Below are 57,671 nucleotides of genomic sequence, written 5' to 3' on the forward strand. Positions count from 1 at the left end.
TGAACCATGTGCCTCATGATCCGCCGGTGGTCAGCCCGGTGATTACCATCACGGTGCAGTAACCCCTCGTAGCCATGGGCCATGCGGCCTATCTATCGGGGCAAAGGAGATTTGCCCCGATGACCAATCCGCTGCTAGAGACCTGGGAAACCCCCTTCGCCCTGCCGCCCTTCGACAAGATCGCGGACGACCAGTTCGCGCCCGCTATGGAGACAGCGCTGGCAGAGGGGCGAGCGGCGATTGGCGCCATCGCGGACAACCCCGATCAACCCAGTTTCGCCAATACGATCGAGGCGCTGGAACTGGCGGGCGACACGCTCGACCGGGTGGCGGGGGTTTTCTACAATCTGGCAGGTGCGGACTCGAGCCCCGTGCGCGAGGCCTTGCAGCGCGAATTTGCCCCCAAATTCTCGGCCTATTCCTCCGAAATCACCAATAACGCGGCCCTTTTCGCGCGGATCGACGATCTGTGGCAGCGGCGCGATACCTTGGGTCTCTGTGCAGAACAGATGCGGGTGCTGCGCCTTACCCATCGCGGCTTTTCCCGTTCGGGTGCCGCCCTTGAGGGGTTCGCGCGCGACCGGCTGACCGAGGTGAAGAGCCGTCTGGCGGTGCTCGGCACGACGTTCTCGCAAAACCTGCTGGCCGATGAGCGGGCGTGGGTCATGCCCCTGTCAGAGACCGATCTGGAGGGCTTGCCTGATTTCGTCATCGCCGCCGCGCGCGAGGCCGGGCGTGAAAAGGGGCATGATGTCCCGGTCGTCACCCTGTCGCGGTCGCTGATCGTGCCGTTCTTGCAATTCTCGCCCCGCCGCGACCTGCGCGAGATCGCCTACAAGGCATGGGTCGCGCGCGGCATGAACGGGGGCGAGACCGACAACCGCGACATCGCGGCGGAGGTTCTGGCGCTCAGGGCGGAACGGGCGATGCTCTTGGGCTACGACAGTTTCGCCGATTACAAGCTTGAGACCGAGATGGCAGGCAATCCGCATGCTGTGAGGGACCTGCTGATGCAGGTCTGGGAACCGGCGCTTGCGCAGGCGCAGGCGGATGCGGTCAAGCTGACCGCCATGCTGCATTCCGACGGCGTGAACGGCGAGTTGGAGCCGTGGGACTGGCGCTACTATTCCGAAAAGCGGCGGCTGGCCGAGCATGATCTGGATGAGGCGGAGCTGAAGCCGTATTTTCAGCTCGACGCGATGATCGAGGCGGCCTTCGATTGCGCGCGCCGCCTGTTCGGGCTGGAGTTCCGACCGCTTGACGTGGCGCTTTATCACCCAGACGCGCGGGCGTGGGAGGTGATGCGGGGCGGCAAGCATGTCGCGGTTTTCATCGGTGACTATTTCGCGCGCGGGTCGAAACGCTCGGGCGCGTGGTGTTCGGCGATGCGCAGCCAGAGGAAGCTGGGTGGGGATGTGCGGCCCATCGTTGTGAACGTGTGCAACTTCGCCAAGGGTGATCCCTGCCTCTTGTCCTACGATGATGCGCGCACGTTGTTCCACGAATTCGGCCACGCGCTGCACCAGATGCTGTCGGATGTAACCTATGGCTCGATCAGCGGCACGAGCGTTGCGCGCGATTTCGTGGAGCTGCCAAGCCAATTGTACGAGCATTGGCTGGAGGTTCCCGAGGTGCTCGAAAAACACGCCCTCCACGCAGTGACAGGCCAGCCGATGCCCCGCGCCCTGCTCGACCGGCTCTTGGCGGCGCAAACCTATGACATGGGGTTCCAGACAGTCGAATATGTCGCTTCGGCGCTGGTCGATCTGGATTTCCACACCAGCGAAGAGGCCCCCACCGACCCGATGGCTGCACAGGCCGTGACGCTGGAAGGGCTGGGAATGCCGCGTGCCATCGGCATGCGGCACGCGACGCCGCATTTCGCCCATGTCTTCAGCGGCGACGGCTATTCCAGCGGTTACTACAGCTACATGTGGTCCGAGGTGATGGATGCCGACGCCTTCGCCGCCTTCGAGGAGGCGGGTGGTCCCTTCGACACCGAGACGGCGCAAAAGCTGGAACGCTTCATCTTGTCGGCCGGCGGCAGCCAAGAGGCGGATGCGCTTTACACCGCATTCCGGGGCCGGATGCCGGGGGTCGAGGCGCTGCTGAAGGGCAGAGGTCTGCAGCGGGTGGCCTGAGCTGTTCGGCGGGCAGGGCGCGATCAGACGGTCGGCCCTTGGTGCCTCTCGTAACCCTTCTGTGCATGGCTTTTGCGCTGCATGTCACGCCTGTCCGGGCCCAAGAGGCGCTCCTCCGTGAACTTCTGAAAGCCTTCGGCGCAGGTGTCGGGGGGCGTGTCGTCGGGCGGTTGCAGAGCATCGGTGGGCGGAGTGGCGTGACGCGGCCGAGAGCCCGTCCGCCTTTGCCTTTGTCAACGAGATCATGGCGGGGATCACCACGGTCGACCCGATCATCGAGAGCGGAGGCAACGCGCATTTTGTTCACTCGTTTCAGGCATGCGGCCAATTGGATGATCCGTTGGCTGCCCATTTCGTGCCCGGAGGCGTCGCCGCGGATACGGAGGTCGCGCTTGTCGAGATCTTGCGGGGCTGCTTTGCGGCGCTGGCGACAGACGGCGTAGCGCCCTGGTGTGGACTCTCAGCGGGCGATGAGGCGGGCGGTAAGCGGAAAGGCCAGCATCAAGATGGCCAGAGCTCCAAAGGCCATGGCAAGGCTGCTCGCCTCGGCTACGAAGCCCACCAGCGCGGGGCCAAGCAAGATGCCCGCGTAGCCCGTGGTGGTGACGGCGGCGACGGCGAGGCCGGGGGCCATGTCGGGCTGGCGGGCCGCAAGGCTGAAGACCACGGGTACAAGGTTGGCGCAGCCCAGCCCGATCAGGACGAAGCCCAAAAGCGCCACGCCGACCATGCCCGGCACCAGCGTCAGCCCGATGCCCGAGATGGCGATCAGACCGCCCACAATCAGCACCGCGCGTTGACCCAAAGCCGCGACGATCCTGTCGCCGGTCAGCCGCGCCACGGTCATCGCCACCGAGAAGAGCATGTAGCCGATGCCTGCCGTCGTCGGCTCCAACAGGTCTTGGGCCACGATCAGCAGTGCGCCCCAGTCAAGCACTGCGCCTTCGACCAGAAAACAGATCGCCGCCAGCACCGCCAGCAGCAAAACCATGCCACGCGGCAGGGCCAGTTTGGGCGGGGCCCCACCTGCAGCGCGCAGAAAACGCGGGGTGGCGACGATCATCATGGCCAGCGCAAGGGTGCTGCCAACAGCGGCCGCCATCAGCGGCGAGGCGCCCGCCCAGAGCAGGCCGGTAACGCCGCCCGCGCCCAAGATGCCCCCGACGCTCCACATCGCGTGAAAGCCCGACATCATCGGGCGTTGCGCCCGGGTCTCCACCTCGGCGGCATGCACGTTCATCGCCACGTCGATGGTGCCGAGCGCCGCCCCGAAAAAGGCCAGTGCAACACCCAGCACCAGCACGGAGGGTGCCAGCACCAGCATCGGCAACAGCAAGACAAGGCCGTACCCCCCCAACAAGATCATCGGCCGCGCCCCCATGCGCGCGCTGATATACCCCGTCACCGGCATCGCCACGATCGACCCCAGCCCCAGACACAGAAGCAGCAGGCCAAATGTGCCTTCGCCCGCGCCGACCTGATCCTTGGCGAAAGGGATCAGCGGCGCCCAGCAGGCCATCACGAAACCCGCCGCCAGAAAGGCGAGGCGGGTGGCAAGGGCTGCCGCCGGAAGGGTCCGCGCTACGGGGATCATGTCGGGACTGCCAGACGAAGGGGGTGGGGGCTGCGCATCGCGCTTGGGTCAGTCGAAACTTTCGCCCGGGTCTACGCCCCAAAGCCCGCGGGCCTCGACCCAGCCGCGAAAGCCGCCAACTTCCATTTCGCACCAATCGACGCGGCATTGCCGCAGCGTGCCGATGACGCCCTGTTCAGCCTCCGCGCGCACCATCGAGGCACGGTCGGGCCGTTGATGCAGCGTCAGGCGTTCGGCCTCGACAATCGCGGTGCGTTCCCCGGACAAAAGCGTGTAATGGACCCAACCGCCTGCACCGTCCCGGTCGATGACGCGGCGCCAATGGCCGTGTTCGGCCACCACCATCACCGGCATGTTGCGGCGCTGAAACACCCAGTCGATCCTGTGGCTGCGCGACGGTCCGCGGCGGGCATTCGCCTCGGCCGCCTTGATCGAGACATAGCGCGGGATCGGAAAGCCGGTGACGGAGCCGACGGCCGGATCGCGGGGGGGGCTTGTGGCGGCGACATCCTCGATGGGCTGGGCCTCGTCGGGCACGGCGGCACTTGCAGGGGCAGGTGTCGGGGCGGGTTGCGCGGTCGTCTCGAGTGCCGCCAACGTCAGAGGTCGGGGAACCGGATCTGTCCTGGGCCTGTCCTGTGCAAGCGCACCCCCCGCCAGCCCAATCAAGACCGAGGCCGTCAGAAGGCCACGCCACACTGCTTTTTGCATCCCACTCGTCCTGCGCTTGCCCGCCCCTTTTTGCATGGGGCGCGTCGTTTTTCTGCCTGCCGTCCGGGGGCTGCGGCGGCCACGCGGCTTGCGCCCCCGGTTCGGACCTGAGAGTGTCACGGCAGGCGCGCGAATGCCAGAAAAGGGAAGGGTCCGATGCCAGCTCAGCGGTTGAGTGTTGTCCTGACGCGACGGTTGCCCGAGATCGTCGAGACGCGGATGACCGAATTGTTCAACGTCCAGCTGCGCGAGGATGACACGCCGATGTCGCGCGCCGAGCTTGTGGCGGCGATGGCGCAGGCCGATGTGATCGTGCCCTGCATCACCGACCGGATCGACGGCGGGATGCTGGGGCAGGCGGGCGACCGGCTGAAACTCGTCGCGAATTACGGCGCGGGCGTCGATCATATCGACGTGGCGACGGCGCGCCAGCGCGGCATCCTCGTTTCGAACACGCCCGGCGTGATGACCGATGACACTGCCGACATGGCGTTGGCGCTGATCCTCGCCGTGTTGCGCCGGTTGCCCGAGGGCATGGCCGCGATGCAGGCGGGCAATTGGGACGGCTGGGCGCCCACCGCCTTCATGGGCGGGCGCGTCGCGGGCAAGCGGCTGGGCATCCTTGGCATGGGTCGCATCGGTCAGGCGGTGGCGCGGCGCGCGTCGGCCTTCGGGATGCAGGTGCATTACCACAACCGCCGCCGCCTTCATGCCGATATCGAAACGGCGCTCGAGGCGACCTATTGGGACAGTCTCGACCAGATGATCAGCCGGATGGATGTGATCAGCGTGAACTGCCCCCACACGCCCTCCACCTTTCACCTGATGAACGCGCGGCGGCTCAAGCTGATGAAACCGCAAGCCGTGATCGTGAACACGTCCCGCGGCGAGGTGATCGACGAGAACGCGCTGACCCGCATGCTGCGCGCGGGCGAGATCGCGGGCGCGGGTCTGGATGTGTTCGAGAAGGGCCGCGAGGTGAACCCGCGCCTGCGCGAATTGCCCAACGTTGTGCTGCTGCCGCACATGGGATCGGCCACGCGCGAGGGGCGGATCGAGATGGGCGAGAAGGTGATCATCAACATCAAGACCTTTGCCGATGGGCACCGGCCGCCGGATCTGGTCGTGCCGAGCATGTTGTGATGCGCCACCGCTGGCTTTGGGCGGTTGCGGGTCTGGTTAGCCTCGCCATTGGCGTCTTCGATGTGACAAACGAAAGGCCGCTGAACCCGACGCTTTGGCCCGCCACGGCGGCAGCCGAGGACATCGCCCTGTCGGCAGGCGCGGTCTATGTTTCGCTGCGGGTCATCAATGCGGCCCTGTCCACCGCGCAGGAGGTCGAGATCGGCGCTTCGATCGGCGCGCAGGCCAATCTTCAACCGCTGAAGTTCCTCGAGCCGCTGGACGACACCGTCGAACGGGTTGCAGGCGTGGTTTTTGTGATCGCGGCGGGGGCGGCGCTTGCCGGACTGGGTCTTGCGCCTGTTGCCGGTCTTGGGCTTTGTCTGCTGGGGATTGGTTGCCTGATCCGGGCAGCAGGTGAAGGCAGGCCCCGCCTCGCCGGGATCGAGGGCGCAGGCGCCTACGCGATGCGCATGGGGGCGGTGTTCGGTCTTGGTCTGCCGGTGATCTTTGCCCTTGGCGTCGGGCTCGGGGATGCGCTGACCGCCTCACGATGGGACCGTGCAATGTCCGACCTTGCCGGTGTCACCGAAGAGGCGCGCGTTCTTGTGGGCGCTGTTGTGGACGCCGAGCTTGCGGCGAGTGGCGTAGACCCCGGCGTTTTTGCGGAGGACGCGCAGACCGAAGCGGGGGGCGGGTGGTTCGACTGGATCGGATCCGGCGTCCAGTCGGTCGGAGAAGGGTTCGGCGGTGCGGTCGAGGCAACACGTCGCTACATCCGTGCGGGCGGCCTGCTCATGTCGCGCGCCGATGACGTGTTTTCGGCCTCGCTCACCATCATCGGTGTCTTCGTCCTGCGCACGCTGGTGTTGCCGGGGCTTCTGCTCTGGGCGCTCGTCGGGCTGATGCGCCGCGTTGTTGCGGCAGGCTAGACACCGCCCCGCACCCATGCCACCCCTCTGCCCATGACCCATGACTTCCTCATCGTCGGCGGCGGCATCGCGGGCCTGTCCGCCGGCGCGCGCCTGTCGGAGCTTGGCACCGTTCTGCTGCTCGAGGCCGAACCCGCGCTTGCCTACCACGCCTCGGGTCGGTCCGCCGCGCTCTATGAGGCGCAATATGGCAATCCCGCCACCATCGCTCTCAACCTCGCCTCGCGCGCCGATCACGAGACGCTGGGTGGCGGTGTGCTCAGCCAGCGCGGGTTGATGTTGCTGGCAGGCTTGGGCGAGGAGGAGGTCTTTGCCCATGACGCGGCGCAAATGGGTCTGGAGGTCATCGGGGCGGCTGAGGCGGTGGCACGTGTGCCCGCGCTGAACCCTGACGGCATCGCCGGGGCGGCGGTGCATGACGACGCCTGGGACATCGATACCGACCGGCTCATCCAGCATTTCGCCCGCACCATCAAGGCGCAGGGCGGCACCGTGCAGACGGGCGCCGCCGTGACCGCAATCCAAAAGACCGTCGGCGGCTGGCGGGTGCAGACCGCCGGGGGCGATTACACCGCCCGCCTTCTGGTCAATGCCGCCGGCGCATGGGCCGACGGTGTCGCCGCCATGGCCGGCATCGCGCCCATCGGCATCACGCCCTATCGTCGGTCGGTCGCCCGTGTGCCCGCCCCCGGCGGCCTTGACGTCTCACGCTGGCCCATGTTGCTGGGCGCGGGCGAGACATGGTATGCCAAGCCCGACGCGGGGCAGATGATCGTCTCTCCCGCCGAGGAAGACCCGGTGGCCGAACCTCATGACGCCTGGCCCGAAGACCTGATGCTGGCCGAAGGGATCGCCCGCTATCAGGCCTTTGTCACCCAAGAGGTCACGCGCCTGACCTCCTCCTGGGCGGGGCTGCGCAGTTTTTCGCCCGACCGCGCGCTGGTGCTGGGGCCCGAGCCTGCCGATCCCTCCTTTGTCTGGGTGGCGGGGCAGGGTGGCTACGGCTTCCAGACCGCGCCCGCCGCCTCGCGGCTGGTGGCCGATCTGGTCGCGGGCCGCGCGCCCGATCTTGATCCCCACATCGTGCAGGCCCTCTGCCCTTCGCGCTTTCGCTGAGGTCGGGGAAACCTGTGGTTTCCCACGGCCCGCGCGCCCACTAGACTGTTCCCATCCGTGACCACCAAGGAAAACGCCATGACATTTCCCCGCGCCCTCGCCCTTGCCACAGCCTTTTGCATGTCCGCCCTGCCTGCCGCCGCGCAATCGCAGCTCGACCGGATGCAGGTCGTGTCCGAACGGGCCAATACCCTCATGAACGAGGCCATGATCATCGAGATCCCCGCGCTTGCGGGCAACATGCCCGATCCCACATGGGATGACCCCATGCGCACGGCCTATGCCTGCATCCTCGATGGGTACGTCGCGGCCAGCAGCACGGGCGCGGTTGACAGCATGCTCGACGAGATGGAGGCGCTTTTGGAAGATGCCACCGCGGACTCGATCCTGAATGGCGATATGGCCGAGGATGCGATGCTGCCCGAAGGCGTAGACGAGGCGCAGGCGCAGGCGATCTTGATGAATTGCGGACTGATGGAGCTGATGATGACGCGCATGGCCGAAAGCGGTGCGATGGGCGTGATGATGCAGCAATCGCAGTGATCCGGCGGCTTGACCTGCCTGACGGGGGCGGCGCGGAGGCGGGCGATGCCCGGCTCTCGGCGCCCTCGGCCTTGCGCAACCGCGACCTGATTGCGGCGGAACTTGTGCGCCTGGCCCCTCCGCGGGGACGCGCGCTGGAGATCGCATCGGGCACGGGCGAGCATGTGGTGGTCTTTGCCGCCGCCATGCCGGGGCTGGATTGGCAGCCGACCGATCCCGATGCCGCGCGACGCGCCTCCATCGCCGCATGGGCACAGGATGCGGGCTTGCCCAATATCTTGCCGCCGCGACCGCTGGATGCCGCGCGGCCGGGCTGGTCGGATGAGCACGGCCCGGCCGACCTCATCGTGCTGGTCAACCTGTTGCACCTGATTTCCACGCCCGAGGCGGCGACGGTTCTGACCGAAGCGGCTGCGGCCCTTGCTCCGGCAGGGATATTCGCGCTCTACGGCCCATTTCTCCGCGATGGCACAGCGACCAGCGAAGGTGACGCCGCCTTTGACGCCAGCCTGCGCGCGCAAGACCCCGCCATCGGCTACAAGGATGTGATCTGGACCTGCGCGCAACTGGTCGCGGCGGGCCTGTCCCATGTCGAGACCGTTGCGATGCCCGCCAACAACCTGCTCTTGATCTTCGAGCGACGGGCCGCAACGTAACATCCCGAAAACCGTCGCTTTTCGGGCTACGTCCGCCTATGGTTGCGACCGGCCGGGCGGGGATAAGGCCCGGAGGAGAGATTTTGATGACGATTGCGGACGAGTTTGCCCCGCAAGGCCTGTTTGCCGTTCTCGAAGGGGCGGCGCTTGCGCTTTTGCCGCAACAGACGGTGCGCCGTGGTGATGTCCTGATTGCGGCGGGCACCTCGGCGGATGCGATGTATCTGGTCCGGACGGGCCGGTTTCGCGTGGCCCGCGACGGGGTCGATCTGGCCGAGATCGGGCCGGGATCGGTGATCGGCGAGATCGCGTTTTTCACCGGCCAACCCCGGACCGCCGATGTGATCGCCGCCCGCGACAGCGTGGTGCTGCGCGTCAGGCAACAGGATTACGAGGCGCTGTGCCGCGACAACCCCGGCCTCGCGCGCGCCATCTCCGGGGAACTGGCCGACCGTCTGGCGCGCACCTCGGCGCGGGTCGTGCCGGACCCCGGCCGCCCGCCTGCCCGCACCTTTTGCATCCTGCCCTGCGGTCAGGCACCCCTGCCGGCGCGCTTTGTCCCCGATCTGGCCGCAGCCATCGCGGCGCATCATTCGGTCGCCATCGTGACCGAGCAGAGCTTTCGCGAGGCCTTGGGGCCAAAGGCCGACCCCACCGGCCCGAAGGCCGTGAGCTGGCTGAACGATCAGGAACGCCGCGCGGAGATCGTCATCTTCGTCGCCACGCCCGAGACCGAGGCATGGTCGGAGGCGGCGCTGCGGCAGGCCGATCAGGTTATCTTTGTCGCGCAGGCGGTGCATTTCACCCCGCCCTCCGAGATCGAACGCATCGCCCTGTCGATCCTGCCCGAAAGCCAGCGGCGTCTGGTCCTTCTGCACCCCCACAAGATGCAGCGCGCCGCCGGTACGGGGCGCTGGCTCGACAGCCGCCCGGTCTTCTTGCACCACCATGTCGCGCTGACCGGCGACGGGGCCGACATGGCGCGGCTGGGCCGGTTCCTGTCAGGGCGCGCCATCGGTCTGGTCCTTTCGGGCGGGGGGGCGTTTGGCGTGGCCCATGTCGGCGTCTGGCGCGCGATGCAAGAGGCCGGGCTGCCCATCGACATCGTCGGCGGTACATCCGTGGGCAGTGCCATGGCAGGGGCCATCGCGCTGGGCGTGCCCGCGCATGAGATCGGGCCACGGGTGGAACAGATCTTTGTCCGCTCGGGTGCGATGCGGCGCGTCACCGTCCCGAAATACGCCTTTCTCGATCACAAGGTTCTCGATGCCGCCTTGCAAGAGCATTATGGCAGCGAGCCGGTCGAGGACCTTTGGCTGCCCTTCTACGCCATCTGCGCCGATCTTTCGACGATGCAAAAGCGCGTCCTGCGCCGGGGTCCGCTGTGGGAGGCGGTGCGCGCCTCCTCGGCCATTCCGGGCATCTTGCCGGCCTTGTTCACCTCGGACGGCGGGATGCTGGTCGACGGTGGGTGCATCGACAACATGCCTTACCGCGACATGCACGGATTGAAATCGGGGCCGAATGTCGTGGTCAATGTGCAGAAGGATACCACCAGCCGCATCCATGTCGATTACGACAGCCTGCCGGGGCGGGCCGAATTGCTCAAACGCACGGTGCTGCCCTTCGGCAAGCGCGCACCGCGCGCGCCGGGCGTGGTCTCGACCGTGATGCGCAGCCTGCTGGTGGGGCAGGGCGCCACGCATAGCGGCATGAACCCCGATGACCTGCACATCCGCCCGCCCGGCCTGAAGGGCGCGGGGTTCCTCGCCTGGTCGCAGCACAGGCTGTTCTACGAGATCAGCTACCGCCACGCGACAAACGAGGTGTTCGCCGATCTGTCCACCTCGGACGATCCGGCCAAGATCGCCTTGCGCCGTGCGGCGGGTCTGACCCCCTAGCCGTCGGCGCGGATGCGGGCGTTTTGCGGGTCGTGGGGGCTGTCCTCGACGACAACGGCATCCCACAATTCGCGGAACATGCGGACCTTGAGCTTCGTGCCCACAGCCGCCAGGTCAGGGCGCACATAGCCCATCCCGATCTGTTTGCCGAAAGCCACGGACCAACCGCCCGAGGTCAGCCGCCCGATCTTTTCATCGCCGGAATACAGCGCCTCGCGGCCCCAAGGGTCTGCATCTTGCGGCCCGTCGATCAGCAGCGTGACGCAAGACGCGCGGATGCCTGTCGCCTGCATCGCGGCCTTGCCGGCAAAGTCCTTCTGCAGATCGACGAAGCGGTCGAGCCCTGCCTCCAGGGGCGTCGCGTCGCGGCCCAGTTCCGTGCCGAAGGCGCGATAGCTCTTTTCTTGTCTCAGCCAGTTTTGCGCGCGGGCGCCCACGGGTTTCAGCCCGTGTTTCTCGCCCGCCAGCATCAGCTGGTCCCAGAGGTAGGTCTGCATCTCGATCGGGTGGTGCAGCTCCCAACCAAGCTCCCCGGTATAGGCTACCCGGATCGCGCGGACCGGGCACATGCCCAGTTCGATCTCGCGCATCGAGAGCCATGGAAACCGTTTGTTGCCCAGCACCGTCGCGGGATCGGCATCCCTGACCAGTTCCTTGAGCACATCGCGCGATGCGGGCCCCGCGATGGCAAAGACGCCCCATTGCGTCGTGACATCGTGGATGTCGACATGGGCACCACCCGCCGCCATGAATTCCTCGGACGATTTCAGCAGGTAATCGCCGTCATAGGCGGCCCAGCCCCCGGCGGAGATGAGGGTATAGGCGGTCTCGGCCTGCCGCACGATGGTGTATTCGGTGCGCACCGTGCCGGTTTGCGTCAGAGCATAGGTCAGGCTGATGCGTCCAACGGATGGCAGCTTGTTGGTGGTGAAGCGGTCGAGGAATTCCGTCGCCCCCGGCCCGCGCACCAGATGCTTGGCAAAGGCGGTGGCGTCGATCAGCCCCGCGGCACTGCGGATCGCCTCGGCCTCGGTGCGGGCGTACTCCCACCAGCCGCCCCGGCGGAAACTGCGCGTGTCGTGATCGAACCCCTTGGGCGCATCCTTGGGGCCAAAGTAATTCGGCCGTTCCCAGCCGTTCACGCAGCCAAACTGTGCCCCCATCGCGCGCTGCCGGTCATAGGCGGGCGCGGTGCGCAAGGGGCGGCAGGCCTCGCGCTCCTCGTCGGGGTGGTGAAGGATGAAGACATGCTCGTAGCATTCCTCGTTCTTCCGCGCGGCATATTCGGTCGTCACCCACGGCCCGTAGCGCTTGGGATCAAGCGCTGCCATGTCGATCTCGGCCTCGCCCGCGACCATCATCTGCGCAAGGTAGTGGCCGGTGCCGCCCGCCGCCGTGATGCCGAAGCTGAACCCTTCCGCCAGCCACATGTTGCGCAGGCCCGGCGCGGGGCCGACCAGCGGATTGCCATCGGGCGTGTAGCAGATCGGGCCGTTGAAATCGTCCTTGAGCCCCACTTCCTCCGAGGAGGGCAGGCGGTGGATCATGCTCATGTATTCCTCTTCGATCCGCTCCAGATCGAGGGGGAAGAGATCGGCGCGGAAGCTGTCCGGCACGTCATAGAGAAACCGCGCGGGCGCGTTCCGCTCATAGGGTCCAAGGATCCAGCCGCCGCGTTCCTCGCGCACATACCATTTCGCGTCGGCGTCGCGCAGCACGGGGTGCTCGGGGTTGCCAGCCTTGCGCCAGTCCACCAGCGCGGGGTCGGGTTCGGTCACGATATACTGATGCTCGACCGGGATGGCGGGGATCTTGATGCCCAGAAGCCGTGCGGTACGCTGGGCGTGGTTGCCGGTCGCTGTTACCACATGCTCGGCATGGATCACGGCGGTCTCGTCCGAGGGCACGAGGTTGCCGCCCTGCTCGACCATCTTCGTTACGGAAACCCGCCATTCCGACCCGTTCCATGCGTAGCCGTCGACCTGCCATTTCCGCTCGATCGCCACACCGCGCTGGCGGGCGCCCTTGGCCATGGCCATGGTGACATCGGCGGGGTTTATGTAGCCGTCGGTCGGATGATAAATGGCACCCTTCAAATCCTCGGTCCGCACCAGCGGCCAGCGCGCCTTGATCTGTTCGGGCGTCATCCATTCGACCGGAATGCCCACGCTTTCGGCCGTCGCGGCATAGAGCATGTATTCGTCCATCCGGTCTTGCGTCTGCGCCATGCGCAGATTGCCTACGACCGAAAAGCCCGCGTTCAGCCCCGTCTCCTCCTCCAGCGTCTTGTAGAACCGGACGGAGTAGTCGTGGATATGGCTCGTCGCATAGCCCATGTTGAAGAGCGGAAGCAGGCCTGCCGCGTGCCATGTAGACCCAGCCGTCAACTCGTCGCGCTCGAGCAGCATCACATCCTCCCAGCCCGCGCGGGCGAGGTGATAGGCGATCGAGGTGCCTACGGCACCGCCGCCGACGACGAGGGCTTTGACATGGGTCTTCATGATGTGCAGGTCCTTCGTGGGCGCCTCGGAAAATCCTGACCCTACCTGCCTCAGCCGCGCAAGCCGCGCCACGCCTACCCGACGCTAATTCGCGCGAAAGCGACAAGGCCCCGCCGCGCCCCCTTCTCTGTTTCGAAAATATCCCGGGGGAGGCGCGGCACGCGCCGGGGGCAGAGCCCCCCGCGCCGCGCCAGCGGCGCGCACCCGGGCGATGGCGCAGCCAGCGCAACCAGATGAAATGAAAAAGGCCCGCCACCGGGGCGGGCCTTTCGCAGTCACGCCGGAGCGATCAGTTCGGGATATCGCCCGTCATGCCCTCGACGTAGAACATCATCCCCGCCAGCGTGCCGTCATCGGCCACTTCGCCCTCGGCAAGCCAGGCCGTGCCGTCCTGCCGGTTGATCGGGCCGGTGAAGGGGTGGTACTCGCCCGCCCCGATCGCGTCGATCATGGCTTGCGCGGATGCGCGCACATCCTCGGGGATCGCGTCGGTCATCTCGCCGATCACGACCATGCCGGTGTCGATGCCTTCCCAGATGTCGCTTTGCGTCCAGGTGCCGTCCATCGCCTCGCCGACGCGGCGGATGTAGTAGGGCGCCCAGTTGTCGATGATCGAGGCCACCCGGGGCAGGGGCGCGAACTGGATCATGTCGGAGGCCTGGCCGAAGCTGATGATCCCCGCCTCCTGCGCGACCGTCTGGGGCGCGGTCGAGTCGGTATGCTGCATCAAAACGTCGACGCCCGCGTCGATCAGCGCCTGCGCGGCATCTGCCTCAACGGCGGGATCGAACCAGGTGTAGGTCCAGACCACGCGCATCTCGACATCGGGGTTCACCTCTCGGGCGTGCAGGAAGGCCGAGTTGATGCCCTGGATCACTTCGGGGATCGGGTAGGACCCGATGTAGCCGATGATGTTGCTTTCGGTCATCTGGCCCGCGATGTGGCCCAGTACGGCGCGGCCCTCGTAGAAGCGCGCGTTGTAGGTGGACACGTTGGGATGCTCGCGCAGATAGCCGGTCGCATGCTCGAAATAGACATCGGGGAATTGCGCCGCGACCGCATTGGTCGCCTCGCCATAGCCGAAGGACGTGGTGAAGACCATGTCGGCCCCGCCCAGGATCATCTGGGTGATCGCGCGTTCGGCATCCGCGCCTTCGGGCACGTTTTCAAGGAACACGGTCTCGACGCGGTCGCCGAAATGCGCCTCGACGGCAAGGCGGCCCTGGTCATGTTCGTAGGTCCAGCCGTAATCGCCCGGCGTGCCGATGTAGATGAAGCCGACCTGGAACGGGTCGTCCTGGGCTGCGACAGGCAGGGCCAAGCCCGCGGCAAGTGCCGCGGAAGCCAGGAGTTTGGGCATCAGTTTCATGGAATATCCTCCGTGTTGGATGGGGTGGTTGGGTGGTGTGCCGTCTGCGCGCCTGTCCCTTGGGCGCGCTTGTCGGGGTCAGGGTCGATGGGCGCGGGCGGTTCCGTCTGCAACTTGCCTGCTTCGGTCAGGGCGGCTGTGATCAGGCCCGCGGGCACGGCGATGACGCCGATCCCGATCAGCAGCACTGCGCCGGTGAAGATGCGCCCGCCCGCCGTTATGGGGTAGACGTCACCATAGCCTACGGTTGTCAGCGTCGCCACCGCCCACCAAAGGCTTTGCGGGATCGAGCTGAAGACGTCTGGCTGCGCGACATTTTCGAAATGGTAGATGCCGACCGCTGCAAGATACAGTGCGGTGATGGCGATGAACAGGAAGATGCCGAATTCTGCCCGCACGCTATAGACCGCATTCACGATCCGGTCGAGCGCGCGGTTGGCCTTGAACAGCTTGAGTATCCTGAGCAGGCGGAGCAGGCGCAGCGACCGTACCGTGGCCAGATCGGGGATCAGGAACACGATGGCCGGGACGATGGCGATGAAATCGATAATCCCCCAGAAGCTTAAGGCATAGCGCAGCGGATGGGGCGAACAGATCAGGCGCAAGGTGTATTCCAGCGCAAAGATGGCCAGGATCACGATCTCGGCCATGGCCAGTGCAGCGCGAAGGCCATCGGGCAGGCTCGGCATGGTCTCGATGGCGATCACGACGGCTGACACGACGATCAGCGCGTAGATCGCCAACGCCACGCCCCGACCCGCATGCGGGTGCGTGCCTTCGAGGATGTCGATGATCTCGGCCCGCCGCATGACGTTTGTCCTCAGCTCGACGCGTGGAACACGCGACCGAGGGCTGCGGGCGCGTTCAGCGCCGCGCGCCTGCGGTCGGACGAGATGATGACCAGCACCACGATAGTCACGATATAGGGCGAGGCATCCAGCAGCGCGACGGGCACCCCAACGTCGGCCGCCTGCAGGCGCAGTTGCAGCGCCGCGATCCCTCCGAACAGCCACGCGCCGAGCAGCACGCGCCACGGTTTCCACGATGCGAAGACCACAAGCGCCAGCGCAATCCAGCCCGCGCCAGCGGTCATGCCGTCAAACCAGTTCTGCACGCGGACGACCGACAGGAATGCGCCCCCCAGACCCGCACAGGCCCCCCCGAACAGGATCGTGGCAAAGCGGATGCGCACCACCTTGTAGCCCAGCGCATGGGCGGCATCGTGGTTTTCCCCCACGGCCCGGATCACCAGCCCGATCCGGGTGCGCGTCAGCACATACCAAACGGCCGCCACGATCCCTATGGCGATATAGATCAGGATCGAATGGGAAAACAGGATCGGGCCGGCAACGGGGATATCGCGCAAGGCTTCGGGAAAGGGGCGTGTCACCGATGGCACCGGCAGGCCCGAGTAGCCCGCCCCCAAAAGCGCGGCAAGGCCCAGCCCGAAGAGCGTCAGCGCCAGTCCCGAGGCGACCTGATTGGCCATCAGGACCTGCGTCAGCACTGCAAAGACAAGCGCCAGCGCCATCCCCCCCCCCATGCCAGCGGCAAAGGCCAGCGCGACCGACCCGGTCTGTTGGGCCGTGATGAAGCCGCAGACCGCGCCCATGATCATCATCCCCTCGACGCCGAGGTTCAGGACGCCCGATTTCTCGACCACCAGCTCGCCGATGGCGGCCAGCAGGACCGGCGTGGCGACGGTGATCAGGGCGACGATGAGGGTGACGGGGTCGATGATCATGCGGGTCCTGTCTTCATGGCAAAACACCATCGGTCCAGACGCCATGGACCAACCATAGGCCGCCGAGGATGAAACCGATCCAGCCCGCATGGGCGGTCAGCCAAGGCTTGGTCCGGGGCAGCCGCTCCGGGGGCGGTGTCGGCAGTGGCGGCAGGCCCCTGATCGCGCGCCAGCCGCGCCGGACACTCCATCCGATCACGCGCCGGACGCCTTCGAACAGCGTCTGCAACACAGCGAGGAAAAGGAAAACGGGCCATAGTACCCAAAGCCCGGCGTAGAGCAGCATGCCGCCACCGACCACGCCGAGGCTGATGCAGAGGCCCAAGAGAAACCAGCCGAAGGTGGGCCAGATCTCTGCGCGGGTGAAGGGCGGGCGGGGGGATGTCATGGCGATCCCCGCGATACCGGCGCCGTCAGCATAACGCAGGCAAGGGTAAGGGAGGCCCCAACCAGCGCCCAAACTGAAACGGAGCTGCGGCAGAGCCATGAGATCCGCGAAGCCCATGGTTTGTCGCGTTGGTACCACCGCAGATGGCGATCGAAGCCGAGGCCCTTCAGCCTCCATGGCGTGTCGCCGGACTGGTAGGGGCGGACGCCGGTCACGCTGTCCCCCAGTTGGTCGTCAGCACCAAAAAGGCCACGTTGGCGCAGAGGCCAAGGGCTGGGGCGGTCAGGATCCAGCCATCGCGCCCGCTGGGCCGGATCACGAAATGATCCAGCGCGATGGCACCCAACAGGATCAGCGTCAAAACGGGCAGAGCGAAAACCGCCCCGCCGGTCAGGATCATCAAGCCCAGCAGCGGGCCGATCAGCAGCAGGTGGGCCGCCACGGCCGCGCCGATGAACAGCAAGATGTCCCGGACACGGGCGCTCATGCTGTTGCCTTCCGTCGCCATGTGACGCGGAAATTGGCCAGCACATCCAGCGCGAGCAGGAAGAACAGGAGCATCCCCTGAAACGCCTGGATGGCCGCCGCCGGGATGCCCAGCATCAGTTGCGCCAGTTCCCCTCCGATGAAGGTGAGCGCCAGCAAAATCCCCGCCAGCAAGATGCCGATGGGGTTGAGCCGCCCGAGGAAAGCCACGATGATCGCGGTGAACCCGTAGCCTACGTTGAAATCGATCGAGATGCGGGCCGCGGGTCCCGAAACCTCGAACAGGCCTGCGGCGCCGGCCAGCGCCCCCGACACGCCCATGCACAAGATCACCAACCGCGCGGCGTTCACGCCGCCAAAACGCGCGGCGCGGGGCGCCTCGCCCGCCAGCCGGATCTGGTAGCCCAGGATGTGGCGCGAGAAGATCACATAGGCCGCGATCACCGACACAAAGGCCGCCAGAACGCCCCAATGCATCCCCGTGCCCGCGATGAGTTCGGGGTTATCGGTGCCTGGATGGCGCGCGAGGTTACGCGATCCCGGAAAGCCCGAGCCTTCGGGATTGCGCAGCCAGCCAGTCGCCGCCGAGGCCAGCATCGCCTCGGCGACATAGACCAAAAGCAGCGAGACAAGGATTTCATTGGTCCGCGCGTAGACCCTGAGCAGCGCCGGGATCATTGCCCAGAGAAACCCGCCCAAAAGCCCCGCCACGATCATGCCTGGAAAGATCAGCGGGTGTGCCGACGGCCAGAAGGCAAGCCCGAAGGCCGCCCCGCAGATCGCGCCGACGATGTATTGCCCCTCGGCCCCGATGTTCCAGATGCCCGCCCGAAACCCCAGCGACAGCCCGATCGCGATCAAGATCAGCGGCCCCGCCTTGACCAGCAGTTGCGGCCGCGAAAAGCCCGCGAAGCGTTCGGAAAAAAGGGGGTCCCAGAAGATGATGCGGATCGCCTCCACTGGGTCCTTGCCAAGGGAGGCGAACATCAGCCCGCCCGCGATCATGGTCAGCACGACCGCCAGAACCGGCGCGCCCACCACCCAGAACCGAGAGGGCTGCGGGCGTTTTTCCAGCACGATCACAGCGCCACCTCGTGCATGTCATGCGCCCCGCCCAGCATCAGCCCGATGTCCTCCATGCTGAGACCACGGGCGGGCCGCGGCGGCGAAAGCCGCCCCTCGTTCAGCGCGCAGAACCGGTCGGAGATCTCCAGAAGCTCGTCGAGATCTTGCGAAATCACGATCACCGCAGCCCCCTTTTGGGCCAGATCGAGCAGCGCCTGTCGGATGGCCGCGGCAGCACTTGCGTCCACGCCCCATGTCGGCTGGTTCACGACCAGAACCGTCGGATCTTGCAGGATTTCCCGCCCGATCACGAATTTCTGCAAATTGCCGCCCGAAAGCGCGCGGGCCGCCACGCCCGGCCCCGGTGTGCGCACGTCGAAGCGCGCGATGATATCCTCTGCAAAGTCCCGCGTGCGGCGCCAGTCGACGAAGCCCCGCGACTCCAGTGCCTTGCGCTTCCGCCCGGTGAGCAGCGCGTTTTCGGTCAGGCTCATGTCCGGCGCCGCCGCATGGCCCAGCCGTTCCTCAGGCGCGCACAAAAGGCCCCTCTCGCGCCGCGCATTGGGCCCCAGCGTGCCCACGGCCACGCCCTTGAGCGTCACAGCACCGCCCGCCACCGGCGTTTCGCCCGAAAGCACCGCCAGCAATTCATCTTGCCCGTTGCCCGCGACGCCCCCGATGCCGAGCACCTCGCCGGCCCGCACCTCGAAAGTCACGTCGCGCAGGCTGGTGCCGAAGGGCGAGCCTGACGAGAGGCTCAGCCCTGCGACCGCCAGCAGCACCGCACCCGGTTCATGGGCGTCGCGGGCAGGCACGCTCAGCGATTTGCCAACCATCAGTTCGGCCATATGCGCCGCTGTCACCTCGCGGGGCGTGCAGGTTGAGACCTTCTTTCCCGTCCGCAAGATCGTGGCTGCATCGCAAAGCGCGCGGATTTCCTCCAGCTTGTGCGAGATATAAAGGATCGCTGTGCCCTCGGCAGCCAGTTTGCGAAGGGTGTGGAACAAGATCTCCACTTCCTGCGGGGTCAGCACGCTGGTGGGCTCGTCCATGATCAGCAGTTTCGGGTCCTGCAGCAGGCAGCGGATGATCTCGACCCGCTGCCGTTCGCCCGCCGACAGGTCGCCCACCAGCCGGAACGGGTCTAGCGGCAAGCCGTAGGTTTCCGACACCTCGCGGATGCGCGCGGCCAGATCGCGGGGTTTGGGCGGGTTCTCCATGCCCAGCGCGATGTTCTCGGCGACGCTCAGAGCCTCGAACAGGCTGAAATGCTGGAACACCATCGCCACACCGGCGGCGCGGGCCGCGCGCGGCTCGGGCGGCGCATAGGGCGCGCCCCGCAACCGCATCGTGCCGCGGTCGGGTGTAACCAGGCCATAGATCATCTTGACCAGCGTGGATTTGCCCGCGCCGTTCTCGCCCAGAAGCGCGTGGACCTCGCCTGGCTGGATGGAGAACGATACGTCATCATTCGCCACGACGCCCGGATAGGCCTTGGTCAGCCCCTCGATGTCGAGCAGCGCAGTCACGAGCGTGTCACTTTCCCCCGATGGATCGGCTTGGATGCCGATTCCTTGTGCAGATGCTCTTTCAGTAGCCGCGCGGTGACGCCGACGGCAATGGCCTGAGGGTGCTTTCCCAAAGCCGGGTCGCCGATGGGGCAGTCGATGCGCGAAATTTCGGCATCCGAATGGCCCAATTGGCCAAGCCGCGACCGGAAGCGCGCCCATTTGGTGGCCGACCCGATGAGCCCGCAACTCGCGAACCCGCGCGTCAGAGCCGCGTGGCAGAGCGCAAGGTCGATTTCGTGGCTGTAGCTCAGGATCAGGTGATGGGCATGGACCGGCGCATGCGGCATCAGGCGCGGCAGATCGGCGGCGATGACCGGCTCCACCCCCTCGGGCGGGGCGACGGGAAAGCGGCCCGGTCCGGTATCGGCCCAGGTGATGGACACATGGGGCAGCGGGGCCATGGTCGCCACGATGGCGCGCCCCACATGGCCCGCGCCCCAGATCCAGAGGTCGGCGCCGCGCGGTCTGTCCATCGCCGCGACCGCCTCGAAACGGAGCGTCACCGCGCCACCGCAGCATTGCCCGAGCGCGGGGCCGAGCGGAAACCGATGCTCGGCCATCTCCTTGGCGTCGGCCAGCATCTGTCGGGCGATGCGCATCGCCTCCCACTCCAGCGCGCCGCCGCCGATGGTCCCCGCGATACCGTCCGCGCGCACCAGCATGGCCGCCCCTTCCTCGCGGGGGGCGGAGCCCTGCACGGCGGCCACGGTGACGCGGATGCCCGTCATGCGCCGCGCGCCCGGTCCACTGCCGCCAGAACCGCCTCGGCTGTGGCGGGCGCTTGCAGGTCGGGGTAGTTCGGGCCGCAGGCGGCGCAGGCCTCCGACAGCGCCATCAGCACGGAAATTCCCAGCATGAAGGGCGGCTCGCCCACCGCCTTGGAACGGTAGATCGTATCAACCCGGTTGGGCTGGTCCCAGAGCGCCACGTTGAAGACGGGTGGGCGGTCCGAACAGGCCGGGATCTTGTAGGTCGAGGGTGCATGCGTGCGCAGCCGCCCTTTGGCATCCCAGACCAGTTCCTCGGTCGTGAGCCAGCCCGCGCCCTGCACGAAGCCCCCCTCCACCTGCCCGATGTCGAGCGCGGGGTTCAGCGACGCACCCGCGTCATGCAAGATGTCGGTGCGCAAGATGCGGTTCTCGCCCGTCAGCGTGTCGATCACGACCTCGGAGCAGGCCGCGCCATAGGCGAAGTAGAAGAACGGCCGCCCCTTGCCCGCGATCCGGTCCCAAAGCAGGCCGGGCGTCTTGTAGAACCCCGTCGCCGACAGGCTGACACGAGCCATGTAGCTCCGCTTCACCGCCTCCTCGAAGGGCATTTCAGCGACACCAGCGCGGACCATTCCGCCCTCGAACACCACCTGTTCCGCGTCGGCCTGCAATTCCGGCGCCACCACGGCGGCGATGCGGTCGCGGATCGTGTCGCAGGCGATCTGCACCGCCATGCCGTTCAGGTCGCTGCCGGAACTGGCCGCCGTGGCAGAGGTGTTGGGCACTTTTGCCGTATCGGTCGCGGTGATCCTGACCCTGTCCATGCCCACGCCGAACCTGCTTGCGGCCACCTGCGCCACCTTCTGGAAAAGGCCCTGTCCCATCTCGGTGCCGCCGTGGTTCATGTGGATCGACCCGTCTTGGTAGACATGCACGAGCGCGCCTGCCTGGTTCAGATGGGTCAGCGTGAAGGAAATGCCGAACTTGACCGGCGTCAGCGCGATGCCCCGCTTGAGCACCGGCTTCGCGTCATTCCACGCGGCAATCGCTGCCCGTCGCCCGGCATAGTCGCAGCTTGTGGCCAGCCGGTCGGTCAGCCCGTGCAAGATGAAATCCTCGACCTGCATGCCATAGGGTGTCAGCCCGTCCCTTGCTGTCACCGGCACTGGCGAATGGGCGCCTCCATAGCGGCTGCTACCCCCTGCGGTCTGCTTCACCTTAACCGCCCGCCGTCCGGCCAGATCCGCAGTGGCCAGTCGCTTCCTCTTCTCTGTTTCGAAAATATCCCCGCCGGAGGCTCCCGCACTCGCCACGGCCGCCTCGGCATAATAGTTAAGCCGCCGTACCTCCAACGGATCTCGGCCCAGCACATGGGCGACGTGGTCCATCACCCGCTCGATCCCCACCATTCCTTGCGGCCCGCCAAAGCCGCGAAAGGCCGTGGCGCTTTGGTGGTTGGTGCGCAGGCGGTGCGAGGTGATACGGGCGGCGGGCAGATCGTAGGCATTGTCGGCATGCAGCATCGCCCGGTCAGCCACAGGCAGCGACAGATCCATCGACCAGCCGCAGCGCAGGAAGTGGGTGAAATCGACCGCCACAAGCCGCCCCTCTGCGTCGAACCCTGCGCGGTAGTCGACCCGGATGTCGTGGCGCTTGCCGGTCACGGTGAAATCGTCGTCGCGGTCGTAACGCATCTTGGCGGGACGGCCGGTGCGGGATGCGGCGATGGCGCAGGCGATGGCCAGCGCATTGCCCTGGCTTTCCTTGCCGCCGAACCCCCCGCCCATCCGCCGCACCTCGACGCGGATGGCGTGCATGGGCACGCCAAGCGCATCGGCGACCTTGTGCTGGATCTCGGTCGGGTGCTGGGTCGAGGACTGGACAATCATGTCGCCGCCTTCTTGCGGCAGGGCCAGTGCCGATTGCCCCTCAAGGTAGAAATGTTCCTGCCCGCCGACCTCGATCCGGCCCTCGATGACATTGGGTGCACGGGCCAGCGCGGCCTCGACATCGCCCTTGCCATAGACCCGTGGGCCATCCTCGAAGCGGGACCCCGCCGCCAGCGCGTCATCGACGCTCAGGATCGGTGTTTCTTCGGCATAATCGACCTGTGCCAGCGCTGCGGCCTTGCGCGCGGCCAGATGGCTGTCCGCGATCACCACAAACATCGGCTGACCCGCGTAATGGATCGTTCCATCCGACAGCAAGGGCTCGTCATGCGCCGAGGGGGAGCAATCGGGGATCACCGCGAAATCCCCGCCTGTCATCACATCGACCACACCGGGTGCGGCGCGCACGGCGTCAATGTTCAGCGCGGTGATCTTTCCGCGCGCGATGGTCGACAGGCCAAAGGCCAGATGCACGCACCCCTCGGGCACGGGGATGTCATCGACATAGCGCGCCTGCCCGGTCACATGCAGGGTGGCCGCGTCATGGGGCAGGGGTTTGGCGACGCTCACTGGGAACCCTCCGGTTCGACACTCATGCCCGCACCGCCAGCACGTTCACCGCCTCGCCGCAGCTTTCGAGGAAATACCGTGTCAGCATGCCTTCGGCGGCGCGCAACCGATAGGCGGCCGAGGCGCGCATGTCCGAAAGTGGCGTGAAATCCTGCTCGACTGCGGCCTGCGCCGCCGTCACTGTCGCCTCGGTCCACGGCTGTCCGATCAGCGCTGCCTCGACTTGGGCCGCGCGCTTGGGCACTCCCGCCATCCCGCCAAAGGCGATGCGGGCGTCGGTCACCGTGCCGTCATCGAGCGTCACGTTGAAACAGCCGCAAACCGCCGAGATGTCCTGATCGAAGCGTTTGGAGAGCTTGTAACAGGCCAGCCGGTCGGGCTGAACGGGGATGCTGACCGCCTCGACGAATTCGCCGGGGGCGCGGTCCTGCTTGCCGTAGTCGAGGAAAAAATCCTCGAGCGGCAGGGTGCGGCGGGTATCGCCCTTGCGCAGATGCAGCGTCGCGCCCAGCGCGATCAGCGCGGGGGGGCTGTCGCCGATGGGCGAGCCATTGGCGATGTTGCCGCCGATGGTCGCCGCATTGCGCACCTGCACCGAGCCGTAGCGTCGGATCAGTTCGGCGAAGGCCGGGTGACGTTCAGCGATGAAACTGCCAAGCTCGGTCAGGCTGGTCATGGCCCCGATGCGGATTGTGTCGCTATTGGCAACAATCCCACGCAAGTCGGCGCATTGGTTCAGGAATGCTATGGGGGCGAGGTCGCGGAGCCCCTTGGTCACCCAGAGCCCCACATCGGTCGCGCCTGCGATCAGGGTGGCATCGGGGTGGGCTTGGTACCAGTCGGCGAGCGCATCGCTTGAGGTCGGGCAGGCGGGGGGCAAGCCCCCCGAAGTGCATATTTGTGGAAAGATGAAGGAAGCTGCGCGGAGTGTTTCGGCATCGCTCCGCATCCAGTCCGGCACCGGCGCGGATACCGCCGCCTCGGCCGCGCGCAGGATCGGGGCGTAGCCCGTGCAGCGGCAGAGGTTTCCGGCGAGCTGATCGTCATGGTCGGTGCGCCCGTTCAGATGCGCGACTGCCATGCTCACCACGAACCCCGGCGTGCAGAAGCCGCATTGCGATCCGTGATGCGCGACCATCGCCTTCTGCACCGGGTGGAGTGTGCCGTCAGGCCCGGCGATCCCCTCGATCGTGCGCACGGCGCGGCCCTGCAGTTGCGGCAAAAACAGGATGCAGGCGTTCAGCGCGCAGGCTGTGCCGTCGGGGTCTGTCACCATGACCGTGCAGGCGCCGCAATCGCCCTCGTTGCAGCCTTCCTTGGTGCCGGTCAGGTGCCGCGCCTCGCGCAGCCAGTCCAGAAGCGTGACGGTCGGCCCCGCCTCCACGTCCTGAGGTTTCCCGTTCAGAAGAAACCGGATGCTCATGTGATATGCCTGCCGCGATACCGGTTCGGGGTGGTCGTCCGGCGCTCGATGCGGCGTAGAGCGCGGGCCCGTGTGCGTGTTTGACCGGATGGTAGAAAAACCCGGTCCGCGCCGCATTGCAAGCCTTGTGCGGGGCGCGGCTGCGCTTGATCGAGGCAATCGCCCGTTTTTCGGGCGTTCGTCTGGAACGGCGCGCGCATCATGCTGGCGGCGGCTGGCAGCCGCACGGGGTCGATCCTGACGGTCCCGCCTGTGGAAAAGCGGACGGGCAGGCGCACCGCGTCGAAACCCGCCGCCGCGATGGCGTCGAGATGGGCGGTTGTAAGAGTGGGTCCCCGGACCTCGCCCCACGGCGATTCACTGAGTTTCGACAGGGTCGCGCAGCGCTCTGCCGGAAAGGCCGCCGCAACCGACGGCACAAGGCCCTGCACCATCCACAATATGATGTGGCTCAAGCCTTCCCATGTCGGCCTTGCGCGCCTAGCATGCCGATCCATGACCAGTCCCCGATTCATTCATCTGCGCGTGCATACCGAATATTCGCTGCTGGAAGGCGCGATGCGCGTCAAGAAATTGCCCGCGATGGTGGCCGAGGCCGGCATGCCCGCTGTCGCCGTGACCGACACCAACAACATGTTCTGCGCGCTGGAATTCTCGGAAACCGCCGCCAAGGCGGGCGTACAGCCCATTATCGGCTGCCAGATCGATGTGGATTACGACCCGGTGCGGCCGGGCGAGCGATCGGTGCCTGCGGCGGCACTTGTGCTGCTGGCGCAGGACCGGCAGGGCTACCAGAACCTGATGAAGCTCAACACCTGCCTCTATTTGCGCGGCGACGGCACGCTGCCGCATGTGACGCTGGAAGAGCTGGTCGCTCATGGCGCGGGTCTGATCTGCCTGACAGGCGGGCCCGATGGCGCTTTGGGGCGGCTGATCCGGACCGGGAACATGGCCAAGGCCGAGGCGCTCTTGACCCGGCTGGAAGCGATCTTTGGCGACCGCCTCTACCTCGAATTGCAACGCCATCCCGGCGAGAAGGGCCTGCCTGAGGCCGAGCGCGTGACCGAGCGCCCGACCATCGAACTGGCCTATGAGCGCGGCCTGCCGCTGGTGGCGACGAACGACGTGTATTTCCCGAAACCCGGCATGTTCGAGGCCCATGACGCGCTGATCTGCATCGCCCAAGGCGCCTATGTCGACCAGTCCGAGCCGCGCCGCCGTCTGACGCCGCAGCACCATTTCAAATCGCCCGAGGAGATGGCGGCGTTGTTTGCCGATCTGCCCGAGGCGCTGGAAAACACCGTCGAGATCGCGCGCCGCTGCGCCTATCGCGCACGGACCCATGACCCGATCTTGCCCCGCTTTGCCGAGGACGAGGTGCAGGAGTTGCGTCGTCAGGCCCAAGACGGGCTGGCCGCCCGGCTCGCGGTCGTTCCTCATGCCGCGCCGGTGGAGGAGTATCACAGGCGTCTCGAGTTCGAGCTGGGCATCATCGAGGGGATGGGCTTTCCGGGCTATTTCCTGATCGTCGCCGATTTCATCAAATGGGCCAAGGACGAGGGGATTCCCGTGGGGCCGGGGCGAGGGTCGGGTGCCGGTTCGCTCGTGGCCTATGCATTGACGATCACAGACCTTGATCCGCTGCGCTACTCGCTCCTGTTCGAGCGGTTTTTGAACCCCGAGCGGGTCTCGATGCCCGACTTCGACATCGACTTCTGCATGGACCGCCGCGAAGAGGTGATCCGCTATGTGCAGCAGAAATATGGCCGCGACCGGGTGGGCCAGATCATCACCTTCGGCGCGCTTTTGTCCAAGGCTGCGGTGCGCGACGTGGGGCGCGTCTTGCAGATGCCCTTCATGCAGGTCGACCGGCTGTCGAAGATGATCCCGCTCGACGGGGTGAAACCTGTCTCGATCAGTCAGGCCGTAGCACAAGAGGAACGCATCCGCGACGAGATGCGCGAAAGCGATCAGGACCGGCGCGAGGGGCGCACCAACCCGGTGCGCCGCCTGTTCGACTATGCCGAAAAGATTGAAGGTTTGCTCCGAAACGCCTCCACCCATGCGGCGGGCGTGGTGATCGGGGACCGGCCGCTCGACGAATTGGTGCCGCTCTACCGCGACCCGAGATCCGACATGCCCGCGACCCAGTTCAACATGAAATGGGTGGAACCGGCGGGGCTGGTGAAGTTCGACTTTCTCGGCCTCAAGACCCTGACGGTGGTGCAAAACGCGATCGAGCTGATCCACGCTTCGGGCCGCCAGCTGCATGAGGCGCCGGACGGCACGCGGCTTTATGACCCTGCGCCCGGCGCTGAAAACCAGATCAACGCCATCCCGCTGGACGACGCGAAAACCTACGCGCTTTATGCCTCGGCCAAGACGGTCGCCGTGTTCCAGGTGGAAAGCTCGGGCATGATGGACGCGCTGCGCCGGATGAAACCGGACTGCATCGAGGATATCATCGCCCTTGTCGCGCTCTACCGTCCCGGCCCGATGGAGAACATCCCGAAATTCTGCGAGGTCAAGAACGGCATCTCCGGGCGTGACATGCTGCACCCCTCCATCGACCATATCCTCGACGAGACGCAGGGCATCATCGTCTATCAGGAACAGGTGATGCAGATCGCGCAGGAGATGGCGGGCTATTCGCTTGGCGGGGCCGACCTGCTGCGCCGCGCCATGGGCAAGAAGATCAAGGAGGCGATGGACGCCGAACGCCCCAAGTTCGAGGCGGGTGCCGCGGCCAACGGGGTCGATGCCGCGAAAGCCTCCGAGGTTTTCGACCTGCTCGAGAAATTCGCCAATTACGGCTTCAACAAATCCCACGCCGCCGCCTATGCGGTGGTCAGCTACCAGACCGCCTGGCTCAAGGCCAATCATCCGGTCGAATTCATGGCCGCGGTGATGAACTGCGACATCCACCTGACCGACAAGCTGGGCATCTACCGCCAAGAGGTCGCGCGGCTGGGGATAGGGGTGGTCGCGCCTTGCGTCAACCGCTCCGCCCCCACCTTCACGGTGGAGGAGGGCCGCATCCTCTACGCACTTGGCGCGCTCAAGAACGTGGGCGTGGACGCGATGCGCCTGATCCACGCGGCGCGCCAGACGCCAACCGGCGAGAAACCCTTCACCACGCTGTTCGATCTCGCCCGCCGGGTCGACCTCAAGCGGGTGGGCAAGCGCTCGCTGGAAATGCTGGTGCGCGCGGGCGCCTTCGACACGCTCGACCGCAACCGTGCCCGCGTCTTTGCCGCGCTCGACGCGCTGACCGCCTATTCCGCCGCGATCCATGATGCCGCGGCTTCCGATCAGGTGTCGCTCTTCGGCGAGGCGGGCGAGGATCTGCGAGAGCCGCGCCTGCCCGAGTGCGACGACTGGCTGCCCGCCGAACGGCTGGCCGGCGAGCATCAGGCCATCGGCTTCTATCTCTCGGGCCATCCGCTGGACGACTACATGCCCGCGCTCCGGCGCAAGGGCGTGCAGACGCTGGAGGAGGTGACACGCAAAGTGCAGGGCGGTCCTTTCGTGGCGAAAATGGCCGGTGCCGTCTCCGCCCGGCAGGAGCGCAAGTCGCAAAAGGGCAACCGCTTCGCCTTTGTCTCGCTGTCCGACCCCACGGGGCTTTACGAGGTCACGCTGTTCTCCGACGTGCTCGAGGTCGCGCGCCCCCATCTGGAAACGGGGATGAACGTGATCTTGCAGGTCGAGGCGACCTATGAAGCCGACCAGCTGAAACTCCTGTGCCGCCGGGTGGAGCCCATCGACAGCGCCGTCGCTGCCGAGGCCACCGGCCTGCGCGTCTTCGTCGAGGGCGAGACCGGCATCGCCTCGGTCCGCTCGCTCCTGACCCGCATGGCCAAGGATGCCGCCCGCGCCGCGCGCGGCCCGATCCACCTGTGCCTGATGCACCCCGACCTGCCGGGCGAGGTGGAGCTGGTACTGGGCGATGATTTCCCCGTCTCGCCCCAGATCAAGGGCGCGCTGCGCTCCATGGAGGGCGTGGTGACGGTGGAGGAGGTTTGAGCCCTTCCCATCCGCCCCGGGCCCGCCTAGCGTCGCGCCCATGACCGCGCCCCTTTCCCCCCTCGACAGCCGCGCCTCCTGGACGCGCCTCGGCTTGTCGCTCATGATCTCGCTCATCGGCAATGTCGGCATGTGGGCGATCATCGTGATCTTGCCCGCCGTGCAGGCGGAATTCGGCGTGGACCGGGCCGATGCGTCGATCCCCTACACGCTGACCATGCTGGGCTTTGCCTTGGGCAATTTCGCCATTGGCCGGGCGGTGGACCGCTACGGCGTCGCGCGCTCGCTCGCGGCCTCGGCGGTGCTGATGGCGGCGGGCTACGGGGCAGCGGCGATGGCCCCCAACATCGCCACGCTCTCGGCGCTGCAATTCCTGATCGGCTTCGGCACCGCGACCAGCTTCGGCCCGCTGATCGCCGATGTCTCTCAATGGTTCCTCAAGCGCCGCGGCATCGCGGTCGCCATCATCGCATCGGGCAACTACCTGTCGGGCGCGATCTGGCCGCTCATCCTTGCCGATATCCTCGCAGGCCCCGGCTGGCGCACCGCCTACCTCATCATCGCTGCCACGACGCTCCTCGTCATGCTGCCTGCAACATGGCTCTTGCGCAAACCCCTGCCCGAGGGGGCGCTGCTGGCCTCGGAAACCGCCGCATCGCTCAGGGCGCGCGACACCGGCCTCAGCCCGCAGGCGCTCACATGGTTGCTCGCCGCCGCGGGCATCGGCTGCTGTGTCGCCATGGCCATGCCGCAGGTCCATATCGTCGCCTATTGCACCGATCTGGGCTACGGCCCCGCCGTCGGTGCGGAAATGCTCTCGCTCATGCTGCTGGGTGGCGTCGCCTCGCGCCTTGTCTCGGGGCTTCTGGCCGACCGGCTCGGCGGGGTGCTGACCCTGCTCATCGGCTCCACGCTGCAGATGCTGGCGCTCATGCTCTACCTGCCCACGACGGGGCTGACCTCGCTCTACCTCGTCTCGCTCATCTTCGGGCTCAGCCAGGGCGGCATCGTGCCCGCCTATGCCATCATCGTGCGCGAATACCTGCCCGCGCGTGAGGCCGGCGCGCGCGTCGGCTTCGTCATCATGGCGACGATCCTCGGCATGGCGCTGGGCGGCTGGCTCTCGGGTCTGATCTACGACCTCACCGGCTCCTACCGCTGGGCGTTTCTCAACGGCATCGCCTTCAACGCGCTGAACGTGGGCATCATGCTGGTGATTTTGCTGCGATCCCGACCGCGCAGCCCCCGAATGGTTCAAGCGTAACCCGCCATTAAGGTTAACGCGCGCCCGCCCGCTTCTCTGTTTCGAAAATATCCCGGGGGAACGGCCAAAGGCCGTGGGGGCAGAGCCCCCCAGTCCCGTCCCTCACCAATGCGGCGGCTTCTGATCCGCCAGCGGCACGGTCCCGCTCGCGTCCACCTCGCGCTCGGCCTCGCGCTGCATCAGCATCTCGACCCGCCGGGTCAGCCGCGCGATCTCGGCATCTTGCCGCGCCACGACCTCCGACAGGTCATCGGCCACCCGTTCCAGATGCGCCATCCGTTCTTCCAGTGTCACCGCGTCGGTCATGGCTCGTCCCCGTCATCGCCCGTTTCCCCAAGGCTCTGCCCCGCCGCCGCCTTGCCGTCAACGCCCCCCTCGGATAGAGGTCGCGCGACCGCTCCCCGAGGCACGACGCACGCCATGGCCAAAGAGAAAAAGCAACCCCGCCCCAAGGCCGAGACGCCCAAAGGCTTCCGCGACTATTTCGGCGCGGAAGTGACCGAGCGTCAGCAGATGCTGGAAAAGATCGCCGAGGTTTACCGCCTGCACGGCTTCGACCCGCTGGAAACCTCCGCCGTGGAAACCGTCGAGGCGCTGGGCAAGTTCCTGCCCGACGTCGACCGCCCGAACGAAGGTGTCTTCGCTTTCGAGGAAGACGACACCTGGCTCGCGCTCCGCTACGACCTGACCGCCCCCCTGGCCCGCGTCGCCGCACAATACCGCAACGACCTGCCTTTTCCCTACCGCCGCTACGCGATGGGACCGGTCTGGCGCAATGAAAAGCCGGGACCGGGGCGGTTCCGGCAATTCTATCAATGCGATGCGGATACAGTGGGGGCACCTTCGGTCGCGGCCGATGCCGAGATATGCGGGATGCTGGCCGACACGCTCGAGGCCGTGGGCATCCCGCGCGGCGACTACATCGTGCGGGTGAACAACCGAAAGGTGCTGAACGGGGTTATGGAGGTCGCGGAAATTCTCGATCCGACCAATCCAGATAAGTTCGCATATGAAAGAGGCGTTGTTTTGCGCGCCATCGACAAACTGGATCGGCTCGGGGTGGACGGAGTTCGGGCGCTCTTGGGTGAGGGTCGCAAGGACGAGAGCGGCGACTTCACCAAAGGCGCGGGGCTGAACGCCGAACAGATGCTTCCGCTGATCGAGTTCGTCAATGCTCACACCGCCATCCAATCTGATCTTGCCTCGTATCAACAAGAAATAGACGCGCCCGGCGGGGAGCGTGTTCTTCAAGGAATGGTTGCCTTTCAGAAGCGGGAAAATGAGTTGCTGGGGCTTCCAAAAATGGAAGCCTTCAACCGCGTGAAGAACCAATTTGCGGCGGACTATCTGCGTTCGATTGTTAAATCCTCCATGTGCGGTGTGGAGGGGGTGTCGGAGCTAGAGACAATATCAAATCTTCTCGCCGCTCAAGGATATGGCGGGGACCGCATCGTCATCGACCCCTCCGTCGTCCGGGGCTTGGGCTACTACACCGGCCCGGTCTTCGAGGCCGAGCTGACCTTCGAAATCCTCGACGAAAAGGGCCGTCCGCGCCAATTCGGCTCTGTCGCCGGGGGCGGGCGCTATGATGACCTTGTGAAACGCTTCACGGGGCAGGAGGTTCCGGCCACCGGCGTCTCCATCGGCGTCGACCGGCTGCTCGCGGCACTGCGCGCCAAGGGGCGGCTGACCGGCGAGACGCAAGGTCCCGTGATCGTCACCGTGATGGACCGCGACCGGATGGCTGATTATCAGGCCATGGCCGCCACGCTCAGACAGGCGGGCATCCGGGCCGAGGTCTATCTGGGCAACCCCAAGAATTTCGGCAACCAGCTCAAATACGCCGACAAGCGCGCCAGCCCGGTTGCCGTCATTCAAGGCGAGGACGAGGCCCTGCGCGGTGTGGTGCAGCTCAAGGACCTGATCCTTGGTGCCAAGCTCGCGCAGGAGGCGACGCTGGAGGAATGGAAATCCCAGCCCGCGCAGGTCGAGGTGCCGCTGGCCTATCTTGTAGAAGAAACCCGCAAGCTGCTGGATCGACACAGGTGAGCGACAAGGCAACCCTCCGGGCCGAGGCGGCGACGCTTTTGGCGCGCTTCGAGGCTGCGGGCGCGCAGGCGGTGGAAACCGATCTGCTGCAACCGGCCGAGACGCTTCTGGACCTTTACGGCGAGGATATCCGCGCGCGCGCCTATGTCACCCATGACCCCGACCGGGGCGAGATGATGCTGCGCCCCGATTTCACCGTGCCGGTGGTTCAGATGCATATGGCGAACGGGGCCGACCCCGCGCGCTACGCCTACATGGGCGAGGTCTTCCGCACGCAGGCCGCGGGCTCGGGCCGCCCCTCCGAATATCTGCAGGTCGGCTTCGAGGTATTTGACCGCGCCAACCCGACTCGCGCCGATGCCGAGGTTTTTGCGCTGTTCTCCGACGTTCTTTCTCCCTATCGCTTGCGCGCGGTCACGGGCGACATCGGTCTTTTGCTGGCTGCCATCGACACGCTGACAACGACCACGCCGCGCAAGGCGGCACTCCGCCGACATATCTGGCGGCCGCGCCGGTTCCGCGCGCTGATCGACCGCTACACGGGCCGCGCGCCCGTGCCGCTTGCCCGCGCGGCATTGATCGCGGCGGCCGAAGGGCAGGGGGCCAGCGCGCTGGTCGCCGCCGCGGGCCCCGAGATCGGGCTGCGCAGCACAGCCGAGGTCGAGGCCCGCATCGCCACGTTGATGGAGGATGCCAAGGCCCCACCCATCCCTCCGGCGGAGGCCGAGGTTCTGGGCGTGATCTTGTCGCTCAAGGCGATGTTGCCCGATGCCTGCGAACAGCTGCGCGATGTCTGCGTCGATCTGCCGGGTCTCGTGCCTGCGGTCGACCGCTTTGCCGCCCGCATGGAGGCACTGGACGCAGCGGGCGTCGATGTCGCGCATCTGCCGTTCGAGGCAAGCTATGGCCGCACGACGATGGAATATTACGATGGGTTCGTCTTTGGCTTTCTTGCGCCGGGCCGCCCCGACCTGCCGCCAGCCGCGACCGGCGGGCGGTATGATGCGCTGACCCGCATCCTGGGCGCCGGGCGCGAGATCCCGGCAGTGGGCGGGGTGATCCGTCCCGGCCTTCTCGCTCAGATGGCCGAAGGTGGCGCGGCATGACGATCCGGCTGGGCATACCCTCCAAGGGGCGGCTGATGGACAAGACCTTCGGTTGGTTCGCCGACCGTGGCCTGGAGATGCGGCGCACCGGGTCGGAACGGGAATACGCGGCCGAGGTCGACGGCGCCGAGGTCGAACTGATGCTTCTGTCGGCGGGGGAGATCCCTCGCGAACTGGCGGCGGGGCGCATCCACCTGGGCGTGACCGGCTCTGATCTTGTTCAAGAACGCATCCCGGCCTGGGATCAGACGGTTGAGATCGTGGCCCCGATGGGTTTCGGCCATGCCGATCTGGTGATCGCGGTGCCGAAATGCTGGGTCGACGTCACGTCGCTTGATGACCTTGATGCAGTTGCCGCCGCCTTCCGCGCACGGCATGGGTTCCGGCTCAGGATCGCCACGAAATACCATCGGCTGGTGCGCGATTTCCTGCGCGGGGCAGGCGTGGCTGATTATCAGCTGGTCGACAGTCAAGGCGCGACCGAAGGCACGGTCGCGCATGGCAATGCCGAGGCGATTGCCGACATCACCTCGACCGGCGAGACCTTGCGCGCAAATCATCTGAAAGTGCTGGACGACGGTCTGATCCACCGCTCGGAAGCGACGCTGTTCCGCGCCCGCGGTGCGGTTTGGGGCACAGCGGAACGCGCGGCGCTGGCCGATCTGGTGGCGCGGATAGGGGCGGTCTGACGCGACGCCTCAGGGCCCGCGTTCGGCGACGATCCGGCAGGGCGGCTGGTCGATGAAGGCGCTGCGCAGGTCGAAGGCGCTGCTGGCACGGCGGCTGTGATAGGCGCACCAATCCGCGGCGTGCTGGCGGGCCTCCTCGATCGTGGCGAAGCCGCGCGAGGAACCATAGGCCCCAAGCGGCCCGATGGCGAACGCGCCCGCACCCTCCATCCCCTGCCACGTGCGGAAATCCGCGAGCAGGTCGGGTGTGACCGCCAGACTGCCCGCGCGCGGGCGGCTGGGCGGGACGCGCCGCAACCATATGGCGCAGGGCGGATCCCCAAAGCGGCGGGCCGCTTCGCACAGGGCGAGCGCCATTGCCTCGGCACCCTCGGGCCAGCCACCGCTCTGGACCAGACCTTCGGCGCCCTCGCCGTTGGTGGCCACCGTCCCGTTCAACCCGTCGGGCCACCACCGGGCGTCAGGGCCGTCCCAGTAGGTGCCATCGGTGCGCATCACGCGCAGGGCCTCGTCTGGCACCGCCGTCAGCGTGGCGAGATCGACGACAAAAGAGGCGGGGTAAAGCGGCGTCTCGGGCCGCAGATCTGTGATCTCCGCGTCGGTCAGGCTCATGATGCGGCAGGGCGGCGATACAAGCCCCGGCGGCGTACGCTCCGCGCTTCGGCGCGCCTCGCATTCCGACAAAGCGCGATCGGTTGCCACGCCGACGATACCCCTGCGCCCCTCGTCATGGCCGGTGCCCCAGGCGCCGGCCCCCCCGATGGCGAGGATATGGGCCCGCCCCGAATAGGGCCCCTGCCTCCCGATGCGCCGCGTCATCTCCGGCTGCAGGAGAATGGTGCGCAGGCGGGGGCCGTCGGGCGCGTGAAGCGGGCGGCGTTCGGCCAGAACGCTGCAGCCCTCGCCACAGGCGGCGAGCGCGTAATCGCGGGCAAGCTCGATGGTATGGGCGGCTGTCCAGACGCCGCTCCGGCCCTCGGGCCCTTCGGCATAGGCGGCGTGCCAGGCGGCATCAGAAACCGCCGCCTCGGCCCGCGCGCCCGTCTCGGGGGCGATGTCGGGCGCAAGGATCGTCACGGCCTCGGGGCCGGGATGGGCGAGGGTCTGGCGCGGCATCTGTGTGGCTTGCCCCTGCGCGGCGGACACGTCCGACAGGACGAGCGCCAGAAGCGCTAGGCCCATTGCGGCCGGACCTATCCGAACCGAAGGCGACGTGGTGAAGATCCGTTTCATGCCCCGCATGTGGCTGGGGACGATGGCGGATTTGGGGCGGTTTTCAGACGTGATGTCGGCTCAGAGAACCCCGATTTCCGCCAGCGCGTTCTGCAGCGATTGCGGCAGGGGCTCTTCGCTCTCGCGCCCTTTGGGCAGGTCGCGCGGCGCATCTTCGGGGGTCAGGTAGCGCCAGCCCTGAAAGGGGCGCTTGGGGGTGGCCGCGACGCGCACCGCCTCGCGGTCGAGCACGATGGCGCAGCGCGCGATGCCGTCAGCACCCGTCACCTCATCCAGCCGCAGCACGCGCTGCCGACACAGCACCAACCCCTTGAACACCCAGTAAAGCGAGCCGCCCGCCAACAGTTCGTCCACGCGCTTGGGCCACATGCGGGTGACACAGCGCGGCAGCCCATCTTGCCCCTTTGCGCGCGGATCGCGCTGCCAGTCGAGAAGGTCCTCGACCGTCTCGGCCCCGACGCAGAGCTTGATCAGATGGGTTGTCCCGGGTTTTCCCACAGCTCTCTCCACAGAATCCTCACACCACAGCATATCGTAGTGCTGTTACAGGGATCTGCAATCTGTTGATCGACCGGGCAGGGCGCGCTATCTTGCCCGTCTTCCCTCAGGAGAGTCCCGATGACCCGTTTCGCCGCCCCCATCGCCGAACAGATCTGGGATATGAAGTATCGCCTCAAGGAGGCGGGCGGCGCGCCGATCGACCAGTCGGTCGAAGATACATGGCGCCGCATCGCCCGCGCACTGGCCGAGGTCGAACAAGACAAGGCCGGTTGGGAAGACAGGTTCTACGCCGCGCTCGAGGATTTCCAGTATCTGCCGGCGGGCCGTATCGTGGCCGGTGCGGGCACGGGGCGGTCGGTCACGCTGTTCAACTGCTTCGTGATGGGCACGATCCCCGACAGCATGGGCGGCATCTTCGACAATCTGCGCGAGGCTGCGCTGACCATGCAGCAGGGCGGGGGGATCGGCTATGATTTCTCCACCATCCGGCCCAAGGGGGCTGAGGTGCATGGCGTGGCTGCCGACGCCTCGGGGCCACTCAGCTTCATGGATGTCTGGGATGCGATGTGCCGCACGATCATGTCGGCGGGCTCGCGCCGTGGCGCGATGATGGCCACGCTGCGCTGCGACCACCCCGATATCGAGGCCTTCATCGCGGCCAAATCAGACCCCGCGCGGCTGCGCATGTTCAATGTCTCGGTGCTCGTCACCGATGCCTTCATGGCGGCGGTGGAGGCGGACGGGCCATGGGATCTGATCTTTGGCGGTCGCGTCTATCACACGCTGCAGGCACGCGATCTGTGGAACAAGATCATGCGTGCGACCTATGATTACGCCGAACCCGGCGTGATCTTCATCGACCGCATCAATGCCGAGAACAACCTCAACTACGTCGAGACGATCGCGGCGACCAATCCCTGCGGCGAGCAGCCCCTGCCGCCCTATGGTGCCTGTCTGCTTGGCTCGATCAACCTGTCGCGGCTGGTCGAGGACCCGTTTACCGAGGCCGCGCGTATCGATCCTGCGCGGCTGGCCGACCTTGTGGCGACATCTGTCCGGATGATGGACAATGTGGTCGATGCCTCACGCTTTCCGCTCGAGGCGCAGGCGCAAGAGGCGCGCGCCAAGCGCCGGATCGGGCTGGGCGTGACGGGTCTTGCCGATGCGCTGGCGATGATGGGCTTGCGCTATGGCAGCGACGCCGCCGTGGCGCAGACAGGCGCATGGATGGAAGCCATCGCCAATGCGAGCTATCGTGCCTCGGCGCTGCTGGCTGCCGAAAAGGGCGCCTTTCCGCTTTTTGATGCGGTGGCCTATGCCAAGGCGCCGATGATCTTGCGGCTTGACCCTGAGGTGCAGGCGCTGATTGCCGAACACGGGCTGCGCAATGCGCTGCTGACCTCCATCGCGCCCACTGGCACGATCTCGCTGTTTGCGGGCAATGTCAGCTCTGGGATCGAGCCGATCTTCGCCAATTCCTACACCCGCAAGGTGTTGCAGCCCGACGGCACCCGCACCGAGGAAGAGGTGGTGGATTACGCCGTCGCGCTGTGGCGCGACCATATGGGCGACGCCCCCCTTTCGGATCATTTCGTGACCGCCCAGACGCTCGCGCCGATGGATCACGTGCGGATGCAGGCCGCCGCCCAGCCCTGGATCGACTCGTCGATTTCCAAGACGATCAACGTGCCCGCCGACATCTCGTTCGAGGATTTCAAGGATGTCTATGCCGAGGCCTACCGGACCGGCTGCAAGGGCTGCACGACCTACCGCCCCAATGACGTTACGGGCTCGGTGCTGACCGTCTCCGAGGCGCAGGACAAGCCCGACGGCCGCGAGGCCGCCGAGGCCGCGGGTGGCGAGATCATCTACATGTCCGAGCCGCTGGATCGCCCCGCAGCGCTCGAAGGGCACACCTACAAGGTCAAATGGCCCGACAGCGAACACGCGCTCTACATCACCATCAACGATATCATTCTGGCCGGACACAGGCGGCCCTTCGAGGTCTTCATCAACTCCAAGAACATGGAACATTTCGCATGGACCGTGGCGCTGACCCGCATGATCTCGGCGGTGTTCCGGCGCGGCGGCGATGTGTCTTTCGTGGTCGAGGAGCTTAAGGCCGTCTTCGACCCGCGCGGGGGCGCGTGGATGAACGGCAAATACGTCCCCTCGATCCTGGCGGCGATCGGCGGCGTGATCGAACGCCACATGGTGTCGATCGGCTTCATCGCTGGCGAGGGGATGGGCCTGAAATCCGACCCGCAGGCGCAGGTCGTGAACCTTGGCCACAAACCGGGCCCTGCCTGCCCGTCCTGCGGTCAATACGACATGCGCATGGCCGAGGGGTGCCTGACCTGCAACAGCTGCGGCTATTCGAAATGTGGCTGACGGCTGTTGCGCTCCTGCAATAGTCAGGGCGCGCAGTCGGTGTTAGGGTCACTCCGAACCAGCAGGCGGGTCAACCGCCGCGTCGCGTGAGGCAGTGACATGACGAAGACCCGCGCCCTTCTTGGGGCCTTTTTCCTTTACGCTCTCGTCCTTGCGCCAGCAGCACAGGCGCAAGAGCCCCGTGAGGCGCTGGGCCTCGTGCGTCTGTTCAGCAATGACGCGCTTGCAGACCGCCGCGACCGTTGGCGGTCGGGCGCTTTCTCGGTCAGTGCCTTTCGCGGGCCGGCTTGGACCGGCAGCCTGCCGACGCAGGCCTTCAGTGTCATGGAATACCGCTTTCGCGGAGAAGTGATCGCGCCGGACAACCTGAGCACTCCGGCGCCGGGCGACAGGCTTTACGCGGGCACGTGGTGGCTGGGCGCACATACCCATTATGATCTGCAAGGCTTCGAGGTCACGGCGGGCGCGGATATCGCGATCACCGGCGAACAATCCGGCATCCGCTCGCTGCAATCGAGCATCCATGACCTGTTTTCGATGCCGCGCGTGGGTCTCGAGAACTATCAGGTCGACAATGGCATCTATCTGCACGGCACGCTCGAGATGGGGCGCAGCCTGCGTTGGGATAGTGGCGAATTCCGCCCTTTCGTGGAACTGCAGGGCGGGGTGGAAAATCTTGCCCGCGCCGGGTTCGATGTGACCTTTGGCAGCATGGGTCAGGGCGGCCTGCGGGCGCGCGACCCGATCACCGGCCAGCGCATCGCCGCGATCACCGATATCGCCACCGAGGGGGGCTGGTCGCTGCTGCTGGGCGCCGACACCGCTTGGGTCGACAGCTCCGTTTTTTTGCCCGAAAATCGCGGTTTTCAGGCCGAGGACATCCGCCATCGCGCGCGCCTTGGTGTGAATTACGGCCTTGGGGACAGCAATTTCTTTTACGGCGTCACCTGGATGTCTGAGGAATTTGTCGGTCAGCCCGAGCCGCAGATCGTCGGATCGCTCAGTGTCGACATCCGTTTCTGACATTTTGTAGCTGTCGCCTCACCGCACGCTATACACAGCGAATCGCCTCTGATATGGTGTTTGGACGGCACGACCGATCAACGGTTGGCATGTTATAACCTGATGAGGCGGGGCAATATGGGCACGGGCTTTCGGGGCGCGTTCGTGATCTCATGGACGCAAACCTGGGTAGAGGGTTTTCCGGCAGAACCACAACAAGAGATGGTGGAAGGGATGGCGTGGAGCTGGCACGGCTATGCGCTGCCTCTCGAGGGTGATGGTGCCGCCCTCATCCTGACCGCCAGCCGGGACCATGCTGAGCTTCGTTCCCGTGCGGCGCGGGTGGTGCGCAAGCTGTTGCAGCGCCCCGCGCCCGGCCCCGCCGAATTTGCCGCCGACGAGGCTGATCCGGTGTTCCGCGGAGCCTTCGTCGTGTCGGATGGCACGCGCTTTTTCACCATCGTTCCCGTCGTCATCGAGGATGGATCGGTTCCGATCCTGATGTTTGTGGGCGACATGCCCCCGCCCAACCGGGATCTGACCATCGTCCAGTGTTCCGAGCGGATGCTGCGCCCGACGCCGTCCGAACGCCCCTCGGTGATCTGTTTCACGCCCGGCACGCGGCTCAGGACCGAAACGGGCGATATTCCGATCGAGGATCTTGGGCCTGGCGACCGTCTTCTGACCCGTGACAGCGGTCCGCAAGCGGTGCTGTGGGCCGGCAACCGCCGCATGTCCGGCGCGCGGCTTTTCGCGATGCCCGACCAACGCCCCATCCGGCTCCGGCGCGGCGCGCTGGGCCTTGACCGGCCCGAAGACGATCTGGTGGTCAGTCCCGAACATCGCGTGCTGGTCACCGGTCAGGCCGCGCGCGACCTGTGGGGCGAGCCGGAGGTTCTGGTCCGTGCCGCAGACCTTGTGGGCGACCGCTGGATCACGGTCGACCATTCCCTGCGGGAGACGTGGTACATTCACCTGATGCTGGAGCGCCACGAGGTGATCTGGGCCAATGGGCTGGAGGTGGAAAGCTTTCACCCCGGTTTCATGGGGCTCGACACCCTGTCCTGTGGCCAGCGCGATCTGCTGTGCGACCTGCGCCCGGAACTGGCGACAAACCCCGACCTCTATGGCCCGCCCGCGCGGCGCATGGTCAACCGCGCCGAGGCCGCGATCTTGCTGGGCGGGGTGCCCACGAAATCGGTCGCCGCACGGCATTGACAGCCCCTGCAGCGCTGCCTAGAAGGCGCGCAGATCCCCGGTCTGCATAGGCCGGGGTTTCATATTGGTGTTGGTGGCTCCCGCAAGGGAAAGCCTGTCGGCCGCAAGGCAAAGGACAACGCCCTTCACAGCGGCGCCCGCGTGGGTCCGCGCATCAGAAGGAGATCAGACGGTGACCAAACGCACCTCTGCCAAGTATAAAATCGACCGCCGGATGGGCGAAAACATCTGGGGCCGCCCCAAATCCCCGGTGAACAAGCGTGAATACGGCCCCGGCCAGCACGGCCAGCGCCGCAAGGGCAAGATGTCGGACTTCGGTCTGCAGCTGCGCGCCAAGCAAAAGCTCAAGGGCTATTACGGCGACATGACGGAAAAGCAGTTCCGCAAGATCTTTGCCGAGGCCGAGCGTGTGCGCGGCGACACTGGCGAGAACCTGATCGGTCTGCTGGAGCGTCGTCTGGACGCCGTCGTCTACCGCGCCAAGTTCGTGGCAACGATTTTTGCTGCCCGCCAGTTCGTCAACCACGGCCATGTTCTGGTCAACGGCGAACGCGTCAACATCCCCTCCTACCGCGTCAAGGAAGGCGATGTGGTCGAGGTCCGCCAGAAATCCAAGCAGATCGCCGTCGTGCTTGAAGCCACCCAGCTGGCCGAGCGTGACGTGCCCGATTACATCGAGGCCGACCATTCCAAGATGACCGCCACCTTCGTGCGGACGCCGGGTCTGGGCGATGTGCCCTATCCGGTTCAGATGGAACCGAACCTCGTCATCGAATATTACGCGCAGAACTGATATCTGCCGCACGCGACGTTATGGGGGCCGTGCCGATCAGGCGCGGCCCTTGTCATTTCAGGAGATCCTTGCCCGGAGGGTGCCATGACCCCAGCCTATCCCGTCTATGGCCGTATCGACGGCCCCATCGTGATCATCGGCTTTGGCTCGATCGGCAAGGGGACATGGCCCTTGATCGAACGGCATTTCGATTACGATGCGGACAAGCTGACGGTGATCGAACCCGACGCGGGCCAGCACAATTTCTTGCGCCAGCACCGGCTGAATTTCGTCGATACGGCGTTGACGCCCGAGAACTACCGCGAGGTTCTCGGCGGGCTGCTGGAACCGGGTCGCGGATTTTGCGTCAACCTGAGCGTCGATGTCTCCTCGCTCGATTTGATCCGCTTCTGCCGCGAACTGGGCGTGCCCTATATCGATACCGTGGTGGAGCCATGGGCGGGCTACTATTTCAACACCACAGACAATGCCGCGCGCACGAATTACGCGCTGCGCCAGGCCATGCGCGACGAGAAGGCGGCCAACCCCGGCGGCGCAACCGCCGTGTCGTGCTGCGGTGCCAACCCCGGCATGGTGTCGTGGTTCGTCAAGGAGGCGCTGCTGACGCTGGCCCGCGACACCGGGAGCGCGGTGGCGGTGCCGGTCGACCGCACAGGCTGGGCCGCACTGATGCAGTCCCTCGGCGTCAAGGGTGTGCATATCGCCGAGCGTGACACTCAGGCCCGCCGCGTGCCGCGCCCGCGCGGCGTCTTCGTCAATACATGGTCGGTCGAGGGCTTCATCGCCGAAGGCTTCCAGCCCGCCGAGCTGGGCTGGGGCACGCATGAGCCGTGGTTCCCGGAAAACGGCTACCGCCACGCAACCGGATGCGAGGCCGCGATCTGGCTGGACCGCCCCGGCGCCATCACCCGCGTGCACAGCTGGTGCCCGACGCCGGGGCCTCAGTTCGGCTTTCTGGTGACGCATAACGAGGCGATTTCGATCGCCGATTACTACACCGTGGGGCAGGGGCCCATGCCTGCGTATCGCCCAACCTGTCATTACGCCTACCATCCCTGCGACGACGCCGTGCTGTCCCTGCACGAGATGTTCGGGTCGGGTCGTGCGCAGGACAAGCACCACATCCTGACCGAAGACGAGATCGTCGAGGGGATCGATGAGTTGGGTGTGCTTCTGTACGGGCATGCGAAGAACGCGCTGTGGTACGGCTCGCGGCTGTCGAACGACGAGGCGCGCGATCTGGCGCCCTACCAGAACGCGACCGGGCTTCAGGTGACCTCCGCGGTGCTGGCGGGCATGGTCTGGGCGCTGGAGAACCCGCAAGCGGGAATCGTCGAGGCCGACGAGATGGACCACGCGCGCTGCTTGCAGGTGCAACGCCCCTATCTTGGCCCGGTCGAGGCACATTACACCGACTGGACACCCCTTCAGGACCGCTGGGAGTTGTTCCCCGAGGATATAGACCCCGAGGAGCCCTGGGCCTTCCGCAACGTTCTGGCCAGTTGAGGATCTGATCGAGCGGTGCCGCGTGCCGCGGCATGGCTTTTGCCTCGCCCTGCCTTTGGCAGGTCTCAGGCGTGGGGGCGCTGCCCCCGACGGCCTTTGGCCGTCTCCCCCGCCATATTTCGGGGATGAAGATGCAGGGGCGCTTGTGCGGTTTTGCAAGACTGTCTTGATGGACGGGCGTGGAATTCAGGCGTAAGGGCAAGGGCATGGCGCTTGGTGACACTTTCAGGGCGCTTCCGCTTGCGGAGGCCCAGAGACTGCCGTTCTGGCGGCGGCCGATCGCGCTTTTGGCGTTGATGGCCTTTGCCATGCCCGTGGCCTTTGCCACCTGGTCGGCGCTGTTGAACAATTTCGTCATCGAGCGCGCGCAGTTTGACGGGGCCGATATCGGCTGGCTGCACAGCATCCGCGAGGTGCCGGGGTTTCTGGCCATCGGAGTGATCTTGCTGATCCTCATGATCCGCGAGCAGGTTCTGGCGCTGGTGTCGTTGATCTTGCTGGGCGTGGCCACCGCGCTGACGGCGCAGTTCCCCAGCCTTGGCGGGTTGTTGTTCATCACGCTGCTCAGTTCGATCGGGTTTCACTATTACGAGACGGTGAACCAGTCGCTGCAGCTGCAGTGGATCGACAAGAAACGCGCGCCGCAGGTCTTGGGCTGGCTGATGGCGGTGGGATCGGGGGCAACGTTGCTGGCCTATGGGCTGATCGTGGTGACATGGCGCGCCTATGATCTGAGCTACGACCTTGTCTACTGGGTGTCGGGCGGCGTGACGGCGCTGATCGCGCTGGTCTGCCTGATGGCCTATCCGCAATTCGAAAGCCCCAACCCCCAGACCAAGAAGATGGTTCTGCGCCGCCGCTACTGGCTGTACTACGCGCTGCAATTCATGTCGGGGGCGCGGCGGCAGATCTTTGTCGTCTTCGCGGCCTTCATGATGGTGGAGCGCTATGGGTTCGATGTGCACCAGATCACGGCGCTTTTCATGGTGACGCTTCTGGCCAACATGATCGCGGCCCCCTTGCTGGGTGCGGTGGTGGCGCGCTTTGGCGAGAGGCTGGCGCTGGTGGTGGAATACGGGGGGCTGGGTGTGATTTTCCTGCTCTATGCCGGGCTCTATATCTTCGACTGGGGGCCTTGGGTCGCCGGCGTGCTTTATATCCTGAACCACCTGTTCTTTGCGCTGGCGCTGGCGATCAAGACCTATTTCCAGAAAATCGCCGATCCCGGCGACATCGCGCCCACAGCTGCGGTGGCCTTTACCATCAACCATATCGCGGCGGTGTTCCTGCCGGTCGCCTTGGGCTATCTGTGGCTGAGCTCGCCCACGACGGTTTTCTTTCTGGCGGCCGGTATCGCCTTTGTCTCCATGGCGCTGTCGCTTTTGGTGCCGCGCCACCCCGAACCGGGCAACGAGACCCTGCTGGTCCGGCCCGTCGCGGCACCGGCAGAATAGCGCATGATTGCCAAGACTGCCCGATCCGCGTAGGCCAGCGCCGACCGCCCCAACCGGAGCCCGCGCCCCATGCCAACCTGGACCGCCCTGACGACCCTTGCCGACAAGGATCTTGCCGAAGCGCTTGGCGAGGCTTTGGAGGATCTCGAGCCTGCGCCGAGCGGCGTGGGGGTCTTCGAGATGGAGGATGGATCGGGTCTGTGGGAAGTGGGGGGCTATTTCCTTGAGTTGCCCGACGACATCGCCCTGACGATCCTGGCGGTGGCGCATGAGGCAAAGCCCTTCACCGTGTCCGAGGTGCCCGAGACGGATTGGGTCGCGCATGTGCGGCGCGAGCTGCATCCTGTCGAGGCGGGGCGGTTTTTCGTCTATGGTTCGCATGATGCCGACAAGCTGCCCGAGGGGCGCGTGGGTCTGTTGATCGAGGCCGCGATGGCCTTTGGCACCGGTCACCATGGCACCACGCAAGGCTGTCTCGAAGCCATGGACAAACTGTTGACGGATGGCGTGAGGCCCGTTTGCGTCGCCGACATCGGCTGCGGCACGGCGGTGCTGGCGATCGCCGCGGCCAAGGTGCTGGACGGGGTCGTGATCGCGTCCGACATCGACCCCGTGGCGGTCGACGTGGCGGTGGCAAACGCGGTGGCGAACGGGGTCGGGGGGCGGATTGCCTGTGTCGAGGCGGCCGGGTTCGAGCATCCTCTTCTGGCAAAAAAAGCCCCCTATGACCTTGTTTTTGCAAATATTTTGAAGGGTCCCCTGATCGATCTCGCGCCCTCCGCCGCGGCGCATGTCGGTGCGGGGGGGCACATCATCTTGTCCGGCATCCTGAACCCGCAGGCCGAGGCGGTTCTTGCCGCCTATCAGGTGGCCGGGTTCACGTTCGAGGACCGGCGCATCATTGGCGATTGGACGACCCTGACACTGCGCCGGTAAGTGGCCATAGTCCGGCCGCATTTCGCTCGCAATTTGTGTCAATTATCGGTATGAACGCGTTTGGTGGGGGCGTTCAAAAATATTTGAGTCGCCCGATGAATCAGGACTATCCAAACTTTCAGTCCCGCGTGCAGCGGATAGACCAGTCCCGGCGCAATCGCGTTGTCGGGGAATTCGTGCTTCAATCAAACGGCTTGCTTGTGCCGAAACAGCGTCGCCTGCGGTTCGGCTTCCCCCTCAGGGGTCTGATCATGGCTTATGTGATCGCGGTGGCGGTCAAGGCATACCTGATCTGGTTCCTCGGGGTCGAAGTTTACAGCGCCGAGGTGATCGCGCTGTTGAACGGAACCGGTTTCCAGCAGGCTGCAGCCTATGTTCTGATGCCCGATCAGGTCACCATGTGGATGGTGGGAAATTACGACTGGCTCGCCGCACAGATCATCGCGTGGCAGTCCGCCGCCTGACGCGTCTTTCCTATCCGTGAACCATGAAAAACGCCCCCCGACGTGATCGAGGGGCGTTTCGCTCATTCCATGCTGTCGTGTCAGTCGCGGGTGAACGTGCCGCGCGCGATATCGTCGATATCGCCGCGCACGAGACCCAGATCGTCGAGTTCCCGGTCGGTCAGGGCCGACAGGCTTTTGCGGGTAACGCGTGCGTCATTCCAGGCTGCGATCCGGCCGACCAGATCGGCAAGAACACGAGAGGCGCCGAAGCCGGCGCCGATGGGGCGGTTCGTCATGATGGCCATCGGGTCTATCCTTTTCCGATCGTCGATTTAAAGGCGTGACTGCCCGTGTTTTGGGCGGTCCGCGAACAAGCGGCATCTAGAGAGCCCAAATGCGGCACACAAGCCGCGATTTCTGCATGGGTCACATGCAGTTTCCGCATGTCGGGGAAAGCCGCTTAACTTACCGTAAAACATGGCAAAAATCCGCCGACGCCTGTCGCATTCAGGCGCTGGAGCGACGTTTTTCGACATCGCAAATGCGACCACTTCCCAAAGCTTCGGACGGGTCGGCCGAAAACACCCGGCCTAGGCAATGTTCGCCTTTCGTGCTAGTGATGCACAAAGGCCGCAGAAAGCGGTGGAAATTCGGGCTTGGGCAGGCGGGAAACAGGCGATGCGGATCATCGGGATCGACCCGGGGCTCAGGTGCCTCGGCTGGGGGGTCATCGAGGCGGATGGCCCGCGCTTGCGCCACATCGCAAATGGCCAGTGCCTGAGCGGGACCGGCGATCTGGCGACGCGCCTTCTGGCGCTGCATGTCCAGCTGACCGAGGTGATCGCGCGCCATGCGCCCGAGATGGCGGCGGTGGAACAGACCTTCGTGAACCGGGACGGGGTGGCGACGCTGAAACTGGGGCAGGCGCGCGGCATCGCAATGCTTGTGCCCGCGCAGGCAGGATTGAGCGTCGCGGAATACGCGCCCAATGCGGTCAAGAAGACTGTCGTGGGCGTGGGCCATGCCGAGAAGCGGCAGGTCGAACACATGGTGCGCCTGCAATTGCCGGGTTGCGATCCGGTGGGGCCGGACGCGGCCGATGCGCTGGCCATCGCCATCTGTCATGCTTTCCACGCCCAGACCGCCGGGCGGCTGGCGCAAGCCATCGGGGCGGCGTCATGATCGGCAAGCTGACAGGTCGGGTGGATTACAAGGCGGCGGACCATGTGCTGCTGGATGTGGGCGGGGTGGGCTACACCGTGCATTGCTCGGACCGGACGCTGGCCGCGCTGCCCGGGGCGGGGCAGGTGGCGGCGCTTTATACGGAACTCTTGGTGCGCGAAGATCTGTTGCAGCTTTTCGGGTTCCTGACGCCCTATGACCGGGAATGGCACCGCTTGCTCACCACGGTTCAAGGCGTTGGGGCCAAGGCCTCCATGGCGATCCTTGGGACGCTGGGGGCCGAGGGCGTGGCCCGCGCCATCGCCATCGGCGACTGGGGGTCTGTGAAGGCCGCGCCGGGGATCGGGCCGAAGTTGGCGCAGCGGGTGGTCAACGAATTGAAGGACAAGGCGCCGGGGATCATGGCGCTGGGCGGCACGCTGGGTCAGGCGGCGGGCGTGATCGATCCGTTGATCGAGGTCGATTCTGGACCTGTAGCGCCCGCTTCGATTTTGGCTGCGGCGCCCGCGGGGGCGGCCACCGCCGACGCCATGTCGGCGCTGGCCAATCTGGGCTATGCGCCCTCCGAGGCCGCGCGTGCGGTGGCCGAGGCGGCGGGCAGCGCACCGGGGGCCGAGGCGCCCGCCCTGATCCGCGCGGCGCTGCGGCTGCTTGCACCCAGGGAGTGATCCGGGCGGCGGGCGAACCCGCCTCTGGCGGAGCCGCCCAGCCTACGGCATGAAGGACCGCGATGACCGACCCTGATCCCACGCTTCGCCCTGCACCCTTGCCCGAGGATGCCGACCGCGCGCTGCGCCCGCAGACGCTGGATGATTTCATCGGGCAGGCGGAGGCGCGGGCGAATCTGAGCGTCTTCATCGAAAGCGCGCGCCGCCGCGCCGAGGCGATGGACCACGTGCTGTTCCACGGGCCGCCCGGTCTGGGCAAGACCACGCTGGCGCAGATCATGGCGCGCGAACTGGGAGTGGGGTTCCGCATGACATCCGGCCCTGTGCTGGCGCGGGCAGGTGATCTGGCGGCGATCTTGACCAACCTTGAGGCGCGCGATGTGCTCTTCATCGACGAGATCCACCGTCTGAACCCGGCGGTGGAGGAAGTGCTCTACCCCGCGCTGGAGGATTTCGAGCTGGACCTGGTGATCGGCGAAGGGCCCGCGGCGCGCACGGTGCGGATCGAATTGCAACCCTTCACGCTGGTGGGGGCGACGACGCGGATGGGCCTTTTGACCACGCCGCTCCGCGACCGCTTCGGCATCCCGACACGGCTGCATTTCTACACCACCGAGGAATTGACCCGCATCGTCGCGCGCGGAGCGCGCCTATCGGGCATCGACGCCGATCCCGAGGGCGTGGCCGAAATCGCGGGCCGGGCGCGGGGGACGCCGCGCATCGCCGGGCGGCTTTTGCGGCGGGTGATCGATTTCGCGCTGGTCGAGGGCGATGGGCGGCTGACGCAGGCCATCGCCGACAGCGCGCTGACGCGGCTGGGGGTGGATCATCTGGGGCTCGACGGGGCGGACCGGCGCTACCTGAGCCTGATTGCCGAAAATTACGCAGGTGGACCGGTGGGCGTGGAAACGCTGTCGGCGGCCTTGTCGGAAAGCCGTGACTCGATCGAAGAGGTGATCGAGCCCTACCTTCTGCAACAGGGCCTGATCGCGCGCACCCCGCGGGGGCGGATGCTGGCCCACAAGGGTTGGACGCATTTGGGCCTTGCGACACCACCCACGCCGGGGCAGGGGCATCTGTTTTGACCGACCGTATGGCGGATCTGTCGGCGTTATCAATCAAGGTAGCCGCCATATATTCCGAGCGCTTCGGCGCGCCGCAGACAGCCGAGTTTGCCCTGCTGAAGATGACAGAGGAATTGGGTGAAGTGGCGGGTGCCCATCTGCGCTTGAACGGGCAAGGGCGTGGAACCGCAGAGCTTGGTGATCTTGCCGATGAAATCGCCGATCTGTTGGGCTTTCTTTTGGTGTTCGCCGCGCGCACGGGCGTGGACCCTGCCGCCGCATTGACGCGGAAATGGGGTGCACATCTGCCCGACCCGCAGCGCGACTGATCTGGAACCGGATCAAGCGGTCGTGACCGTGAGGCGTTGCTGCACAAGTGCCATACCGGTAGACCAAGATCATGACTGACACGACCCTCACCCCCCTCACCGCAGACGCCGTGGCCGCGATGTTCACCCGCGCCGACGGCCAGTTCCTGTTCGCCCGCTGGGGGCGACCCATCGTGCCCGTGGTTTTCGGGGTGGAGGATGCGACCGTGCGGGTCCTGAAGGGTGCGATCGAGGCCGTGGTGGCTTTGGCCGGGCACAAGATGGCCGAGACCGACCCGGAACTGGGCGCGAACCTGATGATCTTCTTCATCCGCGACTGGGAAGAGTTGACCGCAACGCCCAATCTCGACCGGCTGATCCCCGGCCTGCCAGAGGTGGTGGCCCGGCTGGACGCAGCTGATGCCAACCAATACCGCGCCTTCCGCTTTGAGGAGGGCGGCGCGATCAAGGCGGCCTTCGTCTTTGTCCGCATGGATGCCGCCATGGCGCAGGCCCCCGCCGAGACCATCGCGCTCAGCCAGATCGTGCAGACCATCGTGCTGTGGTCCGATACCGCCTTTCTGGGCGCGTCGCCTTTGGCCGTGCTGCAGCCGGACGGCCCTGCCATCCTCAAGCCGCAGATCGCTGACCTGATCCGCGCAGCCTATGATCCCGTCCTGCCGCCCCACGCGACAGATCCGGCCCATGCGCTGCGCCTGACCGCCCGCTTGCCGAGGCTGCAATGATCCATGTCTGGCCCATCCGCGTCTATTACGAGGACACCGACCTTGCGGGCATCGTCTACTATGCCAACTACCTGCGTTTCATCGAACGCGCGCGGTCGGAAATGGTGCGTGCGGCCGGCATCGACCAGACCGCGATGAAGGTGGCAGGGCTTGTCTTTGCTGTCCGGCGGGTCGAGGCAGATTACCTCAGCCCCGCGCGCTACGACGACCAGATCGAGGTGCGCACAAGGCTTGCAGCCCTGAAAGGTGCCAGTTTCGACATGGCGCAAGACGTCTGGCGCGGTGAAACGCTGCTGTTTCGCGCCCGCGTGGCCATCGTGGTCCTGTCTGAGCAGGGCCGCGCGACGCGGCTTCCGGCGGAACTTCGCGCAAGGGTCGCGTCGCTTGCGGCGGATATGGCGCCCTGACGCGGAAGTGTTCGCAATCCCTCTTCCAACCTGTTAAAATGCACCCCAAATGAGGCACGCAAAGTGCCCGTTACGTCTTGAGGCTAGGGCAGAGGACCCCGAATACCACCATGGAAACTGAAACGCTCGCTCTGGCGCAAGAGGCGGATTATACCCTCATTGCGCTGTTTTTCCGCGCAACCTTCATCGTGCAGGCGGTCATGCTCGGCCTGATCGTGGCCTCGGTCTGGGTCTGGGCGATCACCTTCACCAAGGTCAAGATGTTCCGCAGTGCCCGCAGCAATGCGGCGGCCTTCGATTCCGCCTTCTGGTCGGGCGAACCGCTGGACGAGCTTTACGAGCAAATGGCCGATGCCCCCGCCAGCGCCTATGAGCGCGTCTTTGTCGCGGGCATGACCGAATGGCGCAGATCATTGCGCGACGACGGGGGCTTGATCCCCGGCGTTCAGCAGCGCGTCGATCGGTCGATGGACGTGGCCATAGGGCGCGAAAGCGAACGCTGGACCAACGGGTTGAACTTTCTCGCCACCACCGGCTCGGCGGCGCCCTTCGTGGGCCTGTTCGGCACGGTCTGGGGGATCATGCGGTCGTTCCAGGAAATCGCCATTTCCGGCAACACCTCTCTGGCGGTCGTCGCACCCGGTATCGCCGAGGCGCTCTTGGCCACCGGCCTTGGCCTTCTGGCCGCCATCCCGGCCGTGATCCTCTACAACAAGCTCAGCGCCGATGCCGACAGCCTTGTCAGTGGTCTGGAAGGTTTTGCCGACGAGTTCTCAACTCTGCTGTCGCGGCAGCTTGACTGATGGGCGTCTCGGTTTCCAAGGGCAGCGGCACGCGGCGGCGGGGCAGGGGGCGGCGCGACAGCCTCAAGCCGATGTCCGAGATCAACGTGACGCCCTTCGTGGATGTCATGCTGTGCCTGCTCATCATCTTCATGGTGGCAGCGCCCCTGATGACCGTGGGCGTGCCCATCAACCTGCCCGACACCTCGGCCGAAGCCCTGCCGACCGAGCAGGAGGAGCCGCTGACGATCACCATGACGCCCGAGGGCGATGTGATGATCCAGACAACGTCTGTCCCGCTGGACGAGTTGGTTACGCGCCTTCAGGCGATCGCCGCCGAGCGGGATTCGACGCGTGTTTTCCTGCGCGCCGATGGCGGCATCCCCTACGAGGACGTGATGCGCGTGATGGGTGCGCTGAACGCCGGCGGCTTCCGCGAGATCGGTCTGGTGACCGATGCCGGTGGACCGCGGCTTGACGGCAGTGGACGGTGAGGGGGCAGCGAACGCGATGCGCCGGTCCCTTTACGCCTCGACAGCGATCCACGCCGCGATCCTTCTTTGGGTCGCGTTTGGCGATGGGCTGTTCCGCGAGAGCGACCCGGTGGACTTCGAGATTACCGGCGTCACCATCTTGTCCACGGCGGAATTCGAGGCGCTGACCGCCGCTGTCGAACCGACTCCCGCCGCCGTGGCGACCACGCCCGAACCGCGCCCCTCCACGCCCGAACCGCCCCCTCCGCCGCCCGAGCCCGAGCCCGCCCCGCCGCCCGAGCCGCAGCCCGAGGCGCCGCCCCCCGAACCCGCGCCCCAGCCAGAACCGACGCCGCCCGGCGAGGTGACGGACACGATCGCGCCGCCCGCACCTTTGGCGGGCGCGCCCGATCTGCCGCCCAGCACGCGCCCGACGCCGCGCGCCAGCGATCGCATCGCGCCCTTGCCAGCGCCTGCGCCCGAGGAAGACGTGGCCGTCGCGCCAGAGGTCGTTCCCGAAGCGGCCGAGCCCGCACCGGCCGAGGTCGTGGTCGAGGCCCAGCCCGAGGCTGCGCCCGAGGAAGCCACAACCGAGATCGTGACCGAGGCCGAAACGCCCTCAGGTGGCCCGCTCGGACCTGTCGCCTCGATCCGGCCCCCCACGCGACCCAACCGGCCCGAGCCGCAGCAGGCGGCCGCTCCCGCGCCGGACCCGACGCCGGCGCCACCCACGCCCACTCCGGACCCCGCGCCGACATCCGACCCGCTGGCCGATGCCATCGCCTCGGCCGTCGCGGATGCCGTCAGCGACCCCGGCCCGCCCGCGCAACCGTCGGGCCCGCCGCTGAGTGCGGGGGCGCGCGACGGGTTCCGCATCGCGGTGCAGACCTGCTGGAACGTCGGCTCGCTTTCGACCGAGGCGCAAGGCACGACCGTGGTCGTCGGTTTCGACATGGATCGTGAGGCCAAGCCGGTCGAAGGGTCCTTGCGAATGGTCACCTTCAGTGGCGGTAGTCAGGCCGCCGCCCAACAGGCCTTCGAGGCCGCGCGCCGCGCGATTTTGCGCTGCGGGGCGAACGGCTACGGCCTGCCTGTCGAAAGCTACGATCACTGGCGGCAGGTCGAGATTTCCTTCAACCCCGACGGGATGCGCCTGAGATGATCGCGAGGTTTGGCTGTACAGCTCTTTTGTCGCTAACCCCTTCGGTCGCAATTGGTCAGATTGTGACTGCGCCTGAGGGGTACGAAATCCTTGCCGCTACGGTTTCGTCTTGTTGGAATCTCGGCTCCCTAAGCACTGAGGCGCAGAACGTTAAAGTTACTCTATCGGTCGCTTTAGGAAGTGATGGGCGACCCAGTGACGGAACGCTCCGCCTTGTTGCTTTCAGCGGCACAAACAATGCCGCTGGTCAACAGGCCTACGAAGCTGCGCGTCGTGCGATGCTTCGGTGTGGCGTGAACGGCTACGACCTATCGGCAAATGAAGGGCCCTGGCCCCAGACCATCGAGATCACATTCGATCCATCCGGGGCATCCGACCGATGACCCGGACCCGTTTTCCCCTTATCCTTCCATCCGAAAGCCGCCCCGCGCGGCAGGAGGTGCTCCCCATGCCGACCCCCATACTGACCCGTCGCTCCCTGATCCTGACCGGCTCCGCGCTGGCCGCCAGCCCGCTTCTGCCAGCCCGCGCCCGCGCGCAGACCGGGCCGCTCAGGATCGAGATCACCGAGGGTGTGATCGAACCTCTTCCCTTCGCCATCCCCAGCTTCATCGCCCGCAATGGCGCTGCGGCGGACGCAGCGGCCGACATCACCCGCGTCATCGCTGCCGATTTGCGCGGCACGGGCCTGTTCCGGCAGATCCCCGACACGGCACATATCTCGACCGTGACCAGCTTCGACGCGCCGATCCTCTATCCCGATTGGCAGGCGATCAATGCGCAGGCCCTTATCGTGGGCGAGGTCGAGGAACAGGGCGGGCGCCTGATCGTGCGCTTCCGCCTCTTCGACGTGTTCAGCCAGCAGCCTCTGGGCGAGGGGCTGCAGTTTGTCGGCGCGCGCGATGGCTGGCGCCGCATGGCGCATAACGTCGCCGATCAGGTCTATGAGCGTATTACCGGCGAGACCGGCTATTTCGACACCCGCGTGGTTTTCGTGCATGAGGAAGGGCCGAAAAACGCCCGCCTCAAACGCATCGCGCTGATGGATTACGATGGCGCAAACGTCCAGTTCCTGACCGATAGCCGCAACCTTGTGCTGGCACCGCGTTTCAGCCCGACGGGCGACCGGATCATCTACACCAGCTACGAGAGCGGCCAGCCCCGCGTCTATCTGATGGATATCGCCAACCTGCAGCCCCGGCCACTGGAGGCCGTGTCGGCAGGCAACATGACCTTCTCGCCGCGCTTCACCCCCGATGGTGGCAGCGTGGTGTTCTCGATGGAGCAGGGTGGCAATTCCGACATCTACCGCGTCAGCGTCGGCGGCGGGTCGCGGACCCAGCTGACCAACGCCCCCTCGATCGAGACGGCGCCGTCGTTCTCGCCCGATGGCAGCCAGATGGTGTTCGAGAGCGACCGCACCGGCGGGCAGCAGATCTATGTCATGCCCGCCGGCGGCGGCGAGCCTGCGCGGATCAGCCGGGGCACCGGGCGCTACGGCACGCCCGTCTGGTCGCCCCGCGGCGACTACATCGCTTTCACCAAACAAGAGGCCGGGCGCTTCCACATCGGCGTCATGCGGACCAACGGGTCCGAGGAGCGGCTGTTGACGGCCTCCTTCCTAGACGAAGGACCGACATGGGCGCCCAATGGCCGCGTCTTGATGTTCACCCGCGAAACCGCAGGTGCCGATGGCGCGCCCGCCGTCTATTCCGTCGACATCTCGGGCCGGAACCTGCAACGGGTGGCGACACCCGGCATGGCATCGGATCCGTCCTGGTCGCCCCGCCTTCCGTGAACCCGCCCACCTATCCCCTGCATGGACGCCGTGCCGCACGCCATGCTAGACTGACCAAAAGAACAAGGACACGAGCATCATGACCATCCGTTTTCGCGCTGCGGCGCTCATTCTCATCGCGGCCCTTTCCGTATCGGCCTGTGCCCGTGGCGGCTTGTCCGATGGCGCTGCCGGCGGTGCCGGCTTCAACGGCGCGGGGGGCATTGGTTCCGCCTCCGACCCCACCTCCATCGCCTTCTTCAACCAGTCGGTCGGCGACCGCGTGCTGTTCGCAGTGGATCAGTCCACCCTGACCGTCGAGGCGCAGTCGATCCTGACCGCGCAGGCGCAGTGGCTGCTCACCAACCGTGAATACCTCGCGCTGATCGAAGGCCATGCCGACGAACAGGGCACACGCGAATACAACCTTGCGTTGGGTGCGCGTCGGGCATCCGCCGTGCGCGATTTCCTCGTGTCGCAAGGCGTGCCCACCAGCCGCCTGTCGACCGTCAGCTACGGCAAGGAGCGTCCGATCGAGATCTGTTCGGCCGAATCCTGCTACCAGCAGAACCGCCGCGCCGTGACGGTTCTGTCTGCCGGCGCCGGGGTCTGATCCATGCGGCGCGCCCGCGCTCTCACCCCGGTTCTGGCGATCTGCCTTGCCCTGTCCGCGCCCATGGGCTTGACACAGGACCGGACGCAGACGCTGGCCGACATCCGGCAGGAACTTTCGGTCCTCTTCGTCGAGATCCAGCGCCTGCGCGGTGAGTTGAACACCACCGGCGGCGTGCAGGGCGGCGGGGGTGGCGGCACGGTTCTCGCCAGGGTCGACGCCATCGAGGCCGAGTTGCGCCGCCTGACCGGCCTGACCGAGCAGTTGCAGATCCGCGTTGACCGGATCGTGACCGATGGTACCAACCGGATCGGCGATCTGGAATTCCGGCTGTGTGAACTGGAACAGGGGTGCAGCCTCGGCTCGCTCGGCCAGACGCCCAGCCTCGGCGGGGTCGAGGTGCAGCAAGGTGCAGGCGCTGTCGCGCCCGCCACCCCGTCGCAGCCGGGCGGGGCAAATCTGGCCGTTGCCGAACAAAGCGATTTCGACCGCGCCCGCACCGCCTATGAAAGCGGCGATTACGCGCAGGCCGCACAATTGCTCGAGGCCTTCACCCAGACCTACCCCGGTGGCCCGATGTCGGCCGAGGCGCATTTCCTGCGCGGCGAGGCCGAGGTGTTCCAGGGTGCGTGGAACCGCGCTGCCCGCGCCTATCTCGACGCCTTCACCGCCAACCCCGAAGGCCCGCGCGCGCCCGGTGCCCTGTTTCAACTGGGCCGGTCGCTGGCGCAGCTTGGCCAGACCGACGAAGCCTGCCTGACCTTGGGCGAGGTCGGCCTGCGCTATCCCGGCGATATGGCGGCGGGTCAGGCGGCAGACCTGCGCAACAGCCTCGGGTGTTCGTGACGACCCAGAGCAGCCTCGAGGCCCGGTTCGCCGCCCGAATGGGCAGCCTGCTGGGCCCCGATTTCCCCTCCGACATCGCGCTGGCCGTTTCTGGCGGGGGTGACAGCATGGCGATGCTGGCGCTGTCCCATGGTTGGGCGCGCGTCATGGGTGTAGGCCTGCATGTGCTGACGGTGGATCATGGGTTGCGCCCTGCCAGCGCGACAGAGGCCGCGATGGTGGCTGCCGAATGTGCGTCGCTGGGCCATCCGCACACCACCTTGTGCTGGCATTGGGACGGCAGCGGCAACCTGCAAGACGCCGCCCGCATGGCCCGATTGCGCCTGATCGACGGCTGGCGCGGGGACATCGTGCATGTGCTGTTTGCCCACACTCAAGATGATCAGGCCGAAACGCTGATGATGCGGCTGGCGCGAGGCTCTGGTGTGGAGGGGCTTTCGGGCATGTCCGGCCTGCACCCTGCCCCCGGCGCGGGGTTCTGGCAGGTGCGCCCGTTGCTGGACGAGGCGCGCGCCGATCTGCGCCATTACGCCGACACGTTGCGCCTGCCTGTCGTGGACGATCCCTCGAACGACGATCCCCGGTTCGAGCGGGTCCGCGCGCGGCAGGCGCTTGCCATCCTTGCCGGGCTTGGCATCGACGCTGCGACGCTGGCCGCTACGGCCGCGCGCATGGACCGTGCGCGTGTCGCGCTGGCGGCCCGTGCGGCATCGGTCGCTGGCACGGTGGTGCGGCACGACAATCTTGCGACCGGCGATCTGGTGCTGGATCGCGATTCCCTTGCCGGGGTGGAACGGGACACGCAATTGCGCCTGCTGGCGGCTGCGCTGCAATGGGTGGGTGGGGCGGTGTACCGTCCGCGCGCTGCGGCGCTTGAGGGATTGCTCGACCGGGTTCTGGGTGGGGCGGGCGGCACGCTTCATGGCGTCCAGGCGTCGGTCGCGGGCGACCTTGTCCATCTGTTTCGCGAATATGCTTCGGTTCGCGATGTCGCCACGATGGCCGGGACCGATGCGCTGTGGGATGACCGGTGGCAGATCGCCGGGGCGTCCATCGACGGCCTTGCGGTGCGCGCGCTCGGTCCCGATGGTTGGGCGCAGGTCAGCACGAAGCCGGCCGACGCGCCCCCGTTTGACGTCGCCCTTGCCCTGCCGGCTGTGTTTGACGCGGACCGGCTTGTCGCCTGTGCCGCGCTGGCCCTTGGTCCTGCCCATGAGGCCGTGTTGCTGCGCCCGGCTGCATCATTTGTCGCATTCCTGCAATTGCGTTGAACTCCGCGCCCGAGCGCTTATCTTAGCTGCAACCGCAGGCCGCCTAGGCTGTCTGCAATTCCCTGAAGGAGACAGCCTTGGGCAACGCGAGAAACGTCGCATTCTGGGTCATCCTGTTTCTGCTGATTCTGGCCCTGTTCAACCTGTTCTCGGGTGGTCAGAACCAGGTGTCGCAGCGTGGCGTGGCCTATTCCGAATTCATCAGCCAGGTGGAGAACCGTCAGGTTCTGTCGGCCACACTCGATGGCGAGAACGTTCAGTTCACCACCGCCGATGGTACTTATTCCACCGTGGCACCCGGTGATGCGAATACGACGGAGGCGCTGCTTGCCAACAACGTCCGGATCGAGGCACGGCCGCAGCAGACCTCGGGCTTCCTGAGCGTGTTGTCGCTCTGGCTGCCGGTGCTGGTGCTGATCGGCATCTGGATCTTCTTCATGAACCGGATGCAGGGCGGCGGGCGCGGTGGCGCGATGGGCTTTGGCAAGTCCAAGGCAAAGCTCTTGACCGAAAAGCATGGGCGCGTGACCTTCGACGATGTCGCGGGCATCGACGAGGCCAAGGAAGAGCTTGAGGAAATCGTTGAATTCCTGCGCAACCCGCAGAAATTCAGCCGTCTGGGCGGCAAGATCCCCAAAGGCGCGTTGCTCGTCGGCCCGCCGGGCACCGGTAAGACGCTGCTGGCACGCGCAATCGCGGGCGAGGCGGGCGTGCCGTTCTTCACCATCTCGGGTTCCGATTTCGTGGAGATGTTCGTGGGTGTCGGTGCGTCCCGCGTGCGCGACATGTTCGAACAGGCCAAAAAGAACGCGCCCTGCATCGTCTTCATCGACGAAATCGACGCCGTGGGCCGGTCGCGTGGCGTGGGCTACGGCGGCGGCAACGACGAACGCGAACAGACGCTGAACCAGCTGCTGGTCGAGATGGACGGGTTCGAGGCGAACGAGGGCATCATCATCGTCGCGGCCACCAACCGGCCCGACGTGCTGGACCCCGCGCTGCTGCGCCCGGGCCGCTTCGACCGTCAGGTGCAGGTGCCCAATCCCGACATCAAGGGCCGCGAGCGCATTCTGGGCGTCCATGCCCGCAAGGTGCCGCTTGGCCCCGATGTCGACCTGCGCATCATCGCGCGCGGCACGCCGGGCTTTTCGGGTGCGGACCTCGCCAATCTGGTGAACGAGGCGGCTCTGACGGCTGCGCGCATCAATCGGCGCTTCGTCACGATGGATGATTTCGAATCCGCCAAGGACAAGGTCATGATGGGCGCCGAGCGCCGGTCGATGGTCATGTCCGAGGACGAGAAGAAGCTGACCGCTTATCACGAGG

53 protein-coding genes (2 of these 53 cut by a window edge) are annotated in these 57,671 nt (G+C 66.2%); 35 read left to right on the forward strand and 18 right to left on the reverse strand.

Going from position 1 to position 57,671, the window contains the following annotated elements:
- Window positions 1–62: the end of a DUF4399 domain-containing protein gene (locus C7455_RS15440; protein ID WP_109669714.1), read on the forward strand. The gene continues 373 nt to the left of window position 1, outside the view; only the last 62 of its 435 coding nucleotides appear in the window; the start codon falls outside the window, past its left edge; the stop codon is at window positions 60–62.
- A gap of 57 nt (window positions 63–119) precedes the next feature.
- Window positions 120–2,141 (forward strand): M3 family metallopeptidase, encoded by a 2,022-nt coding sequence (locus tag C7455_RS15445; protein ID WP_109669852.1) that lies wholly within the window; start codon window positions 120–122, stop codon window positions 2,139–2,141.
- A 460-nt stretch (window positions 2,142–2,601) separates the two neighbouring features.
- On the opposite strand, the gene C7455_RS15450 is transcribed toward C7455_RS15445, so the two are convergent.
- A complete protein-coding gene (locus C7455_RS15450; RefSeq protein ID WP_109669716.1) occupies window positions 2,602–3,735 on the reverse strand; it encodes an MFS transporter in 1,134 nt (377 codons plus the stop codon).
- 48 nt (window positions 3,736–3,783) lie between these two features.
- A complete protein-coding gene (locus C7455_RS15455) occupies window positions 3,784–4,251 on the reverse strand; it encodes an SH3 domain-containing protein (RefSeq protein WP_245904373.1) in 468 nt (155 codons plus the stop codon).
- A gap of 351 nt (window positions 4,252–4,602) precedes the next feature.
- Here C7455_RS15455 and C7455_RS15460 point away from each other — a divergent pair, with 351 nt between their 5' ends.
- The 6 genes from C7455_RS15460 (at window position 4,603) to C7455_RS15485 (ending at window position 10,716) form a co-directional block, all read left to right on the forward strand.
- Complete coding sequence (locus C7455_RS15460) at window positions 4,603–5,589, forward strand: 2-hydroxyacid dehydrogenase (RefSeq protein WP_109669719.1); 987 nt, start codon at window positions 4,603–4,605, stop codon at window positions 5,587–5,589.
- Window positions 5,589–6,500: a hypothetical protein gene (locus tag C7455_RS15465; RefSeq protein ID WP_109669721.1), complete on the forward strand. Its 912-nt coding sequence runs from the start codon at window positions 5,589–5,591 to the stop codon at window positions 6,498–6,500. The genes C7455_RS15460 and C7455_RS15465 overlap by 1 nt, the downstream gene beginning before the upstream one ends.
- Before the next feature lie 33 nt (window positions 6,501–6,533).
- Window positions 6,534–7,616, forward strand: a complete 1,083-nt coding sequence (locus C7455_RS15470) for an NAD(P)/FAD-dependent oxidoreductase (RefSeq protein ID WP_109669722.1) — start codon at window positions 6,534–6,536, stop codon at window positions 7,614–7,616.
- Between the two features lie 78 nt (window positions 7,617–7,694).
- Entirely contained in the window at window positions 7,695–8,159 is a 465-nt protein-coding gene (locus tag C7455_RS15475; RefSeq protein ID WP_146200022.1) for a hypothetical protein, read from the forward strand.
- A complete protein-coding gene (locus C7455_RS15480; RefSeq protein ID WP_425450651.1) occupies window positions 8,156–8,815 on the forward strand; it encodes a DUF938 domain-containing protein in 660 nt (219 codons plus the stop codon). The genes C7455_RS15475 and C7455_RS15480 overlap by 4 nt, the downstream gene beginning before the upstream one ends.
- 86 nt (window positions 8,816–8,901) lie before the next feature.
- A complete protein-coding gene (locus tag C7455_RS15485) occupies window positions 8,902–10,716 on the forward strand; it encodes a patatin-like phospholipase family protein (RefSeq protein WP_170119102.1) in 1,815 nt (604 codons plus the stop codon).
- Here C7455_RS15485 and C7455_RS15490 read toward each other — a convergent pair.
- The 12 genes from C7455_RS15490 to C7455_RS15545 all read right to left on the reverse strand — a co-directional run bounded on the left by C7455_RS15490 (window position 10,713) and on the right by C7455_RS15545 (window position 24,887).
- Entirely contained in the window at window positions 10,713–13,217 is a 2,505-nt protein-coding gene (locus C7455_RS15490; protein ID WP_109669856.1) for a GcvT family protein, read from the reverse strand. The two genes, C7455_RS15485 and C7455_RS15490, sit on opposite strands and share 4 nt — an antisense overlap.
- Before the next feature lie 289 nt (window positions 13,218–13,506).
- Window positions 13,507–14,586 (reverse strand): BMP family ABC transporter substrate-binding protein, encoded by a 1,080-nt coding sequence (locus C7455_RS15495; protein ID WP_109669727.1) that lies wholly within the window; start codon window positions 14,584–14,586, stop codon window positions 13,507–13,509.
- Complete coding sequence (locus C7455_RS15500; protein WP_109669728.1) at window positions 14,583–15,395, reverse strand: ion transporter; 813 nt, start codon at window positions 15,393–15,395, stop codon at window positions 14,583–14,585. The genes C7455_RS15495 and C7455_RS15500 overlap by 4 nt, the downstream gene beginning before the upstream one ends.
- Before the next feature lie 11 nt (window positions 15,396–15,406).
- Window positions 15,407–16,330: an ABC transporter permease gene (locus C7455_RS15505; RefSeq protein ID WP_109669858.1), complete on the reverse strand. Its 924-nt coding sequence runs from the start codon at window positions 16,328–16,330 to the stop codon at window positions 15,407–15,409.
- A 13-nt stretch (window positions 16,331–16,343) separates the two neighbouring features.
- A complete protein-coding gene (locus C7455_RS15510; RefSeq protein ID WP_146200023.1) occupies window positions 16,344–16,718 on the reverse strand; it encodes a hypothetical protein in 375 nt (124 codons plus the stop codon).
- 211 nt (window positions 16,719–16,929) lie between these two features.
- Window positions 16,930–17,205 (reverse strand): hypothetical protein, encoded by a 276-nt coding sequence (locus C7455_RS15515; RefSeq protein WP_146200024.1) that lies wholly within the window; start codon window positions 17,203–17,205, stop codon window positions 16,930–16,932.
- Window positions 17,202–18,287 carry an ABC transporter permease gene (locus C7455_RS15520; RefSeq protein WP_109669733.1) on the reverse strand — a complete coding sequence of 362 codons (1,086 nt, stop codon included), beginning with the start codon at window positions 18,285–18,287 and terminating at the stop codon, window positions 17,202–17,204. The genes C7455_RS15515 and C7455_RS15520 overlap by 4 nt, the downstream gene beginning before the upstream one ends.
- Window positions 18,284–19,798: an ABC transporter ATP-binding protein gene (locus tag C7455_RS15525; protein WP_109669735.1), complete on the reverse strand. Its 1,515-nt coding sequence runs from the start codon at window positions 19,796–19,798 to the stop codon at window positions 18,284–18,286. Before C7455_RS15525 ends, C7455_RS15520 begins: the two co-directional genes overlap by 4 nt.
- Window positions 19,795–20,568, reverse strand: coding sequence for a xanthine dehydrogenase accessory protein XdhC (gene xdhC / locus C7455_RS15530; protein ID WP_109669737.1), 774 nt, complete (start codon window positions 20,566–20,568; stop codon window positions 19,795–19,797). Before xdhC ends, C7455_RS15525 begins: the two co-directional genes overlap by 4 nt.
- On the reverse strand, window positions 20,565–23,009 hold the full coding sequence (gene xdhB, locus C7455_RS15535) for a xanthine dehydrogenase molybdopterin binding subunit (RefSeq protein WP_109669739.1): 2,445 nt from the start codon (window positions 23,007–23,009) through the stop codon (window positions 20,565–20,567). The genes xdhC and xdhB overlap by 4 nt, the downstream gene beginning before the upstream one ends.
- Window positions 23,010–23,031: 22 nt before the next feature.
- The gene (gene xdhA, locus C7455_RS15540; RefSeq protein ID WP_109669741.1) at window positions 23,032–24,432 is read right to left on the reverse strand and encodes a xanthine dehydrogenase small subunit; all 1,401 of its coding nucleotides are present in this window, start codon (window positions 24,430–24,432) and stop codon (window positions 23,032–23,034) included.
- Window positions 24,429–24,887: a hypothetical protein gene (locus C7455_RS15545; protein ID WP_146200025.1), complete on the reverse strand. Its 459-nt coding sequence runs from the start codon at window positions 24,885–24,887 to the stop codon at window positions 24,429–24,431. Before C7455_RS15545 ends, xdhA begins: the two co-directional genes overlap by 4 nt.
- A 40-nt stretch (window positions 24,888–24,927) precedes the next feature.
- Between C7455_RS15545 and dnaE the strand changes: the two genes are divergently transcribed.
- Together dnaE and C7455_RS15555 are read left to right on the forward strand one after the other, a co-directional pair.
- Window positions 24,928–28,458, forward strand: a complete 3,531-nt coding sequence (dnaE, locus tag C7455_RS15550; RefSeq protein ID WP_109669744.1) for a DNA polymerase III subunit alpha — start codon at window positions 24,928–24,930, stop codon at window positions 28,456–28,458.
- 40 nt (window positions 28,459–28,498) lie between these two features.
- Window positions 28,499–29,722, forward strand: coding sequence for an MFS transporter (locus tag C7455_RS15555; RefSeq protein ID WP_109669746.1), 1,224 nt, complete (start codon window positions 28,499–28,501; stop codon window positions 29,720–29,722).
- Between the two features lie 102 nt (window positions 29,723–29,824).
- On the opposite strand, the gene C7455_RS15560 is transcribed toward C7455_RS15555, so the two are convergent.
- Window positions 29,825–30,028, reverse strand: coding sequence for a SlyX family protein (locus tag C7455_RS15560; protein ID WP_109669748.1), 204 nt, complete (start codon window positions 30,026–30,028; stop codon window positions 29,825–29,827).
- Between the two features lie 114 nt (window positions 30,029–30,142).
- Between C7455_RS15560 and hisS the strand changes: the two genes are divergently transcribed.
- The 3 genes from hisS to hisG are packed head-to-tail and all read left to right on the forward strand — an operon-like array spanning window position 30,143 to window position 33,566.
- Window positions 30,143–31,771, forward strand: a complete 1,629-nt coding sequence (gene hisS / locus C7455_RS15565) for a histidine--tRNA ligase (RefSeq protein ID WP_109669750.1) — start codon at window positions 30,143–30,145, stop codon at window positions 31,769–31,771.
- Complete coding sequence (locus C7455_RS15570) at window positions 31,768–32,877, forward strand: ATP phosphoribosyltransferase regulatory subunit (protein WP_109669752.1); 1,110 nt, start codon at window positions 31,768–31,770, stop codon at window positions 32,875–32,877. Before hisS ends, C7455_RS15570 begins: the two co-directional genes overlap by 4 nt.
- Window positions 32,874–33,566 (forward strand): ATP phosphoribosyltransferase, encoded by a 693-nt coding sequence (gene hisG, locus C7455_RS15575; protein WP_109669753.1) that lies wholly within the window; start codon window positions 32,874–32,876, stop codon window positions 33,564–33,566. Before C7455_RS15570 ends, hisG begins: the two co-directional genes overlap by 4 nt.
- Window positions 33,567–33,575: 9 nt before the next feature.
- Here hisG and C7455_RS15580 read toward each other — a convergent pair whose 3' ends face one another.
- Both C7455_RS15580 and C7455_RS15585 read right to left on the reverse strand, forming a co-directional pair.
- Window positions 33,576–34,748, reverse strand: coding sequence for a hypothetical protein (locus tag C7455_RS15580; protein WP_109669755.1), 1,173 nt, complete (start codon window positions 34,746–34,748; stop codon window positions 33,576–33,578).
- A gap of 111 nt (window positions 34,749–34,859) precedes the next feature.
- Window positions 34,860–35,297, reverse strand: coding sequence for a DUF1489 family protein (locus C7455_RS15585; RefSeq protein ID WP_245904366.1), 438 nt, complete (start codon window positions 35,295–35,297; stop codon window positions 34,860–34,862).
- A gap of 120 nt (window positions 35,298–35,417) precedes the next feature.
- Between C7455_RS15585 and C7455_RS15590 the strand changes: the two genes are divergently transcribed.
- The 8 genes from C7455_RS15590 to C7455_RS19970 all read left to right on the forward strand — a co-directional run bounded on the left by C7455_RS15590 (window position 35,418) and on the right by C7455_RS19970 (window position 45,064).
- Window positions 35,418–37,691: an adenosylcobalamin-dependent ribonucleoside-diphosphate reductase gene (locus C7455_RS15590; protein WP_109669758.1), complete on the forward strand. Its 2,274-nt coding sequence runs from the start codon at window positions 35,418–35,420 to the stop codon at window positions 37,689–37,691.
- A 99-nt stretch (window positions 37,692–37,790) separates the two neighbouring features.
- Window positions 37,791–38,714 (forward strand): lipid A-modifier LpxR family protein, encoded by a 924-nt coding sequence (locus C7455_RS15595; protein ID WP_109669760.1) that lies wholly within the window; start codon window positions 37,791–37,793, stop codon window positions 38,712–38,714.
- Between the two features lie 213 nt (window positions 38,715–38,927).
- Window positions 38,928–39,911, forward strand: coding sequence for a Hint domain-containing protein (locus C7455_RS15600; RefSeq protein WP_170119103.1), 984 nt, complete (start codon window positions 38,928–38,930; stop codon window positions 39,909–39,911).
- 172 nt (window positions 39,912–40,083) lie between these two features.
- Window positions 40,084–40,704: a 30S ribosomal protein S4 gene (gene rpsD, locus C7455_RS15605; protein WP_109669763.1), complete on the forward strand. Its 621-nt coding sequence runs from the start codon at window positions 40,084–40,086 to the stop codon at window positions 40,702–40,704.
- 84 nt (window positions 40,705–40,788) lie between these two features.
- Window positions 40,789–42,210 carry a homospermidine synthase gene (locus C7455_RS15610; protein ID WP_109669764.1) on the forward strand — a complete coding sequence of 474 codons (1,422 nt, stop codon included), beginning with the start codon at window positions 40,789–40,791 and terminating at the stop codon, window positions 42,208–42,210.
- 206 nt (window positions 42,211–42,416) lie between these two features.
- Window positions 42,417–43,664, forward strand: coding sequence for an MFS transporter (locus C7455_RS15615; RefSeq protein ID WP_109669766.1), 1,248 nt, complete (start codon window positions 42,417–42,419; stop codon window positions 43,662–43,664).
- A 69-nt stretch (window positions 43,665–43,733) separates the two neighbouring features.
- On the forward strand, window positions 43,734–44,600 hold the full coding sequence (locus C7455_RS15620; RefSeq protein WP_109669767.1) for a 50S ribosomal protein L11 methyltransferase: 867 nt from the start codon (window positions 43,734–43,736) through the stop codon (window positions 44,598–44,600).
- A gap of 251 nt (window positions 44,601–44,851) precedes the next feature.
- Complete coding sequence (locus C7455_RS19970) at window positions 44,852–45,064, forward strand: hypothetical protein (protein ID WP_146200026.1); 213 nt, start codon at window positions 44,852–44,854, stop codon at window positions 45,062–45,064.
- A gap of 80 nt (window positions 45,065–45,144) precedes the next feature.
- Here the strand turns inward: C7455_RS19970 and C7455_RS15630 are convergent, their stop codons facing one another.
- Complete coding sequence (locus tag C7455_RS15630; protein WP_109669771.1) at window positions 45,145–45,351, reverse strand: DUF1127 domain-containing protein; 207 nt, start codon at window positions 45,349–45,351, stop codon at window positions 45,145–45,147.
- A 373-nt stretch (window positions 45,352–45,724) separates the two neighbouring features.
- Between C7455_RS15630 and ruvC the strand changes: the two genes are divergently transcribed.
- The 14 genes from ruvC to ftsH all read left to right on the forward strand — a co-directional run.
- Window positions 45,725–46,228, forward strand: coding sequence for a crossover junction endodeoxyribonuclease RuvC (gene ruvC / locus C7455_RS15635; protein ID WP_109669773.1), 504 nt, complete (start codon window positions 45,725–45,727; stop codon window positions 46,226–46,228).
- On the forward strand, window positions 46,225–46,896 hold the full coding sequence (gene ruvA / locus C7455_RS15640; RefSeq protein WP_109669774.1) for a Holliday junction branch migration protein RuvA: 672 nt from the start codon (window positions 46,225–46,227) through the stop codon (window positions 46,894–46,896). Before ruvC ends, ruvA begins: the two co-directional genes overlap by 4 nt.
- A gap of 62 nt (window positions 46,897–46,958) precedes the next feature.
- On the forward strand, window positions 46,959–47,981 hold the full coding sequence (gene ruvB, locus C7455_RS15645; protein ID WP_109669776.1) for a Holliday junction branch migration DNA helicase RuvB: 1,023 nt from the start codon (window positions 46,959–46,961) through the stop codon (window positions 47,979–47,981).
- A gap of 8 nt (window positions 47,982–47,989) precedes the next feature.
- On the forward strand, window positions 47,990–48,289 hold the full coding sequence (locus tag C7455_RS15650) for a pyrophosphohydrolase domain-containing protein (protein ID WP_109669778.1): 300 nt from the start codon (window positions 47,990–47,992) through the stop codon (window positions 48,287–48,289).
- 71 nt (window positions 48,290–48,360) lie between these two features.
- On the forward strand, window positions 48,361–49,014 hold the full coding sequence (locus C7455_RS15655; protein ID WP_109669780.1) for a hypothetical protein: 654 nt from the start codon (window positions 48,361–48,363) through the stop codon (window positions 49,012–49,014).
- Entirely contained in the window at window positions 49,011–49,421 is a 411-nt protein-coding gene (gene ybgC / locus C7455_RS15660; protein ID WP_109669781.1) for a tol-pal system-associated acyl-CoA thioesterase, read from the forward strand. The genes C7455_RS15655 and ybgC overlap by 4 nt, the downstream gene beginning before the upstream one ends.
- Before the next feature lie 110 nt (window positions 49,422–49,531).
- Window positions 49,532–50,224 (forward strand): protein TolQ, encoded by a 693-nt coding sequence (gene tolQ / locus C7455_RS15665; protein ID WP_109669783.1) that lies wholly within the window; start codon window positions 49,532–49,534, stop codon window positions 50,222–50,224.
- Entirely contained in the window at window positions 50,224–50,697 is a 474-nt protein-coding gene (gene tolR, locus C7455_RS15670; RefSeq protein ID WP_109669785.1) for a protein TolR, read from the forward strand. The genes tolQ and tolR overlap by 1 nt, the downstream gene beginning before the upstream one ends.
- Before the next feature lie 16 nt (window positions 50,698–50,713).
- On the forward strand, window positions 50,714–51,838 hold the full coding sequence (locus tag C7455_RS15675; RefSeq protein ID WP_109669786.1) for a hypothetical protein: 1,125 nt from the start codon (window positions 50,714–50,716) through the stop codon (window positions 51,836–51,838).
- Window positions 51,839–52,286: 448 nt separating this feature from the next.
- Window positions 52,287–53,636, forward strand: a complete 1,350-nt coding sequence (gene tolB / locus C7455_RS15680; protein WP_425450652.1) for a Tol-Pal system beta propeller repeat protein TolB — start codon at window positions 52,287–52,289, stop codon at window positions 53,634–53,636.
- A 79-nt stretch (window positions 53,637–53,715) separates the two neighbouring features.
- Complete coding sequence (gene pal / locus C7455_RS15685) at window positions 53,716–54,228, forward strand: peptidoglycan-associated lipoprotein Pal (protein WP_109669788.1); 513 nt, start codon at window positions 53,716–53,718, stop codon at window positions 54,226–54,228.
- 3 nt (window positions 54,229–54,231) lie between these two features.
- A complete protein-coding gene (gene ybgF, locus C7455_RS15690) occupies window positions 54,232–55,074 on the forward strand; it encodes a tol-pal system protein YbgF (protein WP_109669789.1) in 843 nt (280 codons plus the stop codon).
- Window positions 55,071–56,345, forward strand: a complete 1,275-nt coding sequence (gene tilS, locus C7455_RS15695) for a tRNA lysidine(34) synthetase TilS (RefSeq protein ID WP_245904367.1) — start codon at window positions 55,071–55,073, stop codon at window positions 56,343–56,345. Before ybgF ends, tilS begins: the two co-directional genes overlap by 4 nt.
- Window positions 56,346–56,422: 77 nt before the next feature.
- Window positions 56,423–57,671 carry the 5' portion of an ATP-dependent zinc metalloprotease FtsH gene (gene ftsH, locus C7455_RS15700; protein ID WP_109669792.1) on the forward strand. 671 nt of this gene lie beyond the right edge of the window, so the window shows 1,249 of its 1,920 coding nt (coding positions 1–1,249); it begins with the start codon at window positions 56,423–56,425; the stop codon falls past the right edge of the window.

It is taken from the genome of Roseicyclus mahoneyensis (assembly GCF_003148775.1).
Lineage (GTDB): Bacteria > Pseudomonadota > Alphaproteobacteria > Rhodobacterales > Rhodobacteraceae > Roseicyclus > Roseicyclus mahoneyensis.

Coding starts and splice junctions, on each gene's coding strand:
- C7455_RS15445 (WP_109669852.1), top strand. CDS start 120: ATGACCAATCCGCTGCTAGAGACCTGGGAAACCCCCTTCGCCCTGCCG.
- C7455_RS15450 (WP_109669716.1), bottom strand. CDS start 3,735: ATGATCCCCGTAGCGCGGACCCTTCCGGCGGCAGCCCTTGCCACCCGC.
- C7455_RS15460 (WP_109669719.1), top strand. CDS start 4,603: ATGCCAGCTCAGCGGTTGAGTGTTGTCCTGACGCGACGGTTGCCCGAG.
- C7455_RS15465 (WP_109669721.1), top strand. CDS start 5,589: ATGCGCCACCGCTGGCTTTGGGCGGTTGCGGGTCTGGTTAGCCTCGCC.
- C7455_RS15470 (WP_109669722.1), top strand. CDS start 6,534: ATGACCCATGACTTCCTCATCGTCGGCGGCGGCATCGCGGGCCTGTCC.
- C7455_RS15475 (WP_146200022.1), top strand. CDS start 7,695: ATGACATTTCCCCGCGCCCTCGCCCTTGCCACAGCCTTTTGCATGTCC.
- C7455_RS15485 (WP_170119102.1), top strand. CDS start 8,902: ATGACGATTGCGGACGAGTTTGCCCCGCAAGGCCTGTTTGCCGTTCTC.
- C7455_RS15490 (WP_109669856.1), bottom strand. CDS start 13,217: ATGAAGACCCATGTCAAAGCCCTCGTCGTCGGCGGCGGTGCCGTAGGC.
- C7455_RS15495 (WP_109669727.1), bottom strand. CDS start 14,586: ATGAAACTGATGCCCAAACTCCTGGCTTCCGCGGCACTTGCCGCGGGC.
- C7455_RS15500 (WP_109669728.1), bottom strand. CDS start 15,395: ATGCGGCGGGCCGAGATCATCGACATCCTCGAAGGCACGCACCCGCAT.
- C7455_RS15505 (WP_109669858.1), bottom strand. CDS start 16,330: ATGATCATCGACCCCGTCACCCTCATCGTCGCCCTGATCACCGTCGCC.
- C7455_RS15510 (WP_146200023.1), bottom strand. CDS start 16,718: ATGACATCCCCCCGCCCGCCCTTCACCCGCGCAGAGATCTGGCCCACC.
- C7455_RS15515 (WP_146200024.1), bottom strand. CDS start 17,205: ATGAGCGCCCGTGTCCGGGACATCTTGCTGTTCATCGGCGCGGCCGTG.
- xdhC (WP_109669737.1), bottom strand. CDS start 20,568: ATGACGGGCATCCGCGTCACCGTGGCCGCCGTGCAGGGCTCCGCCCCC.
- xdhA (WP_109669741.1), bottom strand. CDS start 24,432: ATGAGCATCCGGTTTCTTCTGAACGGGAAACCTCAGGACGTGGAGGCG.
- dnaE (WP_109669744.1), top strand. CDS start 24,928: ATGACCAGTCCCCGATTCATTCATCTGCGCGTGCATACCGAATATTCG.
- C7455_RS15555 (WP_109669746.1), top strand. CDS start 28,499: ATGACCGCGCCCCTTTCCCCCCTCGACAGCCGCGCCTCCTGGACGCGC.
- C7455_RS15560 (WP_109669748.1), bottom strand. CDS start 30,028: ATGACCGACGCGGTGACACTGGAAGAACGGATGGCGCATCTGGAACGG.
- hisS (WP_109669750.1), top strand. CDS start 30,143: ATGGCCAAAGAGAAAAAGCAACCCCGCCCCAAGGCCGAGACGCCCAAA.
- hisG (WP_109669753.1), top strand. CDS start 32,874: ATGACGATCCGGCTGGGCATACCCTCCAAGGGGCGGCTGATGGACAAG.
- C7455_RS15580 (WP_109669755.1), bottom strand. CDS start 34,748: ATGGGCCTAGCGCTTCTGGCGCTCGTCCTGTCGGACGTGTCCGCCGCG.
- C7455_RS15590 (WP_109669758.1), top strand. CDS start 35,418: ATGACCCGTTTCGCCGCCCCCATCGCCGAACAGATCTGGGATATGAAG.
- C7455_RS15595 (WP_109669760.1), top strand. CDS start 37,791: ATGACGAAGACCCGCGCCCTTCTTGGGGCCTTTTTCCTTTACGCTCTC.
- C7455_RS15600 (WP_170119103.1), top strand. CDS start 38,928: ATGGCGTGGAGCTGGCACGGCTATGCGCTGCCTCTCGAGGGTGATGGT.
- C7455_RS15610 (WP_109669764.1), top strand. CDS start 40,789: ATGACCCCAGCCTATCCCGTCTATGGCCGTATCGACGGCCCCATCGTG.
- C7455_RS15615 (WP_109669766.1), top strand. CDS start 42,417: ATGGCGCTTGGTGACACTTTCAGGGCGCTTCCGCTTGCGGAGGCCCAG.
- C7455_RS15620 (WP_109669767.1), top strand. CDS start 43,734: ATGCCAACCTGGACCGCCCTGACGACCCTTGCCGACAAGGATCTTGCC.
- C7455_RS19970 (WP_146200026.1), top strand. CDS start 44,852: ATGGCTTATGTGATCGCGGTGGCGGTCAAGGCATACCTGATCTGGTTC.
- C7455_RS15630 (WP_109669771.1), bottom strand. CDS start 45,351: ATGGCCATCATGACGAACCGCCCCATCGGCGCCGGCTTCGGCGCCTCT.
- ruvC (WP_109669773.1), top strand. CDS start 45,725: ATGCGGATCATCGGGATCGACCCGGGGCTCAGGTGCCTCGGCTGGGGG.
- ruvA (WP_109669774.1), top strand. CDS start 46,225: ATGATCGGCAAGCTGACAGGTCGGGTGGATTACAAGGCGGCGGACCAT.
- ruvB (WP_109669776.1), top strand. CDS start 46,959: ATGACCGACCCTGATCCCACGCTTCGCCCTGCACCCTTGCCCGAGGAT.
- C7455_RS15650 (WP_109669778.1), top strand. CDS start 47,990: ATGGCGGATCTGTCGGCGTTATCAATCAAGGTAGCCGCCATATATTCC.
- C7455_RS15655 (WP_109669780.1), top strand. CDS start 48,361: ATGACTGACACGACCCTCACCCCCCTCACCGCAGACGCCGTGGCCGCG.
- ybgC (WP_109669781.1), top strand. CDS start 49,011: ATGATCCATGTCTGGCCCATCCGCGTCTATTACGAGGACACCGACCTT.
- tolQ (WP_109669783.1), top strand. CDS start 49,532: ATGGAAACTGAAACGCTCGCTCTGGCGCAAGAGGCGGATTATACCCTC.
- tolR (WP_109669785.1), top strand. CDS start 50,224: ATGGGCGTCTCGGTTTCCAAGGGCAGCGGCACGCGGCGGCGGGGCAGG.
- C7455_RS15675 (WP_109669786.1), top strand. CDS start 50,714: ATGCGCCGGTCCCTTTACGCCTCGACAGCGATCCACGCCGCGATCCTT.
- tolB (WP_425450652.1), top strand. CDS start 52,287: ATGCCGACCCCCATACTGACCCGTCGCTCCCTGATCCTGACCGGCTCC.
- pal (WP_109669788.1), top strand. CDS start 53,716: ATGACCATCCGTTTTCGCGCTGCGGCGCTCATTCTCATCGCGGCCCTT.
- ybgF (WP_109669789.1), top strand. CDS start 54,232: ATGCGGCGCGCCCGCGCTCTCACCCCGGTTCTGGCGATCTGCCTTGCC.